51 protein-coding genes (2 of these 51 cut by a window edge) are annotated in these 56,354 nt (G+C 70.7%); 15 read left to right on the top strand and 36 right to left on the bottom strand.

The window, feature by feature from the left end; genetic code table 11:
• The 12 genes from K8640_RS37470 to K8640_RS37415 all read right to left on the bottom strand — a co-directional run.
• Window positions 1-915 carry the 5' portion of an aldo/keto reductase gene (locus K8640_RS37470; RefSeq protein WP_223751483.1) on the bottom strand. The gene continues 84 nt to the left of window position 1, outside the view, so only the first 915 of its 999 coding nucleotides appear in the window; it begins with the start codon at window positions 913-915; the stop codon falls past the left edge of the window.
• Between the two features lie 49 nt (window positions 916-964).
• Window positions 965-3,082 (bottom strand): ATP-binding protein, encoded by a 2,118-nt coding sequence (locus K8640_RS37465; protein WP_407940370.1) that lies wholly within the window; start codon window positions 3,080-3,082, stop codon window positions 965-967.
• A 474-nt stretch (window positions 3,083-3,556) separates the two neighbouring features.
• Window positions 3,557-4,132, bottom strand: a complete 576-nt coding sequence (locus tag K8640_RS37460; RefSeq protein WP_223751481.1) for an imm11 family protein — start codon at window positions 4,130-4,132, stop codon at window positions 3,557-3,559.
• 19 nt (window positions 4,133-4,151) lie between these two features.
• Window positions 4,152-5,510, bottom strand: a complete 1,359-nt coding sequence (locus K8640_RS37455) for an AHH domain-containing protein (RefSeq protein ID WP_223751480.1) — start codon at window positions 5,508-5,510, stop codon at window positions 4,152-4,154.
• Window positions 5,511-5,768: 258 nt separating this feature from the next.
• Complete coding sequence (locus K8640_RS37450) at window positions 5,769-7,079, bottom strand: coenzyme synthetase (protein ID WP_223751479.1); 1,311 nt, start codon at window positions 7,077-7,079, stop codon at window positions 5,769-5,771.
• Window positions 7,076-7,642, bottom strand: a complete 567-nt coding sequence (locus tag K8640_RS37445; protein WP_223751478.1) for a hypothetical protein — start codon at window positions 7,640-7,642, stop codon at window positions 7,076-7,078. The genes K8640_RS37450 and K8640_RS37445 overlap by 4 nt, the downstream gene beginning before the upstream one ends.
• Window positions 7,642-9,303 carry a VWA domain-containing protein gene (locus tag K8640_RS37440; protein ID WP_223751477.1) on the bottom strand — a complete coding sequence of 554 codons (1,662 nt, stop codon included), beginning with the start codon at window positions 9,301-9,303 and terminating at the stop codon, window positions 7,642-7,644. The genes K8640_RS37445 and K8640_RS37440 overlap by 1 nt, the downstream gene beginning before the upstream one ends.
• Window positions 9,300-10,127, bottom strand: a complete 828-nt coding sequence (locus K8640_RS37435) for a hypothetical protein (protein WP_223751476.1) — start codon at window positions 10,125-10,127, stop codon at window positions 9,300-9,302. The genes K8640_RS37440 and K8640_RS37435 overlap by 4 nt, the downstream gene beginning before the upstream one ends.
• Window positions 10,124-11,665, bottom strand: a complete 1,542-nt coding sequence (locus tag K8640_RS37430; protein WP_223751475.1) for an AAA family ATPase — start codon at window positions 11,663-11,665, stop codon at window positions 10,124-10,126. The genes K8640_RS37435 and K8640_RS37430 overlap by 4 nt, the downstream gene beginning before the upstream one ends.
• A 35-nt stretch (window positions 11,666-11,700) precedes the next feature.
• Entirely contained in the window at window positions 11,701-12,348 is a 648-nt protein-coding gene (locus tag K8640_RS37425; protein ID WP_223751474.1) for a response regulator transcription factor, read from the bottom strand.
• A gap of 151 nt (window positions 12,349-12,499) precedes the next feature.
• Entirely contained in the window at window positions 12,500-13,198 is a 699-nt protein-coding gene (locus tag K8640_RS37420; protein ID WP_223751473.1) for a hypothetical protein, read from the bottom strand.
• Window positions 13,199-13,266: 68 nt separating this feature from the next.
• Entirely contained in the window at window positions 13,267-14,439 is a 1,173-nt protein-coding gene (locus K8640_RS37415; RefSeq protein ID WP_223751472.1) for an AAA family ATPase, read from the bottom strand.
• A gap of 154 nt (window positions 14,440-14,593) precedes the next feature.
• Here K8640_RS37415 and K8640_RS37410 point away from each other — a divergent pair, with 154 nt between their 5' ends.
• Window positions 14,594-15,781: a S41 family peptidase gene (locus K8640_RS37410; RefSeq protein WP_223751471.1), complete on the top strand. Its 1,188-nt coding sequence runs from the start codon at window positions 14,594-14,596 to the stop codon at window positions 15,779-15,781.
• Window positions 15,782-15,791: 10 nt separating this feature from the next.
• Here the strand turns inward: K8640_RS37410 and K8640_RS37405 are convergent, their stop codons facing one another.
• Together K8640_RS37405 and K8640_RS37400 are read right to left on the bottom strand one after the other, a co-directional pair.
• Window positions 15,792-16,160: a hypothetical protein gene (locus tag K8640_RS37405; RefSeq protein WP_141328413.1), complete on the bottom strand. Its 369-nt coding sequence runs from the start codon at window positions 16,158-16,160 to the stop codon at window positions 15,792-15,794.
• A gap of 35 nt (window positions 16,161-16,195) precedes the next feature.
• Window positions 16,196-17,272, bottom strand: a complete 1,077-nt coding sequence (locus tag K8640_RS37400; protein ID WP_223751470.1) for a dipeptide epimerase — start codon at window positions 17,270-17,272, stop codon at window positions 16,196-16,198.
• A gap of 246 nt (window positions 17,273-17,518) precedes the next feature.
• Here K8640_RS37400 and K8640_RS37395 point away from each other — a divergent pair, with 246 nt between their 5' ends.
• Window positions 17,519-19,543, top strand: coding sequence for an ATP-binding protein (locus K8640_RS37395; protein WP_223751469.1), 2,025 nt, complete (start codon window positions 17,519-17,521; stop codon window positions 19,541-19,543).
• On the opposite strand, the gene K8640_RS37390 is transcribed toward K8640_RS37395, so the two are convergent.
• The 3 genes from K8640_RS37390 to K8640_RS37380 form a co-directional block, all read right to left on the bottom strand.
• Window positions 19,544-20,233 (bottom strand): suppressor of fused domain protein, encoded by a 690-nt coding sequence (locus K8640_RS37390; RefSeq protein WP_223751468.1) that lies wholly within the window; start codon window positions 20,231-20,233, stop codon window positions 19,544-19,546.
• Between the two features lie 231 nt (window positions 20,234-20,464).
• Window positions 20,465-21,646 carry a GNAT family N-acetyltransferase gene (locus K8640_RS37385; RefSeq protein WP_223751467.1) on the bottom strand — a complete coding sequence of 394 codons (1,182 nt, stop codon included), beginning with the start codon at window positions 21,644-21,646 and terminating at the stop codon, window positions 20,465-20,467.
• A 149-nt stretch (window positions 21,647-21,795) separates the two neighbouring features.
• The gene (locus tag K8640_RS37380) at window positions 21,796-22,590 is read right to left on the bottom strand and encodes an acyl-CoA desaturase (RefSeq protein ID WP_223751466.1); all 795 of its coding nucleotides are present in this window, start codon (window positions 22,588-22,590) and stop codon (window positions 21,796-21,798) included.
• Window positions 22,591-22,813: 223 nt separating this feature from the next.
• Here K8640_RS37380 and bioA point away from each other — a divergent pair, with 223 nt between their 5' ends.
• A complete protein-coding gene (bioA, locus tag K8640_RS37375; RefSeq protein WP_223751465.1) occupies window positions 22,814-24,145 on the top strand; it encodes an adenosylmethionine--8-amino-7-oxononanoate transaminase in 1,332 nt (443 codons plus the stop codon).
• 104 nt (window positions 24,146-24,249) lie between these two features.
• On the opposite strand, the gene K8640_RS37370 is transcribed toward bioA, so the two are convergent.
• Window positions 24,250-25,299 carry an AI-2E family transporter gene (locus tag K8640_RS37370; protein ID WP_223751464.1) on the bottom strand — a complete coding sequence of 350 codons (1,050 nt, stop codon included), beginning with the start codon at window positions 25,297-25,299 and terminating at the stop codon, window positions 24,250-24,252.
• 245 nt (window positions 25,300-25,544) lie between these two features.
• The gene (locus K8640_RS37365; RefSeq protein ID WP_223751463.1) at window positions 25,545-26,069 is read right to left on the bottom strand and encodes a phage tail protein; all 525 of its coding nucleotides are present in this window, start codon (window positions 26,067-26,069) and stop codon (window positions 25,545-25,547) included.
• Window positions 26,070-26,424: 355 nt separating this feature from the next.
• Between K8640_RS37365 and K8640_RS42715 the strand changes: the two genes are divergently transcribed.
• On the top strand, window positions 26,425-28,305 hold the full coding sequence (locus K8640_RS42715; RefSeq protein ID WP_255653791.1) for a collagen-like protein: 1,881 nt from the start codon (window positions 26,425-26,427) through the stop codon (window positions 28,303-28,305).
• A gap of 585 nt (window positions 28,306-28,890) precedes the next feature.
• Here the strand turns inward: K8640_RS42715 and K8640_RS37355 are convergent.
• Window positions 28,891-29,403, bottom strand: coding sequence for a GNAT family N-acetyltransferase (locus K8640_RS37355; protein ID WP_223751462.1), 513 nt, complete (start codon window positions 29,401-29,403; stop codon window positions 28,891-28,893).
• Window positions 29,404-29,568: 165 nt separating this feature from the next.
• On the opposite strand from K8640_RS37355, the gene K8640_RS37350 reads away from it, so the two are divergent.
• Together K8640_RS37350 and K8640_RS37345 are read left to right on the top strand one after the other, a co-directional pair.
• A complete protein-coding gene (locus tag K8640_RS37350; protein WP_141329688.1) occupies window positions 29,569-30,093 on the top strand; it encodes a hypothetical protein in 525 nt (174 codons plus the stop codon).
• A 485-nt stretch (window positions 30,094-30,578) separates the two neighbouring features.
• Window positions 30,579-31,328, top strand: a complete 750-nt coding sequence (locus K8640_RS37345; protein ID WP_046710520.1) for a DUF1338 domain-containing protein — start codon at window positions 30,579-30,581, stop codon at window positions 31,326-31,328.
• 6 nt (window positions 31,329-31,334) lie between these two features.
• Here the strand turns inward: K8640_RS37345 and K8640_RS37340 are convergent, their stop codons facing one another.
• A complete protein-coding gene (locus tag K8640_RS37340; protein WP_223751461.1) occupies window positions 31,335-31,895 on the bottom strand; it encodes a sugar O-acetyltransferase in 561 nt (186 codons plus the stop codon).
• Window positions 31,896-32,112: 217 nt separating this feature from the next.
• Between K8640_RS37340 and K8640_RS37335 the strand changes: the two genes are divergently transcribed.
• Entirely contained in the window at window positions 32,113-34,188 is a 2,076-nt protein-coding gene (locus K8640_RS37335) for a S9 family peptidase (protein ID WP_223751460.1), read from the top strand.
• A 16-nt stretch (window positions 34,189-34,204) separates the two neighbouring features.
• Here the strand turns inward: K8640_RS37335 and K8640_RS37330 are convergent, their stop codons facing one another.
• The 4 genes from K8640_RS37330 to K8640_RS37315 all read right to left on the bottom strand — a co-directional run bounded on the left by K8640_RS37330 (window position 34,205) and on the right by K8640_RS37315 (window position 37,011).
• The gene (locus K8640_RS37330; RefSeq protein WP_223751459.1) at window positions 34,205-34,525 is read right to left on the bottom strand and encodes a multidrug efflux SMR transporter; all 321 of its coding nucleotides are present in this window, start codon (window positions 34,523-34,525) and stop codon (window positions 34,205-34,207) included.
• A gap of 117 nt (window positions 34,526-34,642) precedes the next feature.
• Window positions 34,643-35,233, bottom strand: coding sequence for a GNAT family N-acetyltransferase (locus K8640_RS37325; RefSeq protein ID WP_223751458.1), 591 nt, complete (start codon window positions 35,231-35,233; stop codon window positions 34,643-34,645).
• A 107-nt stretch (window positions 35,234-35,340) separates the two neighbouring features.
• Window positions 35,341-36,627 (bottom strand): OmpA family protein, encoded by a 1,287-nt coding sequence (locus K8640_RS37320; RefSeq protein ID WP_223751457.1) that lies wholly within the window; start codon window positions 36,625-36,627, stop codon window positions 35,341-35,343.
• A 24-nt stretch (window positions 36,628-36,651) separates the two neighbouring features.
• Complete coding sequence (locus tag K8640_RS37315) at window positions 36,652-37,011, bottom strand: DUF4398 domain-containing protein (protein WP_046710524.1); 360 nt, start codon at window positions 37,009-37,011, stop codon at window positions 36,652-36,654.
• Between the two features lie 222 nt (window positions 37,012-37,233).
• On the opposite strand from K8640_RS37315, the gene K8640_RS37310 reads away from it, so the two are divergent.
• A complete protein-coding gene (locus K8640_RS37310; RefSeq protein ID WP_223751456.1) occupies window positions 37,234-38,118 on the top strand; it encodes a 5'-3' exonuclease H3TH domain-containing protein in 885 nt (294 codons plus the stop codon).
• Here the strand turns inward: K8640_RS37310 and K8640_RS37305 are convergent.
• Window positions 38,115-39,764, bottom strand: coding sequence for an ATP-binding protein (locus K8640_RS37305; protein ID WP_223751455.1), 1,650 nt, complete (start codon window positions 39,762-39,764; stop codon window positions 38,115-38,117). The two genes, K8640_RS37310 and K8640_RS37305, sit on opposite strands and share 4 nt — an antisense overlap.
• Before the next feature lie 177 nt (window positions 39,765-39,941).
• Here K8640_RS37305 and K8640_RS37300 point away from each other — a divergent pair, with 177 nt between their 5' ends.
• The 3 genes from K8640_RS37300 to K8640_RS37290 all read left to right on the top strand — a co-directional run bounded on the left by K8640_RS37300 (window position 39,942) and on the right by K8640_RS37290 (window position 42,044).
• On the top strand, window positions 39,942-40,397 hold the full coding sequence (locus K8640_RS37300) for a cyanoglobin (protein ID WP_223751454.1): 456 nt from the start codon (window positions 39,942-39,944) through the stop codon (window positions 40,395-40,397).
• Between the two features lie 55 nt (window positions 40,398-40,452).
• Window positions 40,453-41,052, top strand: coding sequence for a TetR/AcrR family transcriptional regulator (locus tag K8640_RS37295; protein ID WP_046710528.1), 600 nt, complete (start codon window positions 40,453-40,455; stop codon window positions 41,050-41,052).
• 89 nt (window positions 41,053-41,141) lie between these two features.
• Window positions 41,142-42,044, top strand: coding sequence for an alpha/beta fold hydrolase (locus K8640_RS37290; protein ID WP_223751453.1), 903 nt, complete (start codon window positions 41,142-41,144; stop codon window positions 42,042-42,044).
• Window positions 42,045-42,389: 345 nt separating this feature from the next.
• Here K8640_RS37290 and K8640_RS37285 read toward each other — a convergent pair whose 3' ends face one another.
• The 3 genes from K8640_RS37285 to K8640_RS37275 form a co-directional block, all read right to left on the bottom strand.
• A complete protein-coding gene (locus K8640_RS37285; RefSeq protein WP_223751452.1) occupies window positions 42,390-42,635 on the bottom strand; it encodes a hypothetical protein in 246 nt (81 codons plus the stop codon).
• A gap of 42 nt (window positions 42,636-42,677) precedes the next feature.
• On the bottom strand, window positions 42,678-43,190 hold the full coding sequence (locus K8640_RS37280) for a hypothetical protein (RefSeq protein ID WP_223751451.1): 513 nt from the start codon (window positions 43,188-43,190) through the stop codon (window positions 42,678-42,680).
• 90 nt (window positions 43,191-43,280) lie between these two features.
• Entirely contained in the window at window positions 43,281-43,913 is a 633-nt protein-coding gene (locus K8640_RS37275; RefSeq protein WP_223751450.1) for a hypothetical protein, read from the bottom strand.
• Between the two features lie 266 nt (window positions 43,914-44,179).
• Here K8640_RS37275 and K8640_RS37270 point away from each other — a divergent pair, with 266 nt between their 5' ends.
• Complete coding sequence (locus K8640_RS37270; RefSeq protein ID WP_223751449.1) at window positions 44,180-44,827, top strand: hypothetical protein; 648 nt, start codon at window positions 44,180-44,182, stop codon at window positions 44,825-44,827.
• 10 nt (window positions 44,828-44,837) lie between these two features.
• Here K8640_RS37270 and K8640_RS37265 read toward each other — a convergent pair whose 3' ends face one another.
• The 6 genes from K8640_RS37265 to K8640_RS37240 form a co-directional block, all read right to left on the bottom strand.
• Window positions 44,838-45,767: a fatty acid desaturase gene (locus tag K8640_RS37265; RefSeq protein ID WP_223751448.1), complete on the bottom strand. Its 930-nt coding sequence runs from the start codon at window positions 45,765-45,767 to the stop codon at window positions 44,838-44,840.
• A gap of 140 nt (window positions 45,768-45,907) precedes the next feature.
• Window positions 45,908-47,647 (bottom strand): caspase family protein, encoded by a 1,740-nt coding sequence (locus tag K8640_RS37260; protein WP_223751447.1) that lies wholly within the window; start codon window positions 47,645-47,647, stop codon window positions 45,908-45,910.
• 319 nt (window positions 47,648-47,966) lie between these two features.
• On the bottom strand, window positions 47,967-48,788 hold the full coding sequence (locus K8640_RS37255) for a hypothetical protein (RefSeq protein ID WP_223751446.1): 822 nt from the start codon (window positions 48,786-48,788) through the stop codon (window positions 47,967-47,969).
• A gap of 16 nt (window positions 48,789-48,804) precedes the next feature.
• Window positions 48,805-49,491, bottom strand: coding sequence for an RNA polymerase sigma factor (locus K8640_RS37250; RefSeq protein ID WP_141332987.1), 687 nt, complete (start codon window positions 49,489-49,491; stop codon window positions 48,805-48,807).
• 12 nt (window positions 49,492-49,503) lie between these two features.
• Entirely contained in the window at window positions 49,504-50,724 is a 1,221-nt protein-coding gene (locus tag K8640_RS37245; protein WP_223751445.1) for an RCC1 domain-containing protein, read from the bottom strand.
• 111 nt (window positions 50,725-50,835) lie between these two features.
• Window positions 50,836-52,302 (bottom strand): DUF4397 domain-containing protein, encoded by a 1,467-nt coding sequence (locus tag K8640_RS37240; RefSeq protein ID WP_223751444.1) that lies wholly within the window; start codon window positions 52,300-52,302, stop codon window positions 50,836-50,838.
• Window positions 52,303-52,437: 135 nt separating this feature from the next.
• Between K8640_RS37240 and K8640_RS37235 the strand changes: the two genes are divergently transcribed.
• The 3 genes from K8640_RS37235 to K8640_RS37225 all read left to right on the top strand — a co-directional run bounded on the left by K8640_RS37235 (window position 52,438) and on the right by K8640_RS37225 (window position 55,828).
• A complete protein-coding gene (locus K8640_RS37235) occupies window positions 52,438-54,459 on the top strand; it encodes an alpha/beta fold hydrolase (RefSeq protein ID WP_223751443.1) in 2,022 nt (673 codons plus the stop codon).
• A gap of 105 nt (window positions 54,460-54,564) precedes the next feature.
• Window positions 54,565-55,113 (top strand): hypothetical protein, encoded by a 549-nt coding sequence (locus K8640_RS37230; RefSeq protein WP_223751442.1) that lies wholly within the window; start codon window positions 54,565-54,567, stop codon window positions 55,111-55,113.
• A gap of 169 nt (window positions 55,114-55,282) precedes the next feature.
• Complete coding sequence (locus tag K8640_RS37225) at window positions 55,283-55,828, top strand: hypothetical protein (protein ID WP_141324180.1); 546 nt, start codon at window positions 55,283-55,285, stop codon at window positions 55,826-55,828.
• A 9-nt stretch (window positions 55,829-55,837) separates the two neighbouring features.
• Here K8640_RS37225 and K8640_RS37220 read toward each other — a convergent pair whose 3' ends face one another.
• A protein-coding gene (locus K8640_RS37220; protein ID WP_223751441.1) for a GAF domain-containing protein crosses the window boundary here: on the bottom strand, window positions 55,838-56,354 show its final stretch. The gene runs 2,219 nt beyond the window's last position; only the last 517 of its 2,736 coding nucleotides appear in the window; its start codon lies off the right edge, out of view; the stop codon is at window positions 55,838-55,840.

The raw sequence follows: 56,354 nt of genomic DNA, 5'->3' as shown, positions 1-56,354 counted from the left end.
GATGTCCTTCAAGTCCTTCTCCGAGAGCTTCACCGCGAGCGCCCCCAGGTTCTCGTCCAGGTACTTGCGGCGCTTGGTGCCTGGGATGGGGACCAGGTCCTGCCCCTGGGCCAGCACCCACGCGAGCGCGAGCTGCGCCGGTGAGCACCCCTTCTGCTTCGCCAGCGCCTCCACCTTCGTCACCAGCTCCAGGTTGCGCGTGAAGTTCTCCCCCTGGAAGCGCGGCGAGTTGCGGCGGTAGTCATCCGCGGCCAGGTCCTCGAAGCGCTTGAGCTGCCCCGTGAGGAAGCCGCGCCCCAGCGGGCTGTACGGCACGAAGCCGATGCCCAGCTCGCGGCACGCCTGCAGCACGCCGTCCTCCGGCTCGCGGCTCCACAGCGAGTACTCGCTCTGCAGCGCGGTGATGGGGTGCACCTTCGACGCGCGCCGCAGCGTGTCCGCGTCCACCTCCGACAGGCCCAGGTGCCGCACCTTGCCCTCGCGCACCAACTGCGCCATCGCGCCCACCGTGTCCTCGATGGGCGTCGTCGCGTCCAGGCGGTGCAGGTAGTACAGGTCGATGACCTCCACGCCCAGCCGGCGCAGGCTGGCCTCGCACGCCTGCTTCACGTACTCGGGCTTGCCGTTGATGCCGCGGGCCTGCGGATTGTTCGGGTCGCGGACGATTCCGAACTTGGTCGCCAGCACCACCTTCGCGCGGTGGGGCTTGAGCACCCGGCCCACCAGCTCCTCGTTGCTGCCGGAGCCGTACATGTCCGCGGTGTCGAAGAAGGTGACGCCCCTGTCCAGCGCGTGCAGCAGCGTGGCCTCCGACTCCGCGTCGTCCCGGCCCGCGTAGAAGTCCGACATCCCCATGCAGCCCAGGCCCAGGGCCGACACCTTCAGGCCCTGCTTGCCGAGTGTCCGTGTCTCCATGTCGACATCCCTCCCGCCAGCGCGGCGTCCCGTGAGTCCAAGGGGGCCTTTACTGCGGCTGGGACGCCGACACGTCAACAGGAACGACACGCTCCCGTGGCAGGTCCACGGTGAAGATGGAGCCTCGGCCCTGCTCGCTCTCCACGCGCACCCGTCCCCCCATGGCCTCCACCAGCGTCCGCGTGATGTAGAGCCCCAGGCCCAGGCCGCCGTAGTGCCGCTCCGACACGGCGCGCTCGAAGCGGCCGAACAGCCGGGGCAGGTGCTCGGGCGCGATGCCGATGCCCTGGTCGCGCACCTTGAGGCGCGCGCGGCTGGGGCCTTGTTCCAGACTCAACACGATGGGCTTGCCCGCGCCGTACTTCACCGCGTTGTCGATGAGGTTGGTGACCACCTGCTCCAGCCGCAGCCGGTCCCAGCGGCCCACGAGCCCCGCCTCGCCGCCCTCCACCTGGAGCGAGGAGCCGGACCTGGCCGCATGGGCCTCGTACCGTGACGCCACCTCGTGGATGAGCGCGCCCAGGTCCACGTCCTCCAGCTCCAGCGCCAGCCTGCCCGCGGCGATGCGCGACACGTCGAGCAAGTCGCCCACCAGCTCCGCCAGCTTCTTCACCTGCCGGGCCCCGGTGTCCACGTAGCCCTTCACCACGGCGTAGGGGATGTTGTCCGGGTGCCGCTCCAGCTCGCGCGAGAGCGCCTGGAGCTTGAGGCTCAGCGGCGTCAGCGGCGTCTTCAGCTCGTGGCTCGCGATGGAGAGGAACTCGTCGCGCAGGCGGATGGCCTCCTGGGCCTCGCGGTACAGCCGCGCGTTCTCCATGGAGAGCGCGGCGCGGTAGGCCAGCTCCAGCCCGAAGGCGAGGTCCGCCTGCGTGTAGCGGCGGTTGGAGAACGAGGTGAAGAAGCTGAACACGCCCATGGTGTGGCCACGCACCACCAGCGGCACGGCGATGAACGAGCGCAGCCCCGTGGCCAGCATCACCCGGGCGTGGTTCTCGTTGTGCGCGCTGCGCTTGATGTGCGCGGGCGTCATCTCCTCCAGGAGGATGGCCTCGCCTCGCAGCAGCGCGGCGGTGGGGGGGTGGCGCGGGTTGCCCTCGGGCATGAGGTTGAAGTGGAGGACCTCCGCGGCGACGGGGGCGTCCTCGGGCCGGGCGTGGGCGACCTCCAGGCGGCGGAAGGTGCCGTCGGGCTGGGCCAGGTCCACGAAGCACCAGTCCGCGAGCGCGGGCACCACCAGCCGCGCCAGGTTGCGCATGGTGCCCTCGTAGTCGAGCGACGAGGCGAGCACGGTGCTGACCTCGGCGAGCACGCGGGTGCGGAACTCGGCCTGGCGCAGCTCGGTGGCCAGGGCCTCGGCGCGCTGGCGGGCGTGCACCAGGTCGGTGACGTCGAAGCCGAAGCCGGCGATGCCGTCCACCTGGCCCTGGGCATCGCGCGTGGGCTGGTAGACGAGGTTGTGGAAGGTCTCCTTCTCCATGCCGTCGGCCTGGAGGAAGCGCAGCGGGACGGCGCCGCTCACGAAGGGCTCCCCCGTGGCGTAGACGCGGTCCAGCACGTCGCGCGCGTCCTCCTCGCCCACCTTCACCACGCCCTCCTGGAAGGGCTTGCCCAGGGTGTCGCGGTTCTTGAGCATCGAGCTGTTGCGGGCGTTGGAGAAGTCGAAGTCGTGCGAGGCGCCGCGCAGGAAGAAGATCTGCGCGGGGGCCTGCATGAAGATGGTGTGCAGGCGTGTCCTGGCGGCCTCGGACGCGGCGCGGGCCTGGTGCTCGCGCTCGAGCAGGCTGGCGCGCTCCTCCAGCGCGCGGCTGAGCGACACGTTGAGCTTGGTGATGAAGATGGCGAGCAGGGCGAAGATGCCCAGGGCGAGCACGTCCGCGGAGCGCATCTGGAGGGTGAGCCGTGGCGGCAGGAAGAAGTGGTCCACGGCGATGAGCGACAGCGTCGTCACCAGGAGGGAGGGGCCCCAGCCGCCCCACCAGCCGGCGACCATGACGGCGCCGTAGAAGAAGAGGAAGGGGCTGTTGGACATCAGCGGCCACAGCTCCCGTTGGAGCAGCAGCGCGAAGCAGAAGAAGAGCAGCGCGACGCCGTAGCGGCCGAGCCAGGAGCGCTGCAGCCAGCTCCAGGCCTTCCTGGGGTCGGGAGACAGCGGGGCCAGGGCGCGCATGGCGCCGGACGGACGCGTGGGTTCCAGATGCGAGACGGGCGTGGGCAAGGCGAGAGGCCTCCTCACGACGGGGTGACACCGTGGGCGCTCGATGGGGAAGCGCTCGCGGTGAGAGGCAGGGCTCGCATGATGGTACGACTGGCGGGGTGTCCGCTCCCCTAGATGATGCAAGTGATTGAATGAACACGCTCGGTGCTCCGCTGAGGTGCCTCCCGTACGAACGTGTTCAATGGACGGCGGCATTCCAGTCGGACGGGGCGCCGTTGACCCGGAGTTGTCTGACGCTGGCGATGAAGACTTTCAGGTGTGTTGTTTGTGTATGGCGCGGCGGCGCATGAGTCAGAGAGGATTCATGGGGGCATCCAGCATGGCGCGCATCCGACGAAGGTCCAGGTCGTCTGTCCTGTCCATGCGCTGGAAGGAGTCCTGGGGCAGGGTATGTACTGCCAGGTGGGTGACGCGCCGCCAATGACCCTAGACCGCGTCGAACGCCGCTCCCGTGACGCCTGCGCGCTCCATCGCCACCTTGATGTCCTCGGAGACGATGAGCACTTCGGACCAACCCCAGGGGCGGAACACCTTGACGCCGCCAACCTTCGTGGGGTCAATCCTCATCCCATGGACGCTTCGGTACATGCCGAGCTTGTCCGGGCGCTCATCCTCCTCCGTCCAGTACGACACCTCTCTGGAGGCCTTGTCGTCGATGCACCTGACCAGGGAGGTCGCCACGAGAATGAGGTACTGCTCGGGGCAACCCTCGATGTCCACGGGTATCAGTTGGACATCGGCGCGGGCCCGCTCCGCGAAGAGGGTGGCGACCCGAACGTGGACGACCGGAGTCATGGCCGCGCCCGCGGTGCTGAACTCCAGCCGCCTCCCGGGCTCGTCGATGGGAATCACCAGGCGGCCAGGGACGTGGGCAGGCCGTCCTGACGTGAACTCCTTCCAGTTCTCCAACGCGTTGCCCTGCTCGTCGAGCGGCTCGTCCAAGGACCATTGCCCGCCCAGCATCTGTGGCCTGAGTCGGAAGTACCGCGACGGATTCACCATGGTGGTCTACTCGAGGGCCCTACTTGCTTCGCGTCAAGAGCCTGTGGAGCTCCGAGCCCGGGGTCTGAACTTCCTTGGCAAGGCGGCGCAGCTCGACCGTGAGGGCTTGTCGGCAAGCAACCACCGTGCGGCAGGTTCCCATCGCTCCTGAAAGGCGCACGAAAATCGTATCATGGTACTCCTGTGGATGCGGCCCTTTGTGCCCCCTGACCTCGACGATGTTCTCAGGGTCCTTCAGCTCCATCCCGGCCTTCTTGAAGAGCTTCCGGAATGCGGGTGTCCAGGGGCCACCTCTCGCCTTCGAGATGTCGTTCTTGTTCGTGGCGATGTGGTGGCGCTCTCCGACGTCGCTGCCCATGCCACGCCCCGCCATGGCGAGGGCATTGGGTGCGAGGGCGATGGTGAAGCCCTCCGCCGAGACTGCGACGCTCCGCACGCCGCCCACCGCGGCGAACGAAATGCCCGCCTGAGACTCCACGGCAAGCGCGGCCTGGGCTGAGCCCGGCAGCCCTCCGGCCTTCGCCGCCAACCCCGCGGTATTGCCGACAGCGGCGGTGGCCAGCATCACGAAGACGCGTGCCGCGTTCTCCCCGAGCACCTCCCCATATGCTTCACTCGCCGCGCTGAGCTGCGCGTAGGTCGTGGCCCGCTCCACCTCACGCACCAAGGTCAACCACCCGTCCAGCAGGCACCACACGGTGTCCACGCCCAAGTAGGCAATGGCCAGGGCTGTCAGCGTCGCGGCGGCTCCCTTTGAGAAGGGCTCGGGTAGTGCCCAGAGCATGAGGTACATCGTCGCGCCGGCCGTGACGGTGGACATGACCGCGACGGGGTCCACCATGTCCTCCAGTGCTTCGGTGGTCTCATCCCAGACCGAGTCCATCGCGATGGCAAAAGCCCAGGTGAACTTGCCATCACTGGCCAGCAGAGGGCCCTCATCCAGCAAGCGCAAGCAGTCGCCGGGCCTGCTCTTTCGCTCGCACCACTGGCCATAGGCGTGCGTCAACTCCTCGTCCGCGTATGACTCCAACAGATGGGGGCTGTCCTCCTCTCCACGCTGGAGCGTCAATCGAGGGGGACCGCTCTCATAACCATAGACCCCGCTGCGAGACGGAACGCCGAAGAGGGCTCGGGCCTGCTGCATGGGGTTTCGCGAGGGGCGCACGTCCCGCGCCAGCTCCGTGATGGCTTCTTCGTACTCGTCGTCGTCGAGCTCGGCTTCCTCCACCGCCGCGCCTGGCTCCTCGCGCGGAGTGATGACGAAGGAGTCACGTCCTGCCTCCAGCCGCACGACTCGCGTTGTCGAGCAGCCCGTGATGGCGGTCAGCGCGAGCAACAGCGCCGCCCATCGAAGAGACGTGAGGTGTTCCCTCGGCATGGAACTCCGCCACGACGATGGACTGGAGCGCCGAACAGGCTGAGGCACGGATGGGTCATCGCACTCCACCTCGCCGTCCCAGGCTTGCTGCGTGGAAGGATGGCTCGTGGTGGCGCAACCCAGCCAGGGCACAACCCACCTCAGCCAATGGGTTCGATGGAGGGGCATGGGCCACAACATCTAACAGCTCAGCCTGTCATGCGGGTGCGGCAGGTAGCTCCGCCCGGGGTGTCTGTTTTGACTGTCGTGCCGTGACGACTACGGAAGCCGCGAGCGGAAGGGCAGGGGCTTGGTGCCCGAGGACAGGGACTCGGCGCTCACTGCACGCACTTCAATCCGCGGGGCCTCGCGCCAGCCGAGGTTGCGCAGGGCGGCGGAGAGGCGCTCGCGCAGCGCGGGTACGTCCTGCGCTCGCGCGTCGGCCAGCTCCAGCTCGAAGCGCGTGCCCTCCACCTGCGTCAGTCGGAAGGCGCGCAGCGCGTGGTGCTTGAACACCCACGCCAGCGCCCACGCGTCCACCCGCCGACCCGTGGGTGTCGTGAAGTGACAGGCACCTCGTCCTCCGAAGCCCTCCAGCGTCCAGCCGTGGAAGCCGCAGGCACACGCATCCCGTTGCACGAAGCCCGAATCCCCGGGGCGATAGCGCAGCAGCGGCAACACGCTGGGCCGCAGCCGCGTCACCACGACCTCGTCCTTCCCCGGCTCCAGCCACACATCCGGCGCGAGGACGTGGAAGCGCCCCACGCCCCGCAGGCACTCCCACGCCAGCGGACCTGTCTCCGTGGAGGCGTAGTAGTTGAGCACCGGTGCCGGCACCCCGCGCGCCAGCGCCTCGCGCGTGTCCTCGGGCAGGTGCTGCGCCGATGTGAGCACCAGCGCGGGCGTGGGCACCTCGCGCTGCTCCGCCAACCAACGCAATCCCTCCGGGTCCGAGAAGAGGACCGTCGGCCGCACCCGACACAGCCGCGCTCTCGCATCCTCCCGCAGCACCGAGATTCGATGCAGCGCCCCCTCCTCGAGGAGGCGCAGCCGCACCGAGTACTCCAGCCCTCCAGGCAGCGCGTCGAGCAACACCACGCGCGGACGCGGCGGCAACACCGCGCCCGCTCGCTCCAGCCAGAAGCGCAGCACCGCCCACATGTGCAGGCAGTCCCGCCTGTCCCGCACTACCTTCACGGGCTCGCCCGTGGAGCCGGAGCTGCGCACCACCACGCCCTCGTCCGCTGGCTCCAGCGGTCGCGGCACCTCGTCCCAGTGCCTGGCGAGCACCTCGCGCTCCAGCAGGGGGAAGTGCTCCAGGTCCGCGAGCGTCTGCAAATCCCCCGGATGCAACCCGGCCTCCCGCAGTCGCCGCGTGTAGTACGGCGAGGCGAGCAGCGTGTCCCGCAGCGCACCCAGGCGCGACTCCAATGCCGCGCGCGCCTCGGCTTCATCCTCGAGCGACGCGAAGTGCGACAGCTCGCGGGCGATTGCCTTCGCCCAGGGCACATGGGGCCGCTGAGAGGCGGTGTCCCGACGGATGTTCGCGCGAGGCGCCACGCGCGCGTCCGACGGGAGACCCAACGTCACTCGCGCCACCCTCGCGCGTCCGTCGCCCGCTGGGCCGCCTCCTGGAGTTCCTTCGCGCGCCGGTCCGCTTCCTTCTTCCTCGCCTGCTCCGCCCGCTCCATCTCCCGGAGCGCGGTGCGGTAGTCGAGCTGGTTGCGCCGCGCGGCGGACTCCTTCGGCGACTCGTCCTTCACCTGCCCGTCCACCGCGTGCACCCACTTGCGCAGGAACTCCTCCTGGCGGAACGCGTTCGAGCGAATCATCTCCGCCGTCAGCGGCTCCACCTCCAGGAAGAACCCGCGCAGGAGCCTCGGCGTGTCGACATTCTTGCGCAGCGACGCCACCGTGTCCGCCCGCAGCGAGGACGACGTCAGCGCGTACGCGAGCATCACCACCTGCTCCCGGAAGAGCGCCCCCTGCTTCGAGCGCCGCTCCAGGTCCTCCCAGTCCGCGCGCGACGGCGGCCTCAGGCCCGCGAGCCGGAACGTGTCGCAGACGATGGCCATCGCCAAGTCGTGCGGATACGGCGACACGATGGGCGCCGCGGTGAGCTGCTTCTGGATGTCCTTGACGTCGAAGACCATCACTTCTCCAGCAGGGCCTGGGACAGGGCCGCGGCGGCCTGGCCGAAGTCCGACAGCCATTTCACCACCACCAGGCGGAAGTTGCGCTCCTTCAACACCGGCCCGAGCACCTGCCGCGCGCGCAGGTCCTCCCCCAACGCGAGGAACGCCACGAGCAGCCGCGAGCGCCTCGTCGCGCGCACCAGCGCCTCCATCGCTCCCTTCGCCGTCACGTTCGCCAGGAAGTCGCTGTCGGAGATGATGACCCGCAGCGCGTCCGGGTCCTCCTCGGACAGCGCGTCCAGGATGTCGAAGGGGTACTGCGTCCCCCCGCCGATGTAGCCCAGGAGGAAGTCACGCGCCCGCTCCTCGTCGTACATCCACGGCGAGACCACGGGCGCGTGATGCGAGTAGATGATGCCGCGCACCTTCGCCTTCTTGCGCAGCGCGGAGGCGGACAGCACCTGCGCGGCCAGCGTCATCGAGTTGAGCTGCTGCGCGGGGGCGGGCATGGAGCCGCTGGTGTCCAGGTAGAGCTCCACCGAGGGCACGCCGAGCTCGGACGGAGGCGGCACGTCGGCCTCCAGCTCGCGGCGCAGCGGCGACACCGCGGCCAGGTGTCCCTGCGTGAGGACCGTCAACGTCCAGTCGATGGCGGACGGGTCGTCGCCATGCTCCCAGGCCTGGGGCGTGGTGCGCAGATACGGCTCCGGGCGGGACGGCGCGGACGGCAGCTTCACCAGGTGCTGGTCGACGAGCCTCCGGTAGTGCCGCGCGACGAGTGCCTGGCGCAGCTTCCCATCCCCCACGCCCGGCAGGTGATGGGTGATGCGGCGGATCTGGTCCAGCAGGTCCGGCTCCGTCGTGTCGGGCACCGCGTCGAGCCACCCGCGCTCCCGCGCCTCGTCGAGCACGTCCTCCCAGCGGCCTCCGCTCTGGAGCGCGGCGTCCCAGTCGTCCACGTCCGGCTGTGACACGTCATCGCCGAGCGGCAGGACGTAGGACAGCTCGTCGGGCTTGCCGAGGTAGCGGATGAAGGCGGCGCAGAAGTACAGGAACTGCAGCCGCGGGTTCGGCAGCGCGTAGAACGTCTGCGCGAACATCCGCGCCTCCGCGCGCAGGCCGGGGAACTGCTCCTCCATCGGCGCCATCGCCGCGGGGGGCACCAGGTCCCCGGGCGCGCGGCCCCACAGCTCCTCGTAGATGGCGAGGTAGAAGAAGAACAGCGGAGACGTCGGCGTGTCGCCGCGCGTGCGCTGGAAGCCCCGGTACACGCGGCACAGGTCCTCCGCGTGGGTGCGGCCCACCACCTCGTTCACCTGCAAATCGTAGAAGAGGTTGGTGAGCGACTGCTTCAGTCCGGGGACCAGCCGCTGCTCCACGACGCGCAGCTCCGCGTCCCAGCCGAGCGTGTGGGGGAACCTCGCGTGGTGGCCGATTTCATGCGCGAGCACCGCCAACAGACTGTCCGCCGCGCCCATGGATTGGAGCAGCTGGAAGTGGACGAAGACCTGTCGCCTGGCGAGGTCGATGTACGCGAGCGGCTCGTTCGCATGGTCCGCGTCCGGATGGAAGGGGACGTGGGGCTCCGGCGGGCTCAGCCGCACCTGCACGTCCCACAGCGCCAGCGCCTGACGCCAGCACTGCTCGATGTGCTCGGGCGTGAAGCGCGACGGGCTCATGCGGGCACGAGCACCAGCACGTGCTGCGACGTGTCCAGCGTGCCGGCGGCGCGCCAGTCGTTGGTGAGGGTGGCGTACCACGCGTCCACGCGCGGGTCGTTCCACGACACGGCGCCCAGGTGGGGCGTGTGCTGGTGCGTCACCTCGGGCGTCTCGCGGCAGCCCATGGCGCCGAGCGGAATCGGCGTGTCCGCGAGCAGCAGGCCCTGCGTCGCGGCCTCGCGTCCGGCCACCGCGTGACGGTGCCGGTCGTGCACGCACAGCACGGTGGGCGCGAGGAAGTGCATCGCGCCGGGGAGGAAGCGGCTGTCCTCGCGGGACAGGTCGACGAGGAAGGGCTGGGCCTTGTCGCCCAGCTTCGAGGCGGGAGGCTCCATCGCGAGCGCGGCCGTCTCGCGCAGGCGCTCCTCGATGCCCGCGAGCGAGCCGAGCCGCTGGCTCACGCGGTAGAAGATGCGCTGCACCCACGGCGGCGTGGACTCCAGGTTCTCGCCCACGTTCCAGAGCTGCGCGAGCACGCCGGCGCGCTCGGGGGCGGGGACGCCGGTGAGCAGGCGGGGCACCAGGTCGGACCACGCGAGGGTGAAGAAGTTCTGGCGTCCCGCGGTGGCGGGGTAGAGATAGCCCAGGCCGATGGCCTCGGCGCCCAGGCGCAGGTAGGCGCGCAGGAACTCCTCGGCTTCTTCTGGCGCGGCGTCGGACTGGGTGAGGGCGTCACCGAGCTTTCTGGCGGGGCCTTGAATCAGCTCACGCCACAGGTCCGCGTCCCAGCGGACGTAGCGGGCGCGGGCGCTGGACTCGAGCTCGTCGGCGTAGCTGCTCACGGCCGACCTCCGCCGCCCGGGTTCTCCTTGAGCCACGTCGCGTAGTTCCGGTAGCGGCTGTACATGGACTTCAAGTGGATGAGGTCCTCGTAGATGGGGCCGGAGAGCTCCTGCTTGGTGAGCAGCTCGTTCATCAGCGCGGTGACGGCGGTGAGGCGCTTCTCGGTGGTGCGCAGGTCGATGCCGGACAGGCCCTTGTCCAGCTCCTCGCGCAGCACGCCCACCTTGCGGCGGATGGGCTCGTGTTTCTCGTGGTGCCCCATGGCCATGTCGAACATGTGGCGAATCCACGCGACGCGGTCCTGGAGGAGGAGCTTGTGGCCCTTCGCCTCGAAGAAGGCGCTGCGGGTGTTGGGGACCAGCTTCTCGTGCAGCACCCACGGGGCGATTTGACGGAAGTCCTCCAGCTCCACGACGGAGTGTCCGCGGAAGAAGGCGAGCGCCTTCGCGTAGTGGAGGATGGTCTGGTAGGCGCGCACGCTGACGCCGTTCTCGGTCTGCGTGCAGAGGTGCACCTTCTTGTCGAGCGGGCACTGCTCGTTGCACACGGCGGACACGGTCTGCCCGGCGAGCTTGAGGGTGTCCTTGTGCTTGAACTCGAAGCGGGGGGACGCCATGCGGCAGAAGTCGAGCTGGCCGAGGAAGAAGGCCACGCGCTCGAGGACGTCGCGGGGGACCTCGACCTCGAGGATGGAGGTGTAGGCGCGCTCCAGCTCGCCGGGGGTGAAGACGATGTCCTTGGGGAGCAGCTCCTCGGGGGACTTGTCGGCTTCGATGCGCTGGAGGAGGGTGTCGATGAAGTTCGAGTTGAAGGGGACGGCGCGCACGACGACGTCGAGGCGGTCCTTGAGGGCCTCGATGACCTGGAAGGTGCCGCCGCCCTGGTCGTCATTGGCGGTGAGGAACCAGGACGAGCGGCCCGCGTAGACGTACTGGTCCATCATCTCCGCGTAGCCCTCGGCCATGAGGGAGAGCAGGGCGGACTGCGTCTTGGTGGGGATGCGGTTGTACTCGTCGATGATCTTGACGCGTTGGGTGATCCACTTGCGCCAGCTCACCTTGACGGCGGAGAGGTCCTCCGCCTTGAGCATGTCGGAGGGGAGGGGAGCGCCGAGCAGGTCGGCGATGGAGAGCTGGGGGTGGCCGCGTTGGATGGAGCGGTGGATGTCCTCGCGGGACATGCCGGACAGCAGCGCCATGAGGACGGCGGAGGTGGTCTTCCCGCGGCCGGGTCCGCCGATGAGGAGGGCTCGGCGGCAGGTGAAGAGGGTGAGCAGGGGGATGAGGACGAAGGAGCTGTAGCTCATGTCCTCGGGGAGGTGGAGCTCGTCCCCGGCGCTGCTCTTGAGGGCGGCGGAGCCGCCGAACTCGATGTCGTAGTAGGGGCAGATGACGGCGTTGTTGGTGATCCACCAGTACGCCTGCCGCATCTTGTCGTGGAGGCTGCCGCCGTCACGCTCGGAGAGGTGGACGTTGAGCCCCTTGTCCACCGACGCGCGCCCGGAGAGCAGGCGCGACACCCAATCCTGGTTCGCCATGCGGCGGGGAGCCTAGCATCGACGAGGCGATTGGCTCACAGCGTGACGAGGCCCATGCGCGCGGCGCGGACGACGGCCTCGGTGCGTCGCTGGACACCCAGCTTGGCGAGCACCGCGTTCACGTGGAACTTGGCTGTGTGCTCGCTGATGCCGAGTCGGTCCGCGATGGCCTTGTTCGACAGGCCCTCCGCCAGCAACGCGAGCACCTCGCGCTCTCTTGGCGTGAGGGCATCCGGTCCTTGAGCGCTCGTGCTCACGGAGGCCGTGGTCTTCGCGCTGGCCCGCAGCTCCGAGAGCCCTGGGTCGAACACCGCGAGCCCTCGAGCCACCGCATACAGCGCTGCCGTGAGCGGGCCTGGGCTCACGTCGCGAAACAACAACCCTTTGGCTCCCGCGCCGAGTGCCAGCTCGCCCGCTGCGTCGTCCGCGACCAGCGCGAGCACCGGTGCGCCCAGGTCTGGCGCGTCCACTCTCGCCTCTGTATCGGCGAGGCGCAGACCGGTGTCCCAGAGGACCACGTCAGGCGCTTCGCCGCGTGTGGTCTCCAGCTCCACCTGCGTGCCCGAGGCCAACAGTTGCAGCTCGCTTCCCTGGTCCCCGAGCACTCGTGAGAGCGCACCCCTAGCGAGCGGGTCCTCCGCGACCAACGCGAGACGCAAGGGTGAGAGGGATGCATCCAACACGGAGCCTCTTCCATAACGAGGTGCCCCACGCGCCGCTCGCGCCGGAACCGTGAGTGCTCACGGCTGAACGCGAAGGCAGTGGATTCACAAAGCTGGAAGAGGTCGCGAGCGAAGCCCGTCCCGACCATGAAGAAGTTTGAAGAGACTCGGGCTACTTGTGCTTGGGCCGAGGAGGAGGTGCCCCCGTCCAGAGTGGCACCAGCTTCTCGCGGACCTCCGAGAGGAACGTGGACAGGCCCGTGCCGCGTCCTCGCTCCTCGAGTTGCTGAATCGTCGCCTGCATCATGCTGAGGTGTTCGCGATCGACGACTCCATGGGTCAGCAGCTTGAGCACACGCTTGGCGTCGCGCTTCGCGCCATCCTGCTGCGCGGTCAACTCCTCCGCACGGAGGCATGGGTCGAAGCCAAGCTCTTGGCGCAGTTCCTGATGACGAGCTTTCTCGTCATCGGTTTCGGGAGTGAAGCCCGCGAGAACCCAGCACTCCCGCTTGGTGTGCGCGATGCCGATGAGGATGGGACCCAGACTGCTGACTTCCGCGCGGGCCTGCTCCAGCCCCTTACGCCGCTGTGCCTCGTCGTTGTCGCTGTCTCGTACCAGTACGACCGCGTGGATGGGGGCGTCCCCGTATCCCCGCAGCAACGCGAGTGCCCTGCGGGCAACGAAGGCATCGTGAGCGCCGGGTTCACCGTTGAAGTGGCCGTTGATGCGGATGTTGGCGGCCTTCGCTCGCGTGTGGACCTCCTTCCAGGGGAGGTAGCTCTCTCCACGCGTCTGCCCTCGCCACTCGCGAAGTTCCGCGAGTACTTCCGGCTCCATCCAATCGATGGACTCCCGCAGCATCCGGTCCACGAGAGTGGGCACCGTTCGATGGTCCCCCGGCCCCTCGCAGATGAGCACGATGGACGTCGGGCTGCTGCTCATCCTTCCTTCTTCTCCTGCACGTCCGCCACCCATCCCTCCCCCACGGTGCTCCAGAACTCTCCTGGGCGCATGACTTCCTTCCAGCGCTCGAACTCCGGATGCTGAGTCAGCTCTGCGAATCGGATGCCACCATCAGGCAGGACCGTGGAGAGGCGGACTTCTTTGGGGTCGAGGTGGTCGACCAGGTAGGGTGAATGGCTGGTCGCGATGATTTGCAGCTCCGGGTCTTGCTCCTGCAATTTGCGGAGCTGCGCCACGAGGTCCTTCTGGGCCTTGGGGTGAAGCCCTCGGTCGAGGTCGTCCAGGAGGATGAGCTTGGGGCGTGGGTTGCTGAAGAGGACGGTCAGTAGCCCGAGGACGAGCAGCGTGCCTTCACTTGCGCCTTGACTGGAGATGTTCGCGGCTCCGTTCAGATCAAAAAGGAGTCGATGCCCAGAGTAGGTGCGATGAATGGTTCTCGCGATGGCATCTTCGTCGATGCGGAGCGTCTCGACCTCTTGTCTCTTCACTTCCGCCAGAGAGAGTCGTACGCGCTTCACCTGCGGAATGACGTTGCGGAGTGCTTCGAGAAGTTCGGTGAATGTGTCAGGGCGATTCAGGGCCATTTGTGCGAGGACTGAAGCAAGCCCCGTCCCATCCGACTCGACTCGTGGCTCAAGGGACTCCGTGTATGACGCTTCTGCGAGCTTGCGCCCCTCAAGCCGCAAGAGCGCCCGTGCATTCCAATCGTCGAGAACTGGGGGCAGTCCAAGCAAATCGAGCGGTGCACTGCTCTGAATGGGACTGGTAGGCGGAGGGACATCGAATCGCATCCCGCCCCACCTGCCTCTGACTTCGGGCCTGAAGCCCCGAGAGCCGTTCTGCGCCGGTTCTGTCGGCATGAGATAAAGCTCGACGTGCCCAGGTTCGCCTCGCCAATGTCCGGATGCTTGGATGGATGTTGGTTCTGCCTCTGAACCCCGTTTGCGCAATCCGGGAGGCCCGCCATGGGTCTTCATAAGGTCGCCACGACGAGTTGATGGATGAGCGCATCCCATCAATACATCCAGGGACTGAAGTACGCTGGTCTTGCCAGAGGCGTTCGGACCCACGATGACGGTGAGGCGCTCCATGGCGAGCTTTGCCGACTCGATGCCTTTGAAGTTCTGAAGGGTCAGCTCGTGAATCATGGGTGCTCGCTCGGGCGCTTCACGTCGGGTGCCGGGAACTCTTCCAGCCCAGCAGAACGCAAATGGCGCGTTCGGTGTTCGGTTCTACTCCACCTCCACGTGTCGTCCCAGGAATGACGCGCCTGATACTGTCCACCAGGAGGAGCCCGCGGCCATGTCGAAGCGTCTCTATCCCCGCATCCTGCTGGCCGCCGCCCTGCTTGCCACGAGCGCCCACGCCGCCAGCCCGTTCCTCAAGCCCGGTGACGAAGTCGTCGACCACGTCCGTACGCGCTTCTACGACGCGAAGCGCGGCGAGGCCTGGGCCACGAAGCATCAGGGCTACGGCGCCTCCGCCACCAGCGCGGAGGACTTCGCCCGGCGCACCCAGGCCGCCCTCTCCGAACTCAACGCCTCGCACACCGCCTTCTACCCGCGAGGTACCACCGGTCACGCCGACCTCTCCGCCATCTTCCAGCGCCACCTCAAGCTCCCCAAGGTCGAGGTCCCCAGCATCGGCGCCGACATCCAGGAGACCCCACAAGGCTTCTTCGCCCGCCACGTCTTCGCCCACGGCCCCGCCGCCAAGGCCGGCCTGCTGCGCGGAGACCGCCTCCTCTCCGTCGAAGGCAAACCCTTCACCTCCGTCGCCTCACTCACCCAACGCGTCAACAAGCCCACGCGCTTCACCAGCGAGCGCACCCAGGGCGCCGAGCCCACCGTCCTCACCATCACCCCGCGTCTCGTGAACCCCAAGGCCGAGTGGCTCGACGCCCAGCACGCCAGCACCCGCGTCGTCGACCACCAGGGCCGCCGCGTCGCCTACCAACAGCTCTACTCGTGCGCCGGCCCCGAGCATCAACAGAAGCTCCAGGACGCCCTCTCCGACGACTTCGCCCAGGCGGACGCCCTCGTCATCGACTTCCGCGACGGCTGGGGCGGCTGCAATCCCACCTTCCTCAACCTCTTCAACCGCGCCGTCCCTCGCTTCGTCGGCATCGGCCGCGACGGCCGCCGCAACCCGTGGTCCGCCACCTGGCGCAAGCCCGTCGTCCTCCTCGTCAACGGCAACTCCCGCAGCGGGAAGGAAGTCGTCGCCTTCACCATGAAGCGACTCGGGCTCGCCACCCTCGTGGGCCAGCACACCGCGGGCGCCGTGCTCGCCGGCACCCCACTGCGCCTGTCCACCGGTGACCTGCTCTACCTCGCTGTCGAGGCCGTCGAAGTCGAGGGCGTCCTGCTCGAGGGCGTCGGCGTCCCCGTGGACGTCGAGGTCCCCGACACTCTGCCCTACGCCTCCGGCAAGGACCCGCAGCTCGACAAGGCCCTCGACGTCGCCGCCACGGCAGCGCCGTCACCCTGATGCAACAGTCTCAGTGTCTCCACGTGCCATACAGGTACGCGAGCCCCGCGGCCAATGCCAGCAACATGCCCAACAGGCTCCACGTCACGATGGAGCACCCCGGTGACGCCTGGGAGATGACCGGCAGCTTCTGCGTCTTCAGCTCGTCCACCAGCTGCGACAGCTGCCCCGTGTCATAGGCCACCGGCTCGCCCGTGCTCAGCTTGCGCCCGAGCTCCACCAGCTCCCGCTCCGAGAAGAACCGCTCCGACAACCACAGGCTGCGCGCCTGGAGCATCCGGTCCGTGCCGCCGCGCGCCGGGTCCAGACCGCACCCGTCGCAGACGTCGAACGCGCCCTCCTTCGTTTCGCCGCAACCCACACAGACGGCCAGACCCATGCGCCCATCCTAACGCGCGCGCGCCACCTCTTGGGTCAGCTCAATGTGACACCGTGCCCCATCGCCCCTTCATCCAGGTGCAACCGCGAGCCCTCGTACCGAATCCCGCTCCGGAACGGATGCCGCGCGATGAACAACGGCGTGTCCAGATCCGCGTACGTGAAGCCCCCCAGCCCCGCCGCCAGGTGCGCCGACGCGCTCATCGCCAGCACGCTCTCCACCATCCCTCCCACCATCAACTCCAACCCCGCCGCCCGCGCCAGGCTCCACATCGTCAGCGCCTCCACCACCCCGCACTTCATCGTCTTGATGTTGATGCCGTGCGCCGCCCCCTCGCGGATGAGCCGCAGCACGTCCTTCGCCGAGCGCGCCGACTCGTCCGCGCACACCCGCACCTTCGAGCGCCTCGCCACCTCCGCCATCCCCGCCACGTCGGACGCCGGCACCGGCTGCTCCAGCAACGCCAGCGGCACCCCCGCCCGCTCCAACTCCTTCACGAACGCGAGCGCCTCCGCCACGTCGTAACCCCCGTTCGCATCCGCGAACAGCCGCGCCCGCGGCGCCACCTCGTGGATGGCCACCATCCGCGCCGCGTCCTGGTCCGGAGAGAGCGCGCCGACCTTCACCTTCAACGTGGTGATGCCGCGCTTCAGGATGGACCGCGCCGACTCGGCCGCGTGCGTGACGTCCCCCACCGTCACCGTCATGTCGATGTCCAGCACCGTGCCCGCCCCACCCAGCATCACGTACAGCGGCACGCGGTGATGCCGCGCCAGCGCGTCCAGCACCGCCATCTCCACGCCTGCCCGCCCCGCCGGCGCCAGCGCCAGTCCATCCCCGAGCCACTCGGACAACGGCCGCCACGCGCGCACGTCCCGACCCATGAGTCCCGCACGCACCCCCTCCAGCGCCGCGAGCGTGCTCGCCTGCGTCTCCCCACTCACCGCGGGGAATGGCGCCGCCTCGCCCAGGCCCACCGTGCCGTCCGCGAGCGTCAGCTTCACCAACACGTTCTCGGCCGCGTGCTGCGCGCCCGTCGCGATGCCGAACGGCTCCGTCAACGGCAGGTCCAACGGCTCGAACTGGACGGCGGTGATGAGGGTGGGCGTCATGTCCGGAAAGGCATCCTGGTCCGCTCCCTGGATAGAAGGGGACACGCGAGAGGTCGGCTCATCGTATTCAACCCGGTGCTCCGAGGTGTCAGGGAGGCGGATGTGGGTCTCACATCCTCGGCTTGTGCCTGCGAGCCTTTCATGGCGACATGCGGGGACTCCGGACGTTTCCAGGAATTGCGGCCCTGCTGAAGGGTTCCGGAGATTTGGCCTCCGGGTGGCGCGGATGCCCGGAGTGAGCGGGGCATGTCGGCGAAGGACACGAGACAGACAGTCCCGGCCCTGGGCGCGGACACGCTCTTGGAGGCGCTGGAAGAGGCGGAGCGCCATGACTCGGAAGGGTGCATGGTGCTGAGCGCCGTGCGCGACGCGTCCGGCGCCATCGTCGACTTCGAGTGGCTGTGGGCCAACCCCGCCGCCTCACGCGCGCTCGGGCACGGCACCGATTCGCTGCGCGGCAAGCGATTGGGCGACGTCTCGCCGGTGGCGGGCCTCGGCGGTCGGCTCGCCATCCTCAAGCAGGTGGTGGAGTCAGGGCGCCCCGCCGCGGACAGCTTCCCGGAAGGTGATGCGTGGCTGCTCGGCACCGCGGTGCCGCTGCGCGACGGTGTGCTGTTGCGCCTGCGCGACGTCACCAGCGCGCTGCGGATGGAGGAGGGCCTTCGCGACACGCTGGATTGGGTGCGCGACGTGCTGGAGAGCACCCCCGAGGCGTTCTTCACCGTGGACGCCGAGTGGCGCATCACCTACGTGAACCGCCAGGCCGCTGAAATCACCGGGCGCACGCAGGAGCAGGTCTTCCGCAAGATTCTGTGGCAGGCGTGCCCGGAGCTGGTGGGCACGCTGTTCGAGCGCGAGCTGCGGCGCGTGGCCGCCGAGGGCTCGTCCACCATCTTCGAGGTGCGCACCTCGCCGGAGCGCTGGCACGAGGTGCACGCGTGGTGCTCGGGGCAGAACGTCTCCGTCTTCTCGCGAGACATCACCGGCAAGAAGCGCGCGGAGGCGGAGCGGGACGCGCTCCTGACGCGTGAGCACTCGGGGCGCCTGGAGGCCGAGGCCCTGGTGCGCGAGCGCACGCAGGAGCTGGTGGCCGCGCGCGAGCGACTGGTGCAGTCGGAGAAGCTGGCCATGGCGGGCCAGCTCGCCGAGGGCGTGGGGCACGAAATCAACAACCCGCTCTCCTACGTCAGCGGCAACCTCCAGTTCGCGCTGGAGCAGATGGAGACGGTGCTGCAGGGCCAGGTGCAGGGCGGTCCGCTGGCCGAGGCGCTGGATGCGCTGCGCGAGGCCCGCGAGGGCGCCGAGCGCATCCGCGTCATCGTGCGTGATTTGCAGACGTTCGCCCGCGCGGACGAGCCGCACCTGTCCCCGGTGGACGTGCACGCGGCGCTGGAGTTCGGGCTGGCCATGGCGATGCCGCACCTGCGCTACCGGGCGGAGGTGGTGCGGAGGTACTCGCAGGTGCCCACGGTGATGGCGCACGAGGCGCGGCTGGGGCAGGTGTTCCTGCACCTGCTGGTCAACGCCGCGCACGCGATTCCCGAGGGCGACTTCACCCGGCACCGCGTCACGCTGTCCACGTGGCTGGAGGGCCCGTGGGTGGTGGTGGAGGTGGCGGACACGGGCCACGGCATGACGCCCGAGGTCGCCGAGCGCGTCTTCGAGCCGTTCTTCACCACGCGCGCGGTGGGCGAGGGCAGCGGGCTGGGCTTGTCCACCAGCCTGGGCATGGTGCGCAGCATGCGCGGCGAGCTGAGCGTGGACACCACGCCCGGCGCGGGGAGCATGTTCCGCGTGCGCCTGCCGGTGACGGCGGTGGTGGCGGACGCGGTGGCCCAGGGCGCGCCCAGGGACGTGCCGGAGCGCAAGCGGGTGCTGGTGGTGGACGACGAGCCTCAGCTCGCGTCGCTCCTGCGGCGGCTGTTGGGGCGGCACCACGAGGTGGTGGTGACGCACAGCGGCCGCGAGGCGCTGGCGCTGCTCGAGCGCGACGCGGACTTCGACCGCGTCTTCTGTGACTTGATGATGGCGGACCTGACGGGGATGGACCTGCACGCGGAGCTGACGGCGCGGGGGCCGGAGCTGCTGTCGCGCTTCGTCTTCATGACGGGCGGCGCCTTCACCGAGCGGGCGCGGGCGTTCCTCCAGTCGGTGCCGCTGCCGCGAATCGAGAAGCCGTTCGACCCGGGGACGCTCAGGGCGCTGGTGGAGGGCGCGCCCCCGCGCGACAGGGCCCTGGAGCCGCTGCCGCGCGTGGCGCGAAGAGGGTGACTACAGCTTCACTTCGTCGCGCTCGGGCCGGGTGATGTAGCCCGAGCCCGCGGCGACCAGCTTCTCCATCAGCTTGTCCATGCCGTTGGAGCGCGCGAAGGCCATCTCGTTCTTGGTGACGCCGACGAGCGTGAGCAGCTGCACCTTGCCGCTCTCCAGGGCGAAGTGGTCGGGGCGCGACGGGTCCCGGACGAAGACGAAGCCGCTGAGCTTGGAGTCTCCGCCGTCCAGCGTGCCCTCGACGGGGTAGCGGTGGTTGAGCGCGAACGCGCGCATGCACACGAGGTTGTAGGCCATCATGTCCAGCAGCCGGAACACGGGCCACTTGGCCTCCTCCGGCGTGTGGATGACCATCTCGTAGCCGATGCCGCTGGCGGCGTCGGGGGCGATCTCCTCACCGGGGGCGATGGTGAAAGGGTTGGACAGGCCACTGGTGACGTAGGTCCAGTAGGGGTAGTCGGGGCTGGGCTTGGCCACCCGCACGCCCATGGGGCCCCAGTTGGGGTCCGGTTCACCTTCTACCTGCGCGATTTCGCTCTCCATCCAGGCCTGGATGGCGTCCGTCTGGTCGAGCGTGAAGACGCCTTCGTCGATGGCGCCGAACAGCTTGGGGTACTCGACTTCATCGCGGTCCGCCCAGCAGTCCTCGTACCACTGGATGAAGTCTTCGTCCTTCTCCGGGGCTTTCATGACGCGTCTACTCTAGAGGGTCACCCCGGTTTCTCAACTTCCCCGTGAGGGGCCGGGCGCGCGCCTGGCTGGTGGGAGACAGCGGGCGGCCCCCCGGAGGGGGCCCGGGAGGGGCTCGTCCTCGGGGCAAGGCCTCGGCGCGGGCCCAGCGGGGGGCCTGGAGGTGCCTGAACGGCGGCTCGGCACCCTTGGAGCCCCGCGAATCCGGCGGAAAGTCCCAGCCGACGAGGGTCAGGTGCCGCTGGCCTGCTTCAGGGGCCAGGGCTTGAGGCCGCAGATCTGCTCGGCCTCCTCCACCGCCATGTTCAGCCGCGCCCGCTCGCGCCGCACGTAGTCGCGCACCGCGCCGTCCAGCCTGCGGTCGAAGATGACGTGCGCGCTGTGCACCGCCGTGGGCTCGAAGCCTCGTGACACCTTGTGCTCACCGCCCGCGCCCGGCTCGAACACCTTGCGCCCCGCGCGGATGCAGTCGTCCACCGAGTGATACAGGCACACGTGGAAGTGCAGGAACGGGTGCTCCTCCGTGCTGCCCCAATAGCGGCCATAGAGCCGCTCCTTCGTCGCCAGGTTGAAGGCCCCCGCGATGACCCGGCCCTCGCGCACCGCCTCCACCATCTCCACCTGGTCCGGCATCGCCTTGAACACCCGCGAGAAGAACCCCGGCGTGAGCTGTATCTGCCCCCACGCGTGCCGCTCGCACGTGGCCGTGTAGAACTCATACGCGCGCTTCGCGTGCGCCGGGGTCAGCTCCGTGGTCCGCACCGTGCGCAAGCTGATTCCCTGCGTGGCCGCCGCCGCCCGCTCGCGCTTGAGCTGGTTTCGCCGCTTGGAGTCGAAGCGCGCGAGGTAGTCGTCGTACCCGCCGTACCCCGGGTTCTTCCAATGGAACTGGAGCGTCACCCGGCGCGCCAGCCCCTGCTCCTCCAGGAAGTCCGCCTCGTCGTCCGTCGGGTAGAGGAAGTGCACCGACGAGCACCCCGCCTCCTCGGCGCTCTCCACCGCCGCGGCGAGCAGCGCCTTGCGCATCGCGGGCACGTCCTCTCCCGAGGCCACCAGCAGGCGCGGCACCGTGGCCGGGGACAACGGCCCGCCGACGACGAGCTTCGGGTAGTACTCCACGCCGAGCCGGGCCGCCGCGTCCGCCCACCCGAAGTCGTAGATGTACTCGCCCATGCTGTGGAACTTGCGATACGCGGGCGCCGCGGCCACCAGCGTCTCGCCCCGCCACAGCGTCAGGTGATGCGGCGCCCACCCGGTCTCCTCGGTGGCGCTGCCGCTCTCCTCCATCGCCGCCAGCCACGCGTGCTTGATGAAGGGCGGTGCGTCCAGGCCGGTCAGCGCGTCCCAGTCAGCGGCCGGGACGTCTGTCACTGCGTCGAGGATACGGAGGCGGAGCGGGGTCTCTGTAGGCACGGGGAGCAGTTCTAACGCGTGCCCCGCGTTCGCGCCGCCCACCCGCCCGCTCGCCCGGCCTCCGGTGGAGGTAACGGCCGGAAACGACTCGCGCCGGGGGGACGGTCATCCCCTCGGCGCGACGTGTCCTTCGAAATCTGGAAGAGGCCTCAGGCCGCCCGGGCGGCGCCTGCCTCACGCGCCGCCTCGCGGGGCTCCGGCCACACCGCGCGCTGGGGCGTGGCGATGCGAATGACGCCCAGCTTCGCCAGCACGCGCATCACCTGCCACGTGGGGTCCACCTCGAACCTGCGCGCCGCGAAGTTCGGGCTGCTGCCGTACTTGTGGTGGTTGTTCTGGAACAGCTCACCCATGCACAGCACCTCCACCGGCAGCGTGTTGCGCGACTTGTCGCTGCTGTCGAAGTTCCGGTAGCCGTACTTGTGGCCGCACCAGTTCACGATGGCCCCGTGCACCGGCCCCATCAGGAAGTGCACCGGCAACAGCAGGAACTGCCAGGGCGACGTGGCGAACAGCACGTAGAACGAGGAATAGAACGCCACCCAGCCCAGCGTCGCCACCCACGAGTTGCGCAGCGTGTCGTCCACCAGCGGCCACTCGGGATAGCCCCCGAGGAAGCGCTTCTCCGTCTCACCCTTGCCCGACGCGAAGTCGTCGTAGCGCGTCTTCGTGTGCAGCATCATCCGGAACACGTCCGTGAAGAAGTGCGGCGAGTGCGGGTCCTTCTCCGTGTCCGAGAAGGCGTGGTGCTCGCGGTGAAGAATCGCGTAGGCCTTGGGCGACAGGTACGACGAGCCCTGCACCAGGTAGGTGAGCAGGTGCATCACCCGCTCCGTGCGCGGACCCATGGTGTACATGCGGTGCGCGGCGTACCGGTGCTGGAAGAAGCTCTGGAAGAACACACAGAGCAGCCAGTGCGAGACGAAGAAGATGAGGACGGCCATGGCGCTTTTCCCGGTTCGGTGTCCAGGAGAGCCAACACCGCCCATGTCATGGCCACGTCATCCCGGGCCGGAAGATGCCTCCCGTGGACCCTCGGATGGCCCCCGGCTTCAGGCCCCCATCAGTCCAACGTGTGGCCCGCCGCGTTGACGCGCGGCGCAAGGGGCCCGGTTTCCGGTACGGAGCGCTCCGCCTACACGTCACACGCAGGGAAGGGGAACACCCATGGAGCGGGCCGACATCGTCAAGCTGGACAAGCAGCACGTCTGGCACCCGTACACCGCCATGGAGGCGTACATCGCGGGGACGAACCCGCTGGTCATCGCGCGCTCGGAGGGGGCCTACCTCTTCGACGTCGACGGGCGGCGCTACCTGGACGCCAACGGCTCCTGGTGGGTGTCCACCCTGGGCCACCGTCACCCTCGGCTGGTGCGCACCCTCGTCGAGCAGGCGGGCCGGCTGCCCCATGTCTCGCTCGCCGGAATCACGCACGAGCCCGCCGCCGCGCTCGCCGCGGAGCTGGTCGCCATCGCCCCGGGCGCACAGCGCGCGGACCTCCCCTCGGGGGAGCGCCTGTCGCGCGTCTTCTACTCGGACAACGGGAGCACCGCGGTGGAGGTGGCCATCAAGATGGCCGCGCAGTACTGGGCGCAGAACGGGCAGCCCAAGCGCACGCGCTTCATCACGCTGACGGGCGCGTTCCACGGCGAGACGCTGGGCTCCACCAGCGTGGGCGGCGTGCGCGAGTTTCGCGACATCTTCGGCCCGCTGCTGTTCGACGTGGTGCACGTGCCGTCGCCGGCGGAGGAGGGCGGCTGGGAGCGCGCCTTCGCCCAGGTGCAGGCCGCGCTGCGCGAGCACCCGGAGGACATCGCGGGTGTCATCGTTGAGCCCGTCATCCAGGGCGCCTCCGGCATGCAGATGTACTCGCCGGACTTCCTGCGCGCGGTGCGCGAGGCCACCCGTCGGGTGGACACGTTCCTCATCGCGGACGAGGTCTTCACCGGCCTGGGGCGCACGGGCGCGCGCTTCGCGGTGGACCTGGCTGGCGAGGTGCCCGATTTGCTCTGCCTCGCGAAGGCGCTGTCGGGCGGGCTGATGCCCTTCGCGGTGACGCTCGCGTCGGAGCGCATCTTCTCGGGCTTCCTCGGCGCGTCGTCGCGGGCGCTGTATTACGGGCACTCGTACTGCGGCAACCCGCTGGGCGCGGCCATCGCGCGCGAGGTGCTCGCGGTGTACCGGGACGAGGACGTGCTGGGGCAGGTGGCGCGCAAGGCGCCGAAGGTGAAGGCCGCGTTCGAGCGGATGGCCGCGACGATTCCGGGCCTGGTGCGCCCGCGCGCCGTGGGCATGGTGGGCGCGGTGGACCTGGGCGGCGGTGGCTATCTGGCGAGCGGTGGCTGGCGTGTGTACGAGGCCGCGCGCAAGCGGGGGCTGTACCTGCGCCCGCTCGGGGACACCGTGTACATCGCCCCCGCGCTGAACATCCCGGACGCCGCGCTCGATGAACTGCTGGGCGGCATGGAGGAGTCGCTGCGCGAGGTGGCGGGCGGCTGAGGCGCTCGCCGCTTCGGGTCTCACCGGGACGCGTGTCGCTCGCGGCCGTGCATGCGGAGGTCCGCCGCGTGGAGCGGCCACCGTCTCGCGTCAGCCTGGGTGACTCAGGTCAGCACGGAGGGTGGTGGTGGAGACTCGGGCCTGGCGATGCGGCGCTCCTGCCGGAAGAGGAGAATCTCCCGGAAGATGATCTGCACCGTGGCCGCGACGGGCACCGCCACCACCGCGCCGACGATGCCGCCCAGCTCCGCGCAGAAGAGCACCGCGAGCAGGATGAGCAGCGGGTTGACGTGCACCGTGCGGCGGAAGACGAGCGGCGCCAGCACGTTGCCCTCCAGCTGTCCGTACAGCACGAAGTACGCGAGCACGCCCAGCGCCATCCACATGCCGCCCGTGGCCCACGTCAGCAGGGTGATGAAGCCGCCGGCCACCACGGGCCCCGCGTAGGGCACCATGCTGGAGAAGCCGCTCATGATGCCCAGCGGCAGGAAGTACGGCACGCCCATGGCCGCGAGCACCGCGGAGGTGAGCAGCGCGTTGAACGTGCAGATGAGCGTGAGCCCCGTCAGGTAGCCGCCCGTGGCCCGATACACGTTGCGCATCACGCGCACGTAGCGGAGCCGGTGCTCGGGCTTGGGCAGGTCGAGCAGCCGCTTGAGCAGGCCGCCGCCGAAGACGAGCATGAACACGACCAGGAAGAAGACGCTCAGCGCGCCGCCGACGAGCCCCACCATGCTGCCCAGCGCGTACATGAGCAGCGAGGGCAAGGTCCCCGTCGCCAGCTCCGGCGTCGCGTCCTCGAGCGGGCGAATCCAGCCCAGGTTGTGGAGCCGCTGGTTCAGCCCTCGGAACGGGCGCGAGTCGCGCACCTCCTGCCAGAGCTGCGGCCACTGCACCACGAGCGCGTCCACCTGCGCCGCCGTCGCCGGAATCACCAGCAGCGCCAGCGTCGCCAGCACCGTCAGGGCGCCGGCCAGCATCAACGCGATGGCCAGCGCGCGCGGCACCCGCCAGCGCTCCAGCCGCGACACGCCGTGCTCCAGCGCGAGCGCTATCAGCGCCGCGATGCCCGTCAGCGTGAGCGCCACGCGCGTGCGCACCACGAGCACCACGAGCGCCACCACCGCCAGCACCGCGAAACACACGGTGAACACCGTCTTCGGTGTCACCTGAGAGCGCTGTCTGGCTCCATCCTGCTCCGCCACCGTACCCCCGGGCCCCGGCTCACCGTTCACCGTGTCGCGGTAAGCACGATGGGGCCGGAGCGCCAGTGCCCGCATGCCCGGAGCGGCCCGGCTGTGGAGTGGGCTCCAGCCCGACGCCCGGCCATCACGAGGCCTGTCCACGGGTCGACAGCTGGCGCGTGAGGGGAACGCGCCTGGCCGTGACGCGGGAGGCGTCAGTTGCGCGAGGGGAAGATGCCTTCCAGCGCGATGATGAAGTTGAGGCAGAGGAACGGCGACATGTTGTTGTGGGGCTGGCTGCCGCCCGCGATGCCGATGGCCGCCGGGTTCATGGTCCCGTCGATGGGCGCCGCGCGGTAGTTGAAGATGGTGCCGTTGTTGTCCGCCGCGAGCACCGTGCCCACCGGCGTCTCCGTGTCACCCTGCTGCGAGCTGACGTTGAGGCTGTGGGTGTGCTGCGGCATCTGGTTCGAAATCAGCGTCACCGTCTCGCTGCCACCCTGCTCGCCGAGCGTCCGCGGCGACAGCCCCGGCCCCTGGCCCGGCTGCATCGGATAGCGACCGCGCAGGTCCGGCAGCGCGAACGTCGTCTGCCCGTTGCCGCCATACGTCGTGCCCAGAATCGAGAACAGCGCGGTGTTCTGCGCGATGGCGAGGATCTGCCCCTGGCAGAAGGCCCAACCGCGCGGCGCGAAGTTGCCCGCGAACATGCGGATCTCACCAATGTATGGCTCGGACATGGGTACACCTTTCGTGTGTGTGTTTCACGCGCCAATGAGTACGCGTCACACACACCAGAGCAAAGCATCGGCCAGCCCTTCCTCCTGGGTCGGGAACGAATCAGGGCCGTGTGTCGGTCCCTGCTTCACGAGGAGGGGCGCCCACGAAGGGATTTCCCGTCCGCGTGCGTCATGCGTTCCGGTGTGACGGCGCCGCGTCCCGAGGGAACGCGAACGGTCGTTCTTTGACGGACGGGATTCGAATCACAAGCACGCCTGCCCTGGTGGGTCGGTGGCGAACGGCTCGATAATCCATCCTGGCTCGTGACTTGCTCTGGCTCGCGCGCCGAGGTTCGACAAGAGGGGAGACGCATCAATGGCTCAGATGAAATGGCAAGGCGCCGCGACCTGGTCGCGGTGGCTGACGGCTCTACCCGTGGTGGCGCTGCTGTCGTTGACCGGCTGTGACGAAGGTCAGCAGGGGCCCCAGGGGCCGCAGGGACCGCAAGGACCCGCGGGGCCTGCCGGTGAGCAGGGACCCGCGGGGGCACAGGGTCCCGCGGGCGCGCAGGGGGACGTTGGACCGAAGGGTGACACGGGCGCTGTCGGCCCGGTGGGGCCGCAGGGGCCGCAGGGGCCAGAGGGCCCCGCGGGTGGTCCCGCCGGTCCTCAAGGGCCCGAGGGCAAGCGCTCCCTGGCCCGCACGTCCGTGGAGGACGCTGGCGCCAACTGCGCGACGGGCGGCGTGAGAATCGACACCGGCGTCGACGACGACAGCGATGGGACGCTGGACGAAGCCGAGGTGGATGCCACCAGCTACGTGTGCAACGGCCCCCAGGGTCCGCAGGGCGCGCGGGGTGAGACGGGCGCGCAGGGCCCCGTGGGTCCTCAAGGCGAGGTGGGTCCCCGGGGTGAGCAGGGGCCTCGCGGTGACACCGGCGCGGTGGGCCCGGTGGGCCCGCGAGGTGAGACGGGTCCCCAGGGCGAGCAGGGCCCGCGCGGCGAGCAGGGCCTGCGCGGCGAGCAGGGGCCGCAGGGCCTGCGCGGCGAGACGGGGCCGCAGGGCGCCGCGGGCATCCACTCGGTCGCGGCCACGGCCGCGGAGGCTGCTGGAGCCAACTGCGCGACGGGCGGCGTGCGGCTGCAGTTCGGCCAGGACGCCAACGGCAACGGCGTGCTGGACGCGGGCGAGGTCAACGCGGCGCTGACGCGCTACGTGTGCAACGGAGCCCAGGGGCCGCAGGGGGTGCCTGGCGCGACGGGCGCGACGGGCGCGACGGGCGCGACGGGCGCGCAGGGCCCCGTGGGAGCCACGGGCGCGACGGGTGCCACGGGTCCTCAGGGGCCGGCGGGCTCGACGGGGGTGTTCGGTGATGGCTCGGCCGGTGCGTACACCGTCTCGAACACGGTCGACCTGACCACGGTGAGCGGGTTCTCCACCCTCGCGGGACGGCACCACATGCAGTTCACCACCGTGAACGTCTCCGGCACGCTCATCGTCCCGAGCGGCACCGTCATCCGGGCCACGGGCGACGTCACCATCAGCGGCACCATCATCGTCGACCCAGGCTCGTTGGACACGGGCCCGGGCGGGGCGGATTCGGGCCTGTCCCGCGCTCCGGCGGGTGAGCCCTCGGGTGGGCTCGGCGTGTCGCCCGTCCACGCGGCGCAGCTGTTGCGGCCCGGCAACAAGGGCGGCGGCTCGGGCGCGCGCACCGTGGCGGGTCCGTTCGGCGGCGGCGGTGGCTCGCTGGTCATCCTGTCCCAGGGCACCGTGCGCATCCAGGGCTCGGGCGTCATCAATGCCTCGGGCGCGTCGGGTGGCAATGTGCTCGAGAACACTCAAGGCGCCGGTGGGGGCGCGGGTGGTGTGGTGGTCATCCTCGGCAAGGCCGGCGTGACGGTGCAGGGCTTTGTCCGCGCGCAGGGCGGCAACGGTGTGAACGGCAACAACCTGGCCGGCGGTGGTGGCAAGGGCGGCGGCGGTGGTGGTGGCGGAGGCATCATCCAGGTCGTCTCCTCGGCGTCTCCGACCGTCACGGGCGGCCTCGTCGTCACCGGTGGCGCGCCCGGAACGACGGCGCTCCCGACCGGCGCCAGCCAGGTCATCCAAGCGGGCGGTGGCGGTGGTGCCATGGGCGGCGCGGGCGGCTCGGGTGGTGGCGGAAACCTCACGAACCCCATCGCGCCCGGCGCGGGCGCGGATGGCTACGTCATCCAGACCGTGGTGCCGAACCCGGAGAACCTCTTCCTCTGATTCGAGGGGAGTCGATTGCGGCCATCGTCGGTCCCTCCGGACCGGCGGTGGTGCGCGGCCTCCTCCCCCGAGGTCTCATCGAGGGTCGTGGGTCGCGGCCATCGTCGGTCCCTCCGGACCGGCGGTGGCTCGCGGCATCCTCCGAGGTCTCATCGGGGAAACGAGGACCGCGCGGCGGCGCGTGGAGCTTCGCGGTTCATGTTGACGGTGAGGCGGCCCGAGCGGGCTTCGCCTCGGCAGGACTTCGCGGAAGCGACAGGACGCCCGGCCCTCGTGTGCGGGCGCCTCGTGTCGCCCGCGGAGGTTGCACCCCGAGAGGTCGGCCCACCTCCGGGCGGCGGTGCATCCCGGCGCGCGCCGCGCGGCTCCTCACGGAGCCCATGACGCGGCGTCGCGGTGGATGCGGTCTGAAGCCGGGCGGAACGACTCGCCTTCGTGTCGGAGGGGGCCGCGGTAATCACGCGGGCCACGAAGGCGAGGCGGTCCGTTGCCTCCAGGACAAGGGCTGCCTCGCGCGCAATCGGCGCGAGGCCCGTTCGTCCTTCGAGGCATGGCGCGTTTCCCCCGAGACGGCCCTCCTGGCCCTCACCCCGCGCGCGGCGCGGGACTCCACTGCATGGCGACATACGGCGGCCCCGCGTCCGGGGGCTGTGAGGACGGCTCCTCCTGGAAGCCCAGCCGGGCGTACAGCTCGCGCGCGGGACTGTCGTGCAGCACGTGCAGCCGCACGGGCACCCGGGCCTCGGTGGCCGCGTCCAACAGCTCACGCAAGAGCCGTGTCCCCAGTCCACCGCCCTGGTGGGAGGGAAGCAGGGCGATCTCCACCAATCGCCACTCCCGCGCACCTCGGTCCACCAGCAGCCTGCCGGCGGGCTGACCCGCCACCAACACCACCCGGTCCTCGGCCGTCGGATAGCGCACGGCCCAGTCGCGCCCGCGCGCCAACCACTGCATGCGCAGGAACGCCTCGCGCTGCGCGGGTGTCCAACCCCACGTCGCCAGCTCGCCCGCACGCGTGCTGGCGTACAGGTCGAAGAGGAAGCCGTCGTCGGAGGGAGCGCGGGGACGCGAGGTGAGCGGCACGGTGCCAGGCAGCATGGACGCGCGGACACCCGGGCGTCCACCACCCGACACGCCGCCGGGCGCCCGCGTCCAACCGACGACGCGGATTGAAGCAACCCCCGGCCCCCCACGTCCGCGAGGCGAGGGGCCGGACGTCAGACCTGGATGAGAGCTTCGGTGCATTCCCGATAGGAGTACGCGATGAAGAAGACCCGAGACCCCGAGCTGAGCCGGGCCCTCCAGGAGGCCCGCGAGACAGAGGAGAAGTGGCGTGGACTCGCCGCCCGGCTCCTGGAGCTCGGGGACGACGCGATGGACGCGCAGCTGCTGGTGGCCTTTCGCGCCGCGCGCGAGGAGGGCGTCGTACCGCCGGACGCCGGCTTCTTCCTCGTCGCCCACATCCTCACCGCCATGGCGGACGAGGCGCTGACGGAGGTGCCGCGCGTCCAGCGGCTCGCGCTGGAGCTGGACCTGATGGAGCGCGAGTACGGCATGGAGGACGGCGTGTGGCACGACGCCGACGAGCCGCCCCCCGAGGACTGGGAGGCCCTGCTCGCCGAGTACGAGGGCGCCTGCGACGAGGCTCGCGCCGCCTTCTTCCGCGCCTACGGCGAGGAGGACATGGCCCGCCTCTACGTGGAGGACCGCGTCTCTTTCCACCGCCGCTTCGAGTCCGGCCGCCGCTTCTTCCACGGCCTGCCCATGTACCCCGAGCACCTCCACTGACCTGCTCCACGCCGCATGGAGCGGCGCGTCAACCCCGAGGGCAGGCCGCCATGTGCCTTCCGAGCGGCGAGAAATCGAGAGGGGACGAGGTCATCCGCGCCGCTCTCCTTCTCGGAAGGTGGTGCGCACGCGGGCTCGCTCGGGGGTTTTCGTTTCAATCCGGCGGTGCGGGCACAGCGGGGACGAAACTTTACGTTCACAATTGTGTCAATTAGTGGGGCTACAGGCTGGCGCAATGGGACTTTGATGCTCACTCTTGCGTCGCGCTGGCGTTTTCCAACGTCACACCCTATTTGGCCGCACGACTTCAAGTGGTGCGGAGCGGGCCGGTACGGAAGTCAATGCATACCAAGGACAAGGACACAGAGACTCGAAACTCCAAGGCGAGTCTCTAGCGCGCGGCGCGCGTCTCCGAACGAAATCCCCTCCAAGGGCTCGGGGCCGCGCGCCGCCGCACTTTTCCTGGCGGATTAGACTGTTCCGCCATGTCGACCTCACAGGCCACCCGACTGTTGGACCTCCTCTGGGAGCGTTATGCCTCGGAGGTGCCGTACGCGCGCACCTTCGTGCAGCTCTCCGGGGGCAGCTTCCGCAATGACCACGTCGCGCTGCGCTCGCTGGCCCGGCCCGGCGGAGGCATCGCGTTGTTCTCGCGTCCCTTCGAGCGGCTGGGCTGGAAGCCGGCGGGGGCGTACACGTTCCCCGACGCGCACCTGTCCGCCATCTACCTGTCGCACCCGGAGGGGCTGCCGCGCGTCTTCATCTCCGAGCTGAAGTCGGAGGAGCTGTCGCCGCGCGCCCGGGAGCTGCTCGCCACGCTGCCGGACGACCCGCCCCCGCCCGAGGACGTGGACGCGCTGGCGTCGTGGTTCTGCTCGCCGCCGCCGCCGTCGGAGGCCGCGCTGCTGGAGCTGGAGAAGGAGTCGCAGTACGGCGCCTGGCTGCTCGCCTTCGGCCGCAAGGTGAACCACTTCACCGGCTCCGTGGATGACGTGGAGGCGTGGCAGCACCGCATGCGGGAGGCGGGCGTGCCCATGAAGGCGGACATCGAGGGCGCGCCGGGCACGTCGCTGAGGCAGACGGCCACCCAGGCGGCCCCGCTGTCGGTGGCCCTGCGCGAGGGAGGCCGTCGCCCCTGGCCCTACGCGTACTTCGAGATTGCGCAGCGCGCGCCGGACTTCGACGGCTTCCTGGGTCCGCAGGCGCGCGCGCTGTTCGACATGACGAAGCGCTGAAGTCCGTCAGCGCAGCGCGCGGATGACGCGGGCGGGGTTGCCCGCGGCGAGGACATGGGGCGGCACGTCCTTCGTCACCACGCTGCCGGCGCCCAGCGTGACGCCCTCCCCGACGGTGATGCCGGGGAGGATGATGGTGCCGCCGCCCACCCACGTCTTCGCGCCGATGGTGACGGGCTTGGACAGCTCCGGGCCCTTGATGCGCTCGTCCGCGTCGAGCGGGTGCGTGGCCGCGTAGATGTGCACGTTGGGGCCGAAGGACACGTCGTCTCCAATCGTCACCTGGTTGCAATCCAGGATGACGCACTGGAAGTTCATGTACACGCGCTTGCCCAGCTGGATGAAGGTGCCGTAGTCGCAGTGGAACGGCGGCTCCAGGTAGACGCCCTCGCCCACCTGTCCCAGCAGCTGTCCGAGCAGCTGCTTGCGCAGGTCCTCGTCCTCCATGAGCGTGTCGTTGTAGGCGCGCAAGAGCCGCCGCGCCCGTGAGCGCGCCGCCGTGAGCTGCGCGTCCCAGCCGTTGTACAGCTCGCCGGCCAGCATCTTCTCCATCTCGGTCCGTGCCATGGCCGGCAGTGTCCACGCCCGCGCCGGCGCGACGCGGAAGATGTCCGGTGCTTCGTTGGCGGATGGACGTGAGGGATTGTGCTCGCACGCCCAAATTTCCGAGGTCCAACGAATGCGGCGTGGGCTGGGAATGGGCGCGAAGCGCCGTCCCACTCATGTAGTCTGGTGGCCTCTTCCTGACCCGTGGGGGGACGTGTTGATTCGGATGGTGGCGAGAATGCTGGCCCTGGTCGCCGTGCTGGGATTCGCGGCGCCCGTCGTCGCGCAGGAGTCGGCGCCCGCGCCGTCCGCGTTCGACCTGGCGGTGAGCGTCCCGCGAGGAGGCGCGGCGAAGTCGAGCAAGCCGTCGGTGGAGAGCCTGCTGGGTGTGATGGGACGCACCACGCGCTTCAAGCAGGTGGCGGTGTCTCCGGACGGCGAGTGGCTGGCGTGGGTGGAGGTGGCGGCGACGGGCGGCACGCTCATCCAGGCGATGGAGCTGGGCGCACGCGAGCCGAAGGCGCTGCTGGTGAGCGCCTGTCCCGAGGGCAAGACGTGCGACGAGTCCTCCATCCAGTGGAGCCCGGAGGGGCGCCGGCTGCTGTTCCTGTCGGACGGGCACCAGCGTGGCAGGACACAGGTGTACGTGGCGGATTTGCAGGAGGGCGTCGCGACGAAGCTGACGTCCTTCGAGAGCCCCATCGCCTCGCCCCGTTGGTCGCCGGACGGCGCGTCGGTGGCGGTGCTGGTGATGCAGGGCGAGGGCGCGGCGCAGGCCCTGGGGCCCCGCGGTCCCGGCGCGCGCGAGACGGGCGTGGTGCGCGAGTCGCATCCGGTGCAGCGGGTGGCGGTGGTGTCGGTGGCGGAGGGCTCGCACCGCTTCGTCACGCCGGAGCAGACCTTCGTCTACGAGTTCGCGTGGAGCCCGGACGCGGCGCGGCTGGCGTACACCGGCGCGCCGCCGCCGGGGGACGCGAGCTGGTGGCTGGCGAAGCTGCACGTGGTGGAGACGGCGAGCGCGCGCTCGCGCGTGCTATACGCGCCGAAGTGGCAGCTCACCGAGCCGACCTGGAGCCCCGACGGCAAGCAGGTGGCCGTCATCGAGGGGCTGATGAGCGACCACGGCTCCAACGGCGGGGACGTGATGCTGGTGCCGCTGGACGGCGGCAAGGCGCGCAACCTCACGGCGGGGATGAAGGCGACGGCGATGTCGCTCGAGTGGGTGTCGTCGCGCTCGCTGGTGTTCGGCGCGCAGGTGCGGGGCGAGTCGGCGGTGGCCACGGTGGACCCGACGCAGCAGGGTGAGCCGCGCGTGCTGTGGAAGGGGGCCGAGCGCATCAGCGCGCGCGGTCAGGTGGGGCTGTCGCTGTCGCGCGACGGCAAGGTGAGCGCGGTGGTGCGCGAGTCGTTCTCCAGGGCGCAGAACCTCTGGGTGGGGCCGGTGGGGGAGTGGGAGCGCGTCACGCGGCGCGAGGAGGACCTGCGCGCGCTGGTGGGCGAGGCGAGGGATTTGACGTGGAAGAGCGACGGGGTGGAGGTGCAGGGCTGGCTGGTGGCGCCGCCTCCGTCGATGATGCCGCCCCCCGGTGTGCGGGCGCCCATGGTGACGATGGTGCACGGCGGGCCCGCGGCGGGCGTCGTGCCGGGCTTCCGTCCGGACGTGCTGATGTTCACCGCGCGCGGCTACTACGTGTTCCTGCCCAACTACCGGGGCAGCTTCGGCCAGGGGGCCGAGTTCGCCCAGGCCAACCGGCGCGACTTCGGCTTCGGGGACCTGCGCGACATCCTGTCCGGCGTGGACGCGGTGCTGGCGCGCGCGCCGGTGGACCCCGCGCGGCTGGGCGTGACGGGGTGGAGCTACGGCGGCTTCATGGCGATGTGGGCGGTGACGCAGACGCAGCGCTTCCGCGCGGCGGTGGCGGGCGCGGGCATCTCCAACTGGCAGAGCTACTACGGCACCAACCGCATCGACGCGTGGATGAAGCCGTACTTCGGCGCGTCCCTGTACGACGAGCCGGAAATCTACACGCGCAGCTCCCCCATCAACTCCATGAAGCTCGTGCGCACGCCCACGCTGGTGCTGCACGGCGAGCGGGACCTGGAGGTGCCCGTGACGCAAGGGCACGAGTTCCACCGCGCGCTGAAGGAGCTGGGCGTGAAGACGCAGCTCGTGGTCTACGCGGACGAGGGCCACACCCTGCGCAAGCCCGAGCACGTGGTGGACCGGATGCGGCGCACGGTGGAGTGGATGGACGCGCACCTGCCCTCCGGCTCGGCCGGCGGCGCGGCCAGGACGTCGCTCCTGCCCCGCTGAGACGGTGCCCGTGGCCTCAGTGGGCGCCGCGCAGGTTGAGCAGCACGACGCCGCCGATGATGAGCAGGATGCCGGCCACCTTGGTGAGGTTGATGGCCTCGCCGAGGAAGGTGACGCCGATGACGACGATGGCCGCGGTGCCCAGCCCGGACCACATCGCGTACGCGACGCCGATGGGCACCTGCTTCACCGCCTGCGAGAGCAGCGCGAAGGCCACGCCGTAGCCGGTGAGACACGCCACGGTGGGCCACAGCCGGGTGAAGCCCTCGGTGGACTTCATCAGGCTCGTCGCGGCCACCTCGAAGGCGATGGCCCCGAGCAGGAAGAGATACGCCATGTGCCGACCTCCAGTCCCTGGGGTCCGTAGTCGCTCCGGGGCCACGTCGCCAGCGGGTCCTTGCTCCGGCTGGGACGGTGCGTCGGTGGACGCGGACGAATGTCTCGCGAGGGGGGCCTAGCGGGCGCCGGGCCTGTCCTCGGGGGCGACGAGGGAGGTGAGCACGTGGTCCCTCCAGCGGCCGTTGATCTCCAGGAAGTCGCGGGCGTAGCCCTCCACCACGAAGCCCAGCCGGCGCAGCACCGCCGCGCTGCGCAGGTTCTCCGGCAGGTGGTTGGCCTGGATGCGGTGCAGGCCCATGCCGTGGAACGCGTGGGCGCAGACGGCGCGCAGGGCCTCCGTCATCAAGCCCTTGCCCTCGTGGCGATGGTCCAGCCCGTAGCCCAGGTCCGTGGCCTGCAAGGGCCCCCGGCGGATGTGCGCGAGCGAGATGTTGCCGATGACGGGCGCGGAGGAGGGCGGCGCGTCGCGAGGCAGCACGACGAGGCGCAGGGAGCGGTCGAAGCGCGCGTCCTCCAGGTCCTGCGCCAGCCGCGTGCGCCAGTACGTCAGCGTGTAGAAGTTGCCGGGCCGCGAGGGGGACACCAGGCCCAGGTGTTCGCGGTTGGCCTCGTGGTAGGCGACGACGCGCGCGGCCCCGTCCGGAGGGAGCTGGGTGATGCGCAAGCGCTCGGTGGTGAGCAGGACGATGGGCTTGTCGGAGTCCATGGCGTGTCGGCGGCCGCGGAAGCTAACGCGCCACGCGCTGTCCCGCACGCCCCCGGAAAAGAAAGCTCCCGCCCGGAGCGTCTTCTCCGAGCGGGAGCGGTGAGGCGTTACTGCCGCACGTCCTGACTCGCACCGTCGCCCGAGCCATGGAACTGGTGGTGGTCGTCGGACGTGTCCTGCTGGCCGCCACTCTCCGAGGTGTCGCCCGAGCCGCCCGTGCCGGGCTGCTGGACGTCCCCCAAATCCTCGTCATGCACCGCGCCCGACTCCGGCGCCTGCTGCTGCTCATTGCCGCTCGAGGAGCCGCCGGTGCCAGGCTGCTGTTGTTCGCCGCCGCTCGAGGAGCCGCCCGTGCCGGGCTGCTCCTGGCCGCTGCCGCCGACGGCGCGCGAGCCTCCGCGCTCGAGGATGATCTCCACGCGGCGGTTGTTCGCGCGGCCCTCGGCGGTGGAGTTGGAGGCCACCGGCCGGTACTCCCCCATGCCGCGCGCCTCGATGCGGTTGGCGGGCACGCCCTGGTTGATGAGGAACTCCTTCACCCGCTCGGCGCGCTGATAGGACAGCCGCTCGTTGAGGGCGTCGGAGCCCTGCGAGTCCGTGTGTCCCTCGATGAGCAGCGGCCGGTCCCCTTCCTTCAGCACCTGGGCCACGTCCGCCAGCCGGTCTCTCGCCACCGGCAGCAGGTCCGAGGCACCGGACGCGAAGAGCACGCTGCCCGACAACGTCAGCACCGTGCCTCGCGCCTCCTCGCGGACCTTCAGGTCCTTGTTGGCCCGGTCCAGCTTGGAGATGGCCTCGGCCGCCTGTCGCTCGGCCTCCACGCGCGCCTGACGCTCCGCCTCCAATTGCTGCGCGGCCTGCTGGTCCGCCTGGCTCTGCGTCTGCTGCTGGCCCTGGAGCAGCTGCGCCTGTCGCTGCAGTTCCTCGTTCTGGGCGCGCAGTTGCTGCGCCTCCTGCTCCACCTGCTGACGCCGCGCGGCCTCCTCGGACAGCCGCAGCTCGCCCTCCTGCTGACGGGCCTGCGCCAGGCGCTGCTGCTCCTGGAGCGCCTGGGCCTGGTTCAGCGCGACCTCCGCCTGGGCCTGCTGGCGCGCGGCGATGTCCGCCATGCCCCAGGCGCCCGCCGTCTCCGCCTTGCGCAGGGCCACGTAGGAGAGCACCCGCGTGCGCTGGGACTTCTCGTCGCGCTGGTACTCGCGCTCGGCGGCGCGCAGGGCGTCGCGGGCCTCGGCCACGTCGCGGGGACGCTCACGCCCCTGCGGACTCGCCGCGAGCTGTTGATAGGCGGCGCGGGCCTCCACCAGCTCCTTCGGCGCGGCCGCGCTCGCGCTCCCCGCCACGAGGAGCGCCGAGGCTCCGACGAGGGCCTTCCAACCATGTTTGCTGCCTGCCATGACGGTCTCCTCCCGGACTGGGGCTCACTGCAGGCCGCGCCGCAGCGCTTCGGCCTGCTGGGTGGTTCTCTTCGCCTGCTGCTCCATGGGCAGCGCGCGTGCGAGCGCCAGCGCGAGGTCCGCGTCCGCGTCCGCCTGCATGAAGCTCAGCTCCGCGCCTTCCGCGTCATCGTCCATCAGCAGCTGCTCGCCATGGTTGACTTGCTGGCGGGCGAACTCCAGATGGCGCGCGGCTTCCGGGATGCGCGCTGCGCCGGCTCCTTCCGCGGCGCGCATGGAGGCCACCGCCTCCGTCCGTCGGGTGTTCGAGGTGGGTTTCACGCTCTGACTGGCGCACCCCAACAGGGTGGCGCACAGCATCGCGGCAAGCAGCTTCGGGCGCACGGTCTACCTCCAGCCGTCGGTCCACGGAGCGCGGGTGTCGCGCCCCAGGTCCAGAAGTGTGCTCGGGCCGACAGCGCGGCAATCCACGAGGGCACAGGCCGCATGGGGAGGGACCGGGCATCCCCGGGGTGGGGCGGGCAGGGGTTGCGCTCGCCAAGCCGCGTGACGGTGCCGCAGCGCGCGCTGGCCGCCCGTCGTCGCAAGCGATAGGACGTGGGGCCTATGCGTCTGCACCTGGTGGATGGCACGTATGAGCTGTACCGCGCCCACTTCTCGCCCCGGCCGGGCCACGCCGCGCCGGATGGCCAGGACGTGAAGGCGACGGTGGGGTTGATGTCGTCGCTGCTCATGCTGCTGCACGACGCGGACGAGGCGGTGACGCACGTGGCGGTGGCGTTCGACAACCCCATCCGCTCGTTCCGCAACAGGCTGTTCGCCGACTACAAGGGGGACGAGGGCGTGCCGCCGGAGCTGCGCGCGCAGTTCGACCTGGCCGAGGAGGCGGTGGCGTCGCTGGGCGTGCGCGTGTGGTCCATGAAGGAGCACGAGGCGGACGACGCGCTGGCCACGGCGGCGGCGCGCTTTGGCGGCGAGGTGGAGCAGGTGCGCATCTGCACGCCGGACAAGGACCTGGGCCAGTGCGTGCGCGGCCAGCGCGTGGTGCAGGTGGACCGGCGACAGGAGAAGGTGCTGGACGAGGACGCGGTGCGCGCGAAGCTGGGCGTGCCGCCCACGAGCGTGCCGGACCTCCTGGCGCTGATGGGCGATGTCGCCGACGGAATCCCCGGGCTGGACGGCTTCGGGGAGAAGGGCGCGTCCGCGCTCGTGTCCGCGTATGGCCGGCTGGAGGCGATTCCGGACGACGCCTCCACCTGGTCCGTGCGGCCGCGCGGCGCGGACAAGCTGGCCGCCACGCTGCGCGCCCACCGTGAGGATGCGCTGTTGTACCGCAAGCTCGCCACGCTGGTGGAGGACGCGCCGCTGCCCGGGACGAAGACGCTCGCGGACGTGGCCTGGGCGGGCGTGCCTCGCCAGCGGTTCGAGGCGCTCTGCGACAGGCTGGGCGTCACCACGCTCAAGCGCCGACCGAAGCGCTGGGTGGACTAGCCCGCGGCCTTGTCGCCCCGGTCGTCCTGGGGCACGAGGGCGACGGGCGCCTGTCGCGGCAGGCGCACGGTGAAGGTGGTGCCGTCGTCCTGCGTGGAGCGCACGTCCACCGTCCCGCCGTGCGCCACGACGATGCTGCGCACGATGTAGAGCCCCAGGCCGATGCTGCGCATGCCCCGGTCCTCGGGCCGCTCCAGGCCGCGCTCGAGCGGCTCGAAGATGCGCGACTTGAGCTCCAGGGGGATGGGCAGGCCCTGGTTGTGGACCTCCAGCACCACGCCGCCCGAGTCCTCGCCCCGCGCGACGACGCGCACCACCGTGTCCGGCGCGCTGTACTGCATGGCGTTGCCCACCAGGTTGCCGAGCACCTGCGCCACGCGGTCCGGGTCCCACTGGCCCACGCCGTTGCCCGTGTACTCGGAGAGGATGCGCCGGTCCGGCCACGCCACCTGCAACTCGTCCAGCGCCGCGTGCACCACCTCGTGCAGGTCCATCAGCCTCGGGTACACCGGCAGGCCCCGGCCCTGGCGCGCGCGCGTGAAGTCGAGCAGGTCGCGAATCATCCGCGTGGCCCGGTCCGCCGCGCGCTGGATGCGCTGCACGTTGCGCTGCTGCCGCTCGTCCGCGTCCGGCGTCTGCGCCAGCAGCGACGCCGCCAGCGTGATGGCCCCCAGGGGGTTGCGCAAGTCGTGGCTGACGATGCCGATGAGCTGCCGCTCGAAGTCCGCCTGGGCGTGCACCTCCGCGAGCAGGCGCAGGCGCTCCGACTCCGTCTGCTGCATCTCGGTGACGTCCTGCATGGCGCCGACGACCTGCACCGCGATGCCCTCGGTGTCGCGGACGATGTGGCAGCGGTCCACCACGTGCGCCCAGGTGCCGTCGCCGCGCTGGAAGCGGTAGTTCTCCTGCCACTCGTGGCTCTGGCTGGACACCGCCAGGCGCAGGCCTCGCACCACGCGCTCGCGGTCCTCGGGGTGCAGCCGCTCCTCCCACCAGGCACGCGTGTCCCGGATGAGGGAGGAGGCATAGCCGAACTGCTCGTGCAGGCCGCTCGTCCAATCCACCGCGCCCGTGCGCGGGTCCCATTCCCAGACGGCGTCCCGCGTGGCCCGGGCGGCCAGCCGGAAGCGCAGCTCGCTGCGCCACGCGCGCTCCTCGGCCGCCTGCATCTCCGTCAGCGTGCCCTCCGCGAGCAGCCGCCGCGCGCGCTCGTCCTCCAATTGCTGGCGCCGCTTGCGCTCGTGGCTGGCCAGGGCCGTGACGCGCGCCTGGAGCTCCAGCGGGCGGAAGGGCTTGAAGACATAGTCATTGGCGCCCGCGGCCATCGCCTCCACCACGTCGGCCGCGCGGGTGTTGACGGTGAGCAGCAACACCGGCAGCAGCGCGGTGGTGGAGCCCTGGCGCACGAAGCGGCACACCTCCAGGCCCGTCATCCCTGGCAGGTACCAGTCCAGCACGAGCACGTCCGGCGTGCGGCCCTGACCCAGCGCCTCCAGCAGCGCGGCGCCATCCGTGAAGGTCACCACCTGGCAGATGGGCGTGAGCGCGCGGAGGATGGCCTCCGTCTCTCCGGCGCTGTCGTCGAGCACCCACACCAGGGGCGCGGCCTGCATCGGGTCCGGCAGGCGGGGGTCGGTGGGGGGCACGGGTGGAGCGAGGCTCTAGCAATCGATTCTCGCCTCGGTCAATTCTTCGATGGGCAACGCACGGCGGGACTGCCAACCTGTCGCCCGCTCGACACCTCTGATGGCGGCGGTGCGAGCGCTCGTGACGAGCAGTACGAGAGGGAAGCCGCCGGGCCCCGCGTGCCGTTGAAGGAAGTCATGTCTGTTGATTTGAAGCCCTTGGAGCTCAACGCTCCTGCCTCGGATGACTGGGTTCCCTCGCTGGAGGACACGCCGTACCAGCGCCTGGGCGGCGCGGACGCGGCGATGGCGCTGGCGGGCGCGTTCTATGACGCGATGGATGCCCACGAGCCCGCCCTGGCGAAGCTGCACGAACTGGATGCCGAAGGCCGGGTGAACCCTGGCACGCGTGAGCGCTTCGGCCTGTTCCTCATGGGTTGGCTGGGAGGACCCCAGCATTACGCGGAGCGCCATGGGCATCCGCGGCTGCGCATGCGCCATGGCCATGTGCCGGTGGATTTGTCCATGCGGGATGCCTGGCTTCGGGCCATGCAGCGCGCCATGGATGCCCGGGGCGTGACGGGCGGCCTGCGCCGCTTCCTGGACGAGCGCTTCGCCCAGGTGGCCGACTTCCTGCGCAACACCGAGGGCTGAGCCTCCGCATCGCCGTCGACTTGCGGAAAAAAGCACGGGCGTTTAGAAAGGCGCCATGCGCAAGGGCGAGCTCACCCATCAGGCGATTCTCGAGCGGGCCATCCAGCTCGCCAGCCGGGTGGGCCTGCAGGGGCTGAGCATCGGCGGGCTGGCGGAGGAGCTGCAGCTCTCCAAGAGCGGCCTGTTCGCGCACTTCCGTTCCAAGACGTCGCTCCAGGTGGAGATCCTCGAGGCGGCCACGGCGCTGTTCACCGAGCGGGTCATCCGTCCGGCGCTGATGCAGCCGCGCGGCGAGCCCCGGGTGCGGGCGCTCTTCGAGAACTGGCTGACGTGGGAGCGGGAGCTGGTGCCGGAGGGCGGGTGCATCTTCGTGGCGGCGGCGACGGAGCTGGATGACGCCCCGGGCCCCGCGCGCGACAGGCTGGTGCAGACGCAGCGCGACTGGATGGACTGCCTGGCCCAGGCCGCGCGCATCGCCGTGGCCGAGGGGCACTTCCACAAGGACGTGGACGTGGAGCAGTTCGCCCACGACGAGAACGCCCTGCTGTTGGGCTTCCACCACGCCGCCCGGCTCCTGAAGGAGCCCCGCGCGGAGACCTGGGCCCGCCGCGGCTTCGAGGCCCTGCTGCGCGCCGCCCGTCCCACGGGCTCCTGACTTCTTCAAAGGCTCTGTGTCCCTCCGAGGAGGACCTCGTCATGGCGGAAAATAGCACGAACGTTCGCGTTAAACTGGCGAAGTGGGGAATGCGTGCGGCGGCGTTGGGGGCGGGGACGGTGGCGCCCGGCCTGACGGCGGCGTGGGCGGACGAGCGGTTCCGCACGCCGTGGCGGCCGCACCGCTCCCGGACGGCGGAGGCGGTGCTGGCGCGGGGGCAGCCGAGGATGCTGACGCTCGGTGGCGAGGAGGTGGCGGTGTGGAGCTGGGGCGAGGGGCCGCGGGTGCTGCTGGTGCATGGGTGGAGCGGGTACGGCGGGCAGCTCACGGCGTTCGTGGATCCGTTGGTGGCGGCGGGGTTCTCGGTGGTGACGTACGACGCGCCGGGGCATGGGCGCTCGTCGGGGCGGACCAGCTCGCTGCCGGAGATGGCGGAGGTGGTGGCGGACGTGGCGAGGGCGACGGGGGGGCCGTACGCGGTGGTGGCGCACTCGCTGGGGGCGGCGGCCACGGCGGTGGCGATGCGGGATGGGCTGAAGGTGGGGCGCGCGGTGTTCGTGTCGCCGCCAGCGGACCCGCGTGGGGGCATCCAGGCCTTCGCGCGCGCCTTCGGGCTGACGGACGGGGTGTGGATGCGGATGGAGGAGCGCATCGAGCGGCGCTTCCACGTGCGGCTCAAGGACCTGGCGCTGCCGAACTTCGTGCCGCTGCTGGGGCAGGTGCCGCTGCACGTGTTCCACGACGTGGGGGACCGGGAGGTGCCGCTCGTCGCGGGGGAGGCGGTGGCGCGGGCGTGGCCGGGCGCGAGGCTGACGCGCACGCAGGGACTGGGGCACCACCGCATCCTGTATGCGCCGGAGGTGGTGGCGCCGGCGGTGGAGTTCCTCACGCAGGGCAAGCCGGAGACGCTGTCGCCGGAGGTGCCCATGCTGGCGGCTTCGGCGGCCACGGGGGCGCGCGTGCCATTGCGGCTGGTGCGCTCGGCGCCGTGAGGTGATGTCTGGCTTTCGGGCCGAGCGGGGATTCAACGCCAGCCGATTGCCTTTCAGATGAAGACCTTCGTCGTCGCGGTTCGCCTCAGGGCGGGGAAATGGCGGGAGGTCGTCTGCGTGGAGGGAGCGATGCTCTCCCTCGCATGCGGGTGAAGGTGTATCCGGGGCCGGTGTCCGCGCTGCGTGGCGTGGACCTGGAGATTCCGCTCGGGATGTTCGGCCTGCTGGAGCCCACGTCGGGTGAGGTGACGCTGGAGGGCGTGGACATCGTCCGCCAAGGTGTGCGCGGAGCTGCTCGAGCGGTTGGACCTCACGTTCGCGGCGAAGCGCGAGGTGAAGGAGTGTTCAGGAGGCATGCGGCATCGCCCAGGCGCTCGCGGTGCGGCTGAGCGGACGACGCGCGGCGGACTCGGTGAGCCTGCTGGAGAAGCTGCGCCCCAGGGGGCTCGTGCGCGAGGCGTGGCGGCTGGCGCCGTGGGCGTTGGTGCCCGTGGTGGCGGCGGCGGTGCGGGTGGGCGAGGGCTGGCAGGGGACGCGGCGGAGGAGCGCGCCAAGGACTCCTGGCAGCGCAACCTGGCCACGTGGCTCCACGCGCGCCCCGGAAGCTCGTCGGGGCGCGCGGTGGCACAAGGGCTACTCGCCGGTGCGGTTGCCGGTCAGCTCCATGGTGAACTGGCCGGTGACGGGGATGGGGGCGCAGTTGCGCGAGGAGAAGTCGCCCTTCATGGAGAGGTGGAGCATGCCCGCCTCGTCCCGGTTGCCGGTGCCCGAGCGCACCGTCAACGTCCCGTCGCAGTTCTGCTCGTCCAGGTGGACCTGGCACTCGGTCTGCTGGACGGAGAACGCGCGCTCCCCGGTCATGGTGCCCGGGAAGCCGTCTCCGCACTCGAAGGCATCCGAGCGCAGGTTCAGGGCCGACTTGTTGGAGCCCGCGCTCGCGGCGATGCGAATCGTGTCCGAGAAGTCATTGGTCTGCGACTGGCCGAAGATGACCAGGGTCATCGTCCCCGTGCTGGCGTAGGCGCCCGTCACGTTGGGGCGATGGTCCACCGTCCCGCCGTCGTCGCCGCCGTCGTCACCTCCGCCACACGCTCCGAGCCCCAGCAACAGCGCCGCCGTCACCACGCGCATCCGCATCATCGACATCCTCCGCTCCCGACTGGAATCCTGGGGCCGGAGTATTCTTACGACGTCTCGGTCACGCAATTCACGGCGACGGCGCGTCGTCCGTCCGTGTCACGGCGTGTGTCCGGTTTCCGTCGACAGCAGCTCCAACGTGTCGGAGATGCTCGTCCCGAGCGACAGCTTCTCGAACGTCGTGTCCGGGGCGGACAGCCCGGAGGACGTGCCCGCCAGTCTCATGACGAACATCCGGCGGCTGGAGACCGGCCCGCACGTCATCGAGACTTCGCCGCGCAGTTCGAGCTGGAAGGCGCCGCCCGCGTCACGGCTGCCGCTCCCGTCGTTGACCTTCATGCTCGCGGTGCAGCCCGACTCCACGTCCACCGGGCACGTGCCCCCGCTGACGTCGAACGTGCGCTCCCCGTTCATCGCCGCGCGGATGCCGCCGCCGCAGCTCATGCTGGCGATGTTGATGCTCAGCAGGTTGAGGCCGCTCGAGTTCTCCGAGACGGTGATGGAGTCCCGGAGGTTGGCGATGTTGTGCCCGCTCCCGTCCTGGGCGTTGCTCTGCAGCGTGCCCGTGACGGCGTAGGTGCCCGTCACGTTGGAGCGCTGATATGTGACGGGAGGATTGGACCCGCCCGGCGGAGGCCTGTTCCCCGGCTCCTCCTGGGGCCCGCGGTCCTCACCCCCACACGCGCCAAGCGCCAACAACCCCACCACCCACAGCACACGCGAACGCGACATCGAAGGGCTCCATTCCCATACGAGAGGGTCAACGCGGGGAAGAACCCTGGCCGCGGGTTTCCTGCGCAATGCCTTGCGTCGAATCCCGGAATCGCTGTCAGCATGTCCGGCCCTGGAACGCGGAGTGCTGACAGGTTGTCCTCGGCGTCGGTCCTCGTCGAGCGCGGCTCCCTCTCGAAATGGGTTGTGCACGCGCGTTGCAGTGGGCGCGTGATGCCCAGGGAGGACCCTCCCGGGGTGTTGCATGCACAGGGGGAGTTCCGCACATGAGCGTCATGTCGTCGCTGTGTCTGGTGTTGCTGTCGTCCGCCGTCGCCCATGCCGATTCGTCGAGCACCGGGTCGACCGAGGCCGTGCCTCGCAAGACGGTGCTGGGGCTCGCCGTCAATCCCACGGACTGGGGACAGCTGGTGTTGGAGGGGGAGCGGGTGGTGGCCCCGCGCGTCAGCGTGGGGTTGGGGCTGCTCGTCGGATTCCATGTCTCGAATGGCAGCAGGGACCTGGAGCGGACGGAGCAGCGACTGGAGACGAGGGACTCCCTCTTCCAGCTGGGCGTCGTGCCGCGCGCCCGGTTCTTCCTGTCCGGGACGGCGCCCGAGGGGCTCTGGGTGTCACCGCAGCTGGAGGTCATCCACCAGTGGCGCGAGTACGAGCAGTTCGTCGTCGAGGACGAGGGCAATGAGAGCAGCATCCGCTCCCTGCAGCTCGGGGGCGCGGCCCTGGTGGGCTACACCGCCATCCTGGGACAGGGGCTCGCGGTGCAGGCGGGGGTCGGCGTGGGTGCACGTCATTCCTCGGACCGGTATGAGAGCCGTCAGCCGGTGCTGCCAAGCGGCGAGGTGAGCAGCACCACGAAGGGGCGGAGCTGGACCTTCGATGAGCGACTGCAAGTGTCCCTGGGCTGGGCCTTCTGACACGGTGGCGCTACAGCGCGACGCCGTGCGCGCCTCGGGGGCAGGGGCCCTGTCCGCGTGGGGGCGCGGGGTGCTCCTTCACGCCGGGGCGCGGCGGGAGGTTCGCGGGCGTCTTGACGTCGTGCACCAGTCCCAGCGCGGCGAGCCCTCGCACCATCCACCATCCCGGGTCCGGCTGGCGCCAGCCGAGCCCCATCCGCGCCGAGCGCGGCCACGCGTGGTGGTTGTTGTGCCACGACTCCCCCATGCTGACGAAGGCGAGCCAGCCCGCGTTGCGGCCCTGCTCCGCGCAGCCGGGCAGCTCGTAGGGTTGCTCGCCCTCGACGTGGCTCACGTAGTGGACGAACCAGAAGCCGTCCTGCGTGAGCGACAGTCGCACGAACACGCCCCACGCCACCCACGCGGGGCCGCCGAGCGCGTACAGTCCGAGCGCCAGCGGCACCTGGAGCCACAGGCCCCAGCGCTCCAGCGCGAGGAAGAAGGCGTCGTCCGCCACCGCGGGCTCCACCGGGGCCGCGGCGGTGGGCCTCTTCGGGTGCCACGTGCGGAAGAGGGCGTGGCTCATCGCGCTCAGGAAGCCGTCGCGGTAGCCGAAGTACTCGGGGCAGTCCGCCTCCGGCTGGTTCTGGTGGAAGTCACGCAGGTGGTGCATGCGGCTCATCGCGATGACGCCGCCCAGGCCCGCCAGGGTGCCCAGCAGTCCGAGCGCGCGCTCCACCGCGAGCGGCGCGCGGAAGGCCCGGTGGATGAGGCCGCGGTGGATGCCCACCGAGACGCCCAGGCACATCGTCAGGCCCGTGAGTGCGGCCCACACCGCCACGGCGCTCCACTCCAGGTACCGCGCGCCGCCGAGCAGGGCCGCCACGTGGAGGACGCTCCACCGGACGAGCTTCCCCGTGTCCCACCGCGCCTCGCCCCACCGTGTGTCGCTCGTGTCCATGGCCCGTCCCTTTCGGCAGGGGGCCATCGCAAGCGCCCTGCCAGCGCGGGGCGGGCCTGATTCCAGGGGCTTGGGCGGCCGAGCGGGCAGGACTGTCAACGCCGTTCACAGCGGCCGTGCACCGGGTGGACGGCGGTGGCTCAGCGCTCCAGGCCCAGCTCGACGCCGGGCATCCACCGTCCCCGCCGTTGTCCGTCCACGCGGACCGAGTCCCAGTCCAGCCCCAGGGTGCCCCTCAGCGCGAAGTCACCCGTCTTCCAGCGCAGGCCCGCGGCGGCGCGCGCGGAGAGGCCCAGGGCGTCACCTTCGCGGCGGCCTGGTCGGTCCACCACGGTCATCAGCCAGCCAGCGCCCACCTCGGCGAAGGGGGCCAGGGTGCCGCGTCCTCCCAGGCCCGCCATCGCGAGCACGGACATGCGCTGGAGCGTGGCGTCGTCCGCCCAGGCGTCGGGGGCCAGCGCGTAGGTGGCGCGCGCGCCGAATCGGGTGAGGCCCGGGCCGGGGGCGCGCCAGGACAGGGCGAGGCCGCGAGCGACGCCGCGTCCTCCCAGGGGTGGCGTGCCCAGGGTGAGTCCGACCTCGAGGCCCAGTGAGCGCGGGACGCCGGAGGGTTCGCCGGGAGAGAGGGCGGTGGAGAAGTCGACGGCGGGCACGCCGGTGGAGGCGACATAGCCCTCGTAGAAGTCGCGGCCGAAGGGCAGGGCGAAGAGTCCCTGGAGGAGGCTCTCCTCGGCGGCGCCGCGAGAGGCGACCTCGGGTGGCGAGGAGGGCGGGAGCTCTCCGGACCTGAGGTCCGAGCGACGCACGCGCGCCTCGCCGCCGGGGGTGCGCAGCCAGTACGCCGCGCGCTCCGGCAACGCGAGCGTCAGGGGCTCTCCCGCCGCCTGGTGCGCGTCCACGAGACGCACGCCGGAGGTGTCCTCCACGGAGATGCGTGCGCCTCGGGGGGCTGGGGGGAGGTCGAGGCGAGGGCCGTCCGGGGCGGGGCCGACGAGCGCGCGCGAGGGGCTGAGGGCGGGAGGGAAGGTGCGCACCGCGAGCCGGGCCTGGGGGGATTTCACGCCGCGGATGGCGGCGGCGACGAAGGCGTCCAGTTCGCTGTACTCGACGCGACCATCGCCGTTGACGTCCGCGCCGCCGAGCAGCGCCGAGCGCGCCGCGTGACTGAAGACGCCCGCGCGGATGCGGGACCATTCGTGAGTCTCGCCCTCGGTGCTCTCCGCGAAGATGGCGCCCACGCGGGGGTGGCCGGCGAGCTGCTCCTGTTCCAGCGCGCGTCGCAGCCTGCGCAGCACGAGCGGGTCTCCGCCGCGACTGCCGACGACGCCCGCCGCGTGGCACGCGTCGACGAGCAGGTGCACGTAGTCCGCGTCGAGCTTCTCCACCACGCGCGAGTAGAGGCCCTCCTGGTCCAGCTGTCCGTCGGCGAGCGTGAGGTAGGCGCGGCCCGACTCGCCGGTGCGGCCATGGCCCACGTAGATGAAGAGGAAGTCCACGGCGCGCCCGGCGGCGCGGTCCTCGGCGTTGCGACGCGCGAGCTGGTCCACGGTCTCATCGAGCACCGTGAGCGTGGGGAGGCGGGCGTCGGTCAGCCGCTCGCGCTCGGCCTGGGCGGTCTCGGCGTCGGGGACGGTGAGCAGGACCACGTCCACGCCGAGCCGGCGCAGCGTCTCGGCCCAGCGCACGCCGTCGTCATCCGCGTAGCGCAGCGGCGGCATGCCCGGGGTGTCGCTGCCGTTGTATGCGACCACCAAGGCGCGTCGCACGGGAGACGGCTCCGGCGAGGCCGGATTCTCGGCCTGCGCGGCGCTCATCGTCGCCGTGCACAGGAGCAGCAGCGCCCATGACCGCCCGAGGAGTGCGTAGCGCTCTCGACTCATCGCAGCCCCCGGGACCTGGAGAGGGAGCGAATCACCATGCTGCATGGAGTGCGCGTCACGCAGCTCGACGCGCCGATTCGTTCCGTGTCGATGCGCTCTTGGAGGGATGGGGCTTCGAGTTGCCACATCTCGATGCGGCCTGAGGTGCGCGTCACGCGCTGCGATGTGACAGTGCACTCATGGAGGGGACGCGATGCTTCGCGCCATCTCCCGCGCCGAGACTCCCGCATGCGCCGCGATGCCCCGAGCAGCCTCGTGCCCGGCGACTCCCTCCCGGGCCCTTCGTGCGCGCCTCCACGCTCCCCTTCCATCCAGTGCGTCATGGCTTGCTGCCCTCCACTCGAACCCTGTGCCGCACCTGGGCCACTTCGCCTTGCACCGTCTCTCCGCGCGCGGCCGAGAGCGCGACGCTCGCGCTCGACGCGAAGATTGCGGTGAGCTCCACCTCGCCCGACGCGGGCAGCCGTGGCGTGATGTCCAGCGCGGTCTCCGCGCCCGGAGCCGCCTTCACCTCGAACGGCCCCTCCACTCGCGAGCCCTGCTCCGTGCGCACCACCACCGCGACATGCGTGTATGGCGCCCGCACGCCCGCCGCGAACGCGAGGGATGCTCCCGAAGGACACGTGCCCTGTCCGCGCACTTCACGCAGCTCCGCGTCCGACGGCACGCAGAACAGCCGCAGCACTGCGGTGCCGGGGCCCTCGCCGCGCGCTGCCCACTCTCCCGTGTCTTCAGGCACGCCCGTCCACAGCACCCCGGCGGACACCATCAGCGCCAGCACCCACGCCGTGCCCACGTGCCCGAGCGTCGGCATGTTCCACGCCCCGCGCACCCACTCGAGCACGCGCGCCCACGGGCCCTTCGTCACGTCCACGGACGCCGAGACCTCACGCCGCTCCAGCGCCCCCAGCACCGCCTGCAGGCCGTGGGTGGACAGCCGCTCCAACTCTCCCGGGGTCGGCTCGGTGACGGTGTCCCGCGCGAACACGCGGCGCAGGTTCATCACCTGTGCATAGCGGGCGCCACAGCGCTCGCAGGCTCGCGCATGACTCAGCACCCGGCTCCACTGTCGCGGAGGCAGGGTGCCGTCGTTGGCGAGGTGGACGAGCTGTCGGTCCACGTGGGGAGTGAACAAGGCCATGGGCAACTCACTCTCGTCAGGGCACGAAGAGGGGGAAGAGCAGGGCCACCATCGCGGCCGTGGCCGCGGCGGAAGGCAGCCCATCGGGCGACTCCGCCACCAGCCATCCCTCCTCCACGAGGAACGCCGTCATCGCGCGCCGCAGCTTCATCTCGCGCGTCCTCAGCTCCTGTCGGGACCACCCCAACAGCAGCCCCGCGCGCTCCTGGGACAACCCCTGCACGAAGCGCAGGTCCGCCAACCTCCGCGTCCCCTCGTCCAGCCCCGCGAGGAAGCGCCTCACCAGCTCCCGCAGCTCCCCCTCGAGCGCCCGGTCCTCGGGAGAGGGCGACGTGCTCGCCAGCCGCTCCGCCATCGGCGTGTCATCCAGCGCCACCGCCTCGCGCGCGATGCGGCCCGCCGAGCGCAGCACGTCCACCGCCGCCTGCTTCGCCACCGCGTTGAGCCACGTCGAATACGGACGCACGCCGTCGTACGCCAGCCGCGCCTGCTCACGGAAGGCGCGCACGAAGGTCTCCTGGTGCGCGGCCTCCAAATCCAACGGACCCACGCGTCCCAGGCCCCCAGGCCCGTGGGACACGTACGTGCGCGACAGGAACCGCGCCACGTGCGCGGAGTAGGCCCGATAGACGCGCGCGAGCGCCTCCGGTTCTCCTCGGCGGAAGGCCTGCAGCAACCGCGGGTCGTCCCTCAACAGTGACATGCCGTCCTCCCCTCAAGGGGCCTCGAGCCCCTGGACCTCGACGGGCCCGGCGCGCTCCGTCTGTGTCCCGTCACCCAGCTGCCCGGCGGCGTTGGCGCCCCAGCACTGCACGCGCCCATCCCTCAGCACCGTGCACGTGCTCGTCACACCCGTGCCCAGGTCCACCACCTCGTTCGCCAGGCCCGACACGTCCACCGGCGCCGCGCGATGCACCCGCGTCCCGTCGCCGAGCTGCCCGGCCTCGTTCAGGCCCCAGCAGCGCACCCGTCCCTCGGCGCTCAGCGCGCAGGTGAAGCCCGTGCCCGCGCGCACCTGGCGCATGTCCGCCGTCAGCCCCACCGGGCGCACCGGCACCGTGCTGTCGAGCGCGGTGTCATCCCCCAGCGCTCCCGAGGCATTGAAGCCCCAGCACTCCACCGCCCCGTCGCCCACGCGCGCGCAGGTGTGTCCCTTGCCCGCCGTCAGCGCCCTCACGGGCAGGGCCAGGCTCCGCGCCCGGACGGGCGGCGACTTCAGTCCCACGCCCGCGAGCCCATCTCCCAGCTCGCCGTAGGCGTTGTCGCCCCAGCACCACGCCTCGCCCGCCGTGGTGGCCGCGCAGGTGTGGTACGCGCCCGCCGCGAGCACCGTGAGGTTCGCGGGCAGGCCCCGCACCTCGACGGGCGTATAGCTCCGCTCGCTCACCTCCGACGCGCCCAATTGGAGTCGTGAGTTGTCGCCCCAGCACGTCACCTGTCCCCCCGCGTGCAGCGCGCAGGTGTGCGCTTCACCCGAGGCGACCGTCAGCACGTTGGAGCCCACGCCGCCGACATCCAGGGGCTCCAGCGACGACGACAGCGAGGCCTGACCCAGCTGCCCCGACGTGTTGTCTCCCCAGCAGCGCACGGTGCCGCCCTCCAGCACCGCGCAGGTGTGGTCCGCGCCCGCGGAGATACCGAGCACGCCGGTGGACAGGCCCTTCACCGCCACGGCGGAGGCCCGCAGCGCGCGTGTGCCGTCGCCCACCAGTCCCGTGCCGCCCCAGCACCGCACGCCGCCGCTCTCCAACAGCGCGCACGCGTGCTGCCGTCCCACCGTGACTTTTTCCGCCACGCCCCTCGGCTCGGAGTCCGGTTCCGGACACTCCTCGGTGTCCTCCTCGCACGCATCCGTCGGAGCGCTCCGGATGGGGTCCAGGCACGCGCCCGTCAGCGCGGTGAGGAGCAGCAGGATGGGCGCGACGCGGCGCTTCATGGAGCCTCCCTCCCGACGGCAGAACGAACGACTGGCGCCGCGGGCACGAGGCTTGCGCGGCGCCAGCTTGCTGGCCTGGATGTCCTCGCAGACGGACGGCGGGAAAATGCGTTACGGCTGCGGATGCACGTTGAGCGCGCTCCAGGGCGTGGTGCTCGTGTCCACCAGCACCAACCGCAAGGCCGCCTCGCTCCCCGTCGAGGGCGACAGCGCGCCCGCGGCCACCGCGAAGACGCCCCGGCCCAGGAAGGCGCTGGTGTCCAACTGGAACCGCGCCACCGGCGAGCGGTCGGCGGAGTTGGCCGCCGCCACGCCCACCAGCAGCTGGGCGCCGGGCAGCTCCCGGCCCTCCACCGAGGTGGCCAGCCGGTAGGGGAGGTCATCGAAGGCGGCGCTGGCCGGGACGACGCCGTTCTCCACCGGTGACACGTCCACCACGGGCGCGTCCGGCGAGGCGTGCACCACGCGCAGCCGCAGGCTGTCGGTGTCGGGCGTGAAGCCCTCCGTGAAGGCGAGCAGCTCGAAGGTGGAGTCCGCCGGGTCGTCCGCCGCGGGGCTCAGGAAGCCGGAGGCGAGGACCAGGTAGCGCTCACCGGCGACCAGCGCGGGCGTGGGCCGGCTGGCGGCGGGGGCGCCCGAGGGGCGCGTGCTCCCGGAGGCGCTGGCGAAGAAGTCCAGGGTGTAGCTGCCCGGCGGCACCTGGATGGGCGCGGACAGCTCGCCGAAGTTCAGGTCATCCACCAGCTCCGCGTTGCCGACGAAGACGTCCACGGAGGGCGCGTCCGGCGAGGCGTGCAGCGCGTAGACGACGGGGTTCTGGCGGACCAGCCCGACGCCCGCGGCGAGCAGCCCGAAGCCCGCGGGCGCGTGCGCCTTCTCGGACAGCCGGCCCGTGGCGATGACGAACACCTCGCCGCGCGAGGGCAGGGCGGGCACGGTGAAGGACGTCACCTTCTGGTTGTCGGTCGTGCGCACGCCCACCTGGAGCGACTGTCCGGAGGGCAACTCCACGCCCGCGGCCCCCGTGTCCTGGAAGCGCGCCAGGCTGGTGATTTCAGAGCTGCCGTCGTCGCCCACGTCCAGCGCGACGGTGGGCGCGTCCGCGCCCGCGTGGACGATTCGCACGCGCGCACGGCCCTCCGCGGGCGCGCCGAAGCCCTCGGTGAGGGGCAGCACGCGGAAGCCGCTCGCGCTGTCGGTGGCGGTGAGCAGGCCCGCGGCCACCGCGCTCACGCTCTGGTCCTTCGTCAGCGTCAGGGGACCGGTGGAATAGACGGGCGCGGACGTGGCCGCCGAGCCCGCCGCGCGCACCTGCACGTTGTACGTCCCCGTCGGCACCGTGGCGTAGGACGTGGTGTCGCCGTAACGCACGTTGGTGAACAGTGGCGTGGAGTTGCCCTCCGCGTAGATATCCACGGCGGGCGCGTCCGGCGACGCGTGCACGACGCGCAGCTTCGCCTGGGTGGACGGCGTCGGGTCGGGCGGCGTCTCGTCGTCGTCTCCGCAGCCGACGAGCGCGGACAGCGTGGCGGCCAGCGCCAGGGTGATGCCACGGCGATTCCAGGCGTTCCTCTTCATGTGCGCCTCCATTGAAGCGGCCTTCGGGCTCGGGGGAGCCAGGGCCTGTTCGTTGTTGGAGGGCCCTTACGAAATGAGGCGGTGGACCTGGTTGATGGGACGTGTCCGCGCGAGCGCTGCTACCGTGCCCGCCCCATGAACCCAGGCCTGATTCCCCTCGTCGTGTCCTTGCTCTGGACCCAGGCGCCCGCGCCCGCCGCGACCCCCGCCGCCGCCCAGGGCGCCGCCGCGAAACCGTCGCAGGTGCCCGGAATCGCGCCGCTGCCCGGTCAGCCGAACGTGTGGGTGAGCAACGTGCCCCCGGTGCCGGACGCGCTGCGTCGCCGGATGGAGCAGTACCTGGAGTCCCGCACCGCGGCGCTCTCGGACGCCAGTGATGACGGCAAGCAGCTGCTCATCACCACGCGCTTCGCGGACACCAACCAGCTCCACGTGGTGGAGATGCCCATGGGCGCGCGCACGCAAATCACCTTCGCGAAGGAGCCCATCAACCGGGCTGTCTTCCAGCCGGGCGACGCGAACGTCGTCTACTACCTGCAGGACAAGGGCGGCGGTGAGTTCTTCCAGGTGTTCAAGCTGGACCGGCGCACGGGCCGCTCGGAGCTCCTGACGGATGGCAAGAGCCGCCACGAGGCGCTGCGCGTCTCCGCGGATGGCCGCTGGCTGGCGTACGCGGGCACGGGCCGCAACGGCAAGGACACAGACGTGTACGTGGCCCCCACGTCGGAGCCCACGAAGGCGCGCCGCCTCACGGAGCTGGAGGGCACGTACTCACCGCAGGAGTTCTCCGCGGATGGCTCGAAGCTGCTGGTGCAGCGCTTCCGGGCCGCGGATGACTCGGACCTGTTCCTGGTGGACGTGGCGTCCGGGGAGCGCCGTCAGCTCACGCCCTCCGAGGGCAAGGGCAGCGTCGACGGCGCCACCTTCACCAAGGACGGCCAGGGTGTGTATCTGGTGACGGACCGCTACAGCGACTTCTCCGAGCTGTACCTGCTCGACACGCGCACCGCGCCCACGGCCGCGCCGCCGCCCTCGCTGACGAAGTCGGTGAAGTGGAGCGTGACGGACCTGGCGCTGTCCCCGGACGGGCGCAAGCTGGCGGTGGCCTTCAACGAGGACGGCTACACCACGGTGTCGCTGCTCGACACGCGCACGCGCGCCCTGTCCGCGCTGACGGTCCTGCCCAAGGGCGTGGGCGGCGGGCTGAAGTTCCCGCGCAAGCGCTCGGACGTGCTGGCGCTCTCGCTGGGCAGCGCGCGCAGCCCCATGGACGTGTGGACGGTGGACTTGAAGTCGCGCAAGCCGACGCGCTGGACGCGCTCGGAGGTGGGCGGTCTGGACACGGAAGCGTTCGTGGAGCCCACGCTCGTGCGCTACCCGTCCACCGACGGCGTGCAGGTGCCCGCGCTCCTCTACGTGCCCAGGAACACGGGCGGCAAGAAGGTGCCCGTCGTCGTCAGCTTCCACGGCGGACCGGAGGGACAGAGCCGGCCGATGTTCAGCAACTTCACCCAGTTCATCGCCAGCGAGCTGGGCATGGCGGTGCTGGTGCCCAACGTGCGCGGCTCGGACGGGTACGGCAAGGCGTACCGCGCGATGGATGACGGCGTGAAGCGCGAGCAGAGCCTGAAGGACATCGGCGCGACGCTGGACTTCATCGCCTCTCGGCCGGAGCTGGACGCCACGCGCGTGGGTGTCTCGGGCGGTTCGTACGGCGGCTACATGACGCTGGCGTCGGTGGCCTTCTATCCCGACCGCTTCAAGGCCGCGGTGGACGTGGTGGGCATCTCCTCGCTGCCCAGCTTCCTGGAGAACACGCAGGCGTACCGCAGGGACCTGCGGCGCGCGGAGTACGGCGACGAGCGCATCCCCGAGGTGCGCCGCGTGCAGGAGCGCATCTCCCCGCTGGGCTCGGTGGACAAGATTCGCGCGGCGCTCTTCGTGCAGCAGGGGGCCAATGACCCGCGCGTGCCGCAGTCGGAGGCGGAGCAGATCGTCCAGGCCGTGCGTCAGCGCGCGCCGGACGTCTGGTACATGCTGGCCACCGACGAGGGCCACGGCTTCCAGAAGAAGCCCACCCGCGACTACGCGCAGATGACGACGATGATGTTCTTCGAGAAGCACCTGGGCGCGCCCCAGGTGCCCGCGCAGAAGTAGGCGCCCCGGACACAGCGTGCGCCCCCGGGACATCCCGGTATGTCCCGGGCGGCCGCGCGTTCCCTGAAGGTTGTTCCACGGCGTTTCCTGACGAGGAGCTTCCCGATGATGCGTTCTCCGAGCCCGCTCCGGCGGGGTGTTCTGGCGCTGGCGGTGGTCCTGGGCGCGGGGGTGGCGGTGTCCGCGCCCAAGCAGGACGCCATCAACCTCCGGTTCGGTCTGCGGCAGGTCAACCTCACCATGCGGGCCGAGGACGTGACGGGCCAGCACTTCCAGGTGAGCCGGAAGGACAAGGGCCTGCGGGGGAGGACCGCCGTGGGCCTGGTGGACGTGAAGTTCGAGGACGGCGCGGTGAAGGGCTCATTGGGCCCCGCGCTGGTGAACCTGAAGGTGAAGCGCGACGGCGACACGGTGAAGGCCGAGGGCGGCTTCGGCGGCCGGCCCGCCACCGTGAAGTTCACCAAGGACGCGTTGGAGATCTACGTCCGGGACTGCACGCACCGGCTGAGCGCGAGCGAGGCGGGGCGCTCCTACGCGGGGCAGAGCAACTGCAGCGCGGGCGGCTCCGGGGGGGAGGCGGAGCTCTGGCTGCCGGACGCTTTCCTCGAGGCCAGCCCCGAGGAGCAGGTGACCCTGCTGCTGCTGGCGGTTTGACGTTGTCCGCCCCAGGGCCTCACGGACCGTCCCGGGGGTGGGGCGAGCAGGCGGCCGACCCGGGCGAGTGTCGTGCCCCGGATGCGAATCCGGGGAGTTGGGGGCATCGCGGTATGCGATGGGAAGAAGGACGTTTCAGGGAAGGTATTCCACGACGAGGAGCATTCCGATGAAGCGCTTTCTGAGCCCGCTGCGGCGGGGGGTATTGGCTCTGGCGGTGGTCCTGGGGGCGGGGGTGGCGGTGTCCGCGCCGAAGCAGGACGCCATCAACCTGCGAATCGCCCGGCAGCAGTACAACCTGGTGATGACGTCCGATGAAGTCACCGGCCAGGACTTCCAGGTGACCCGCACCAAGGATGGGCTCCGGGGCCGGACGTACCTGGGCGTGGTGGACGTGAAGTTCAAGGACGGCGAGGTGAAGGGCTCGCTGGGCCCCGCCGCGGTGAACCTGAAGGTGAAGCGCGACGGCGACACGGTGGAGGCCGAGGGCGGCTTCGGCGGCCGGCCCGCCACCGTGAAGTTCACCAAGGACGAGCTGAAGATCTACATCCGGGACTGCACGTACCGGCTGAAGGCGCGCGAGCCGGGGCGCTCCTACGCGGGCCGCCGCAGCTGCGACTCCGTCACGGTGCCGGAGTCGGAGGTCTGGCTGCCGGATGAGTTCCTCGCCGCCAGCCCCGAGGAGAAGGCCGCCCTGCTGCTGCTGGCGCTGTGAGCCGCTGGCTCAGGGGCGGGTGCGTGGCAGCTCCACGCTGAAGGTGGAGCCCACGCCCAGCTCGCTCTTCACGGTGATGAGGCCCCCCATGGCCTCCACAATCTGGCGCGAAATCCACAGCCCCAGGCCGAAGCCGCCGTAGTTCCGCTCGGACACGGCGCGCTGGAAGCGGTGGAACAGCCGCGCCAGGTTCTCCTCGCTGATGCCGATGCCGCCGTCCTGCACCTCCACGCGCACCGACGCCGGGCCCACCGTCATCACCACGTGCACCGGGTTGCCGCGCCCGTACTTCACCGCGTTGCTCACCAGGTTCGTCAGCACCTGGTCGATTCTCAGCTTGTCCCAGAGCCCGAACGACTCCGGCGCGAGCGTCAGCTCCAGCCGCGTGCCCGTGCGCTCCAGCTCCGGCTCGAAGCGCTCCACCACCTCGCGCACCAGCGCCGACAAATCCAGCGGCTCCGGGCTGAGCTCCAGCCGCCCCGCGCTGATGCGCGACACGTCCAGCAGGTCGTGGATGAGCTGCGTC

The organism is Myxococcus sp. XM-1-1-1 (genome assembly GCF_020037095.1).
Taxonomy (GTDB): domain Bacteria; phylum Myxococcota; class Myxococcia; order Myxococcales; family Myxococcaceae; genus Myxococcus; species Myxococcus fulvus.
Note: the sequence above shows the minus strand (reverse complement) of the source record. Positions and strands in the feature narration are given on the sequence as shown.

Bases quoted from the DNA above. Each gene is read 5' to 3' on its own strand.
- K8640_RS37465 (WP_407940370.1), bottom strand. From the start codon at position 3,082: ATGCGCGCCCTGGCCCCGCTGTCTCCCGACCCCAGGAAGGCCTGGAGC.
- K8640_RS37460 (WP_223751481.1), bottom strand. From the start codon at position 4,132: ATGGTGAATCCGTCGCGGTACTTCCGACTCAGGCCACAGATGCTGGGC.
- K8640_RS37455 (WP_223751480.1), bottom strand. From the start codon at position 5,510: ATGCCGAGGGAACACCTCACGTCTCTTCGATGGGCGGCGCTGTTGCTC.
- K8640_RS37445 (WP_223751478.1), bottom strand. From the start codon at position 7,642: ATGGTCTTCGACGTCAAGGACATCCAGAAGCAGCTCACCGCGGCGCCC.
- K8640_RS37440 (WP_223751477.1), bottom strand. From the start codon at position 9,303: ATGAGCCCGTCGCGCTTCACGCCCGAGCACATCGAGCAGTGCTGGCGT.
- K8640_RS37430 (WP_223751475.1), bottom strand. From the start codon at position 11,665: ATGGCGAACCAGGATTGGGTGTCGCGCCTGCTCTCCGGGCGCGCGTCG.
- K8640_RS37415 (WP_223751472.1), bottom strand. From the start codon at position 14,439: ATGATTCACGAGCTGACCCTTCAGAACTTCAAAGGCATCGAGTCGGCA.
- K8640_RS37410 (WP_223751471.1), top strand. From the start codon at position 14,594: ATGTCGAAGCGTCTCTATCCCCGCATCCTGCTGGCCGCCGCCCTGCTT.
- K8640_RS37405 (WP_141328413.1), bottom strand. From the start codon at position 16,160: ATGGGTCTGGCCGTCTGTGTGGGTTGCGGCGAAACGAAGGAGGGCGCG.
- K8640_RS37400 (WP_223751470.1), bottom strand. From the start codon at position 17,272: ATGACGCCCACCCTCATCACCGCCGTCCAGTTCGAGCCGTTGGACCTG.
- K8640_RS37395 (WP_223751469.1), top strand. From the start codon at position 17,519: ATGTCGGCGAAGGACACGAGACAGACAGTCCCGGCCCTGGGCGCGGAC.
- K8640_RS37390 (WP_223751468.1), bottom strand. From the start codon at position 20,233: ATGAAAGCCCCGGAGAAGGACGAAGACTTCATCCAGTGGTACGAGGAC.
- K8640_RS37380 (WP_223751466.1), bottom strand. From the start codon at position 22,590: ATGGCCGTCCTCATCTTCTTCGTCTCGCACTGGCTGCTCTGTGTGTTC.
- bioA (WP_223751465.1), top strand. From the start codon at position 22,814: ATGGAGCGGGCCGACATCGTCAAGCTGGACAAGCAGCACGTCTGGCAC.
- K8640_RS37365 (WP_223751463.1), bottom strand. From the start codon at position 26,069: ATGTCCGAGCCATACATTGGTGAGATCCGCATGTTCGCGGGCAACTTC.
- K8640_RS42715 (WP_255653791.1), top strand. From the start codon at position 26,425: ATGGCTCAGATGAAATGGCAAGGCGCCGCGACCTGGTCGCGGTGGCTG.
- K8640_RS37355 (WP_223751462.1), bottom strand. From the start codon at position 29,403: ATGCTGCCTGGCACCGTGCCGCTCACCTCGCGTCCCCGCGCTCCCTCC.
- K8640_RS37350 (WP_141329688.1), top strand. From the start codon at position 29,569: ATGAAGAAGACCCGAGACCCCGAGCTGAGCCGGGCCCTCCAGGAGGCC.
- K8640_RS37345 (WP_046710520.1), top strand. From the start codon at position 30,579: ATGTCGACCTCACAGGCCACCCGACTGTTGGACCTCCTCTGGGAGCGT.
- K8640_RS37340 (WP_223751461.1), bottom strand. From the start codon at position 31,895: ATGGCACGGACCGAGATGGAGAAGATGCTGGCCGGCGAGCTGTACAAC.
- K8640_RS37335 (WP_223751460.1), top strand. From the start codon at position 32,113: ATGCTGGCCCTGGTCGCCGTGCTGGGATTCGCGGCGCCCGTCGTCGCG.
- K8640_RS37330 (WP_223751459.1), bottom strand. From the start codon at position 34,525: ATGGCGTATCTCTTCCTGCTCGGGGCCATCGCCTTCGAGGTGGCCGCG.
- K8640_RS37325 (WP_223751458.1), bottom strand. From the start codon at position 35,233: ATGGACTCCGACAAGCCCATCGTCCTGCTCACCACCGAGCGCTTGCGC.
- K8640_RS37320 (WP_223751457.1), bottom strand. From the start codon at position 36,627: ATGGCAGGCAGCAAACATGGTTGGAAGGCCCTCGTCGGAGCCTCGGCG.
- K8640_RS37310 (WP_223751456.1), top strand. From the start codon at position 37,234: ATGCGTCTGCACCTGGTGGATGGCACGTATGAGCTGTACCGCGCCCAC.
- K8640_RS37300 (WP_223751454.1), top strand. From the start codon at position 39,942: ATGTCTGTTGATTTGAAGCCCTTGGAGCTCAACGCTCCTGCCTCGGAT.
- K8640_RS37295 (WP_046710528.1), top strand. From the start codon at position 40,453: ATGCGCAAGGGCGAGCTCACCCATCAGGCGATTCTCGAGCGGGCCATC.
- K8640_RS37290 (WP_223751453.1), top strand. From the start codon at position 41,142: ATGCGTGCGGCGGCGTTGGGGGCGGGGACGGTGGCGCCCGGCCTGACG.
- K8640_RS37280 (WP_223751451.1), bottom strand. From the start codon at position 43,190: ATGTCGATGATGCGGATGCGCGTGGTGACGGCGGCGCTGTTGCTGGGG.
- K8640_RS37275 (WP_223751450.1), bottom strand. From the start codon at position 43,913: ATGTCGCGTTCGCGTGTGCTGTGGGTGGTGGGGTTGTTGGCGCTTGGC.
- K8640_RS37270 (WP_223751449.1), top strand. From the start codon at position 44,180: ATGAGCGTCATGTCGTCGCTGTGTCTGGTGTTGCTGTCGTCCGCCGTC.
- K8640_RS37265 (WP_223751448.1), bottom strand. From the start codon at position 45,767: ATGGACACGAGCGACACACGGTGGGGCGAGGCGCGGTGGGACACGGGG.
- K8640_RS37260 (WP_223751447.1), bottom strand. From the start codon at position 47,647: ATGAGTCGAGAGCGCTACGCACTCCTCGGGCGGTCATGGGCGCTGCTG.
- K8640_RS37255 (WP_223751446.1), bottom strand. From the start codon at position 48,788: ATGGCCTTGTTCACTCCCCACGTGGACCGACAGCTCGTCCACCTCGCC.
- K8640_RS37250 (WP_141332987.1), bottom strand. From the start codon at position 49,491: ATGTCACTGTTGAGGGACGACCCGCGGTTGCTGCAGGCCTTCCGCCGA.
- K8640_RS37245 (WP_223751445.1), bottom strand. From the start codon at position 50,724: ATGAAGCGCCGCGTCGCGCCCATCCTGCTGCTCCTCACCGCGCTGACG.
- K8640_RS37240 (WP_223751444.1), bottom strand. From the start codon at position 52,302: ATGAAGAGGAACGCCTGGAATCGCCGTGGCATCACCCTGGCGCTGGCC.
- K8640_RS37235 (WP_223751443.1), top strand. From the start codon at position 52,438: ATGAACCCAGGCCTGATTCCCCTCGTCGTGTCCTTGCTCTGGACCCAG.
- K8640_RS37230 (WP_223751442.1), top strand. From the start codon at position 54,565: ATGATGCGTTCTCCGAGCCCGCTCCGGCGGGGTGTTCTGGCGCTGGCG.
- K8640_RS37225 (WP_141324180.1), top strand. From the start codon at position 55,283: ATGAAGCGCTTTCTGAGCCCGCTGCGGCGGGGGGTATTGGCTCTGGCG.